Source organism: Aporhodopirellula aestuarii, from assembly GCF_023701485.1.
GTDB lineage: Bacteria > Planctomycetota > Planctomycetia > Pirellulales > Pirellulaceae > Rhodopirellula > Rhodopirellula aestuarii.
Map to the genome: position 1 here is coordinate 1 of NZ_JAMQBK010000035.1, position 57671 is coordinate 57671.

Annotated in this window: 37 protein-coding genes (1 of these 37 running past the window's edge); 12 read left to right on the top strand and 25 right to left on the bottom strand. The window is 57.6% G+C overall.

Features of this window, described 5'->3' with window-relative positions; translation table 11 throughout:
• Positions 1-108: 108 nt before the first annotated feature.
• From NB063_RS13325 to NB063_RS13335, 3 genes are all read right to left on the bottom strand, one after another.
• Positions 109-1839, bottom strand: a complete 1731-nt coding sequence (locus NB063_RS13325; protein WP_250929225.1) for a sodium:solute symporter family transporter — start codon at positions 1837-1839, stop codon at positions 109-111.
• 39 nt (positions 1840-1878) lie between these two features.
• Positions 1879-3288 (bottom strand): DUF1501 domain-containing protein, encoded by a 1410-nt coding sequence (locus tag NB063_RS13330; protein ID WP_250929269.1) that lies wholly within the window; start codon positions 3286-3288, stop codon positions 1879-1881.
• 202 nt (positions 3289-3490) lie between these two features.
• Positions 3491-6439, bottom strand: a complete 2949-nt coding sequence (locus tag NB063_RS13335) for a PSD1 and planctomycete cytochrome C domain-containing protein (protein ID WP_407652625.1) — start codon at positions 6437-6439, stop codon at positions 3491-3493.
• A 625-nt stretch (positions 6440-7064) separates the two neighbouring features.
• Between NB063_RS13335 and NB063_RS13340 the strand changes: the two genes are divergently transcribed.
• The 3 genes from NB063_RS13340 to NB063_RS13350 all read left to right on the top strand — a co-directional run bounded on the left by NB063_RS13340 (position 7065) and on the right by NB063_RS13350 (position 9709).
• Positions 7065-7742, top strand: a complete 678-nt coding sequence (locus NB063_RS13340) for an ABC transporter ATP-binding protein (protein WP_250929227.1) — start codon at positions 7065-7067, stop codon at positions 7740-7742.
• Positions 7743-7859: 117 nt separating this feature from the next.
• Positions 7860-8747 (top strand): DUF58 domain-containing protein, encoded by an 888-nt coding sequence (locus NB063_RS13345; protein WP_250929228.1) that lies wholly within the window; start codon positions 7860-7862, stop codon positions 8745-8747.
• A gap of 68 nt (positions 8748-8815) precedes the next feature.
• A complete protein-coding gene (locus tag NB063_RS13350) occupies positions 8816-9709 on the top strand; it encodes an alpha/beta hydrolase (protein ID WP_250929229.1) in 894 nt (297 codons plus the stop codon).
• A gap of 94 nt (positions 9710-9803) precedes the next feature.
• On the opposite strand, the gene NB063_RS13355 is transcribed toward NB063_RS13350, so the two are convergent.
• Positions 9804-10424 carry a hypothetical protein gene (locus tag NB063_RS13355; RefSeq protein ID WP_250929230.1) on the bottom strand — a complete coding sequence of 207 codons (621 nt, stop codon included), beginning with the start codon at positions 10422-10424 and terminating at the stop codon, positions 9804-9806.
• Between the two features lie 472 nt (positions 10425-10896).
• Between NB063_RS13355 and NB063_RS13360 the strand changes: the two genes are divergently transcribed.
• Positions 10897-13365 carry a S8 family peptidase gene (locus NB063_RS13360; protein WP_250929231.1) on the top strand — a complete coding sequence of 823 codons (2469 nt, stop codon included), beginning with the start codon at positions 10897-10899 and terminating at the stop codon, positions 13363-13365.
• A 74-nt stretch (positions 13366-13439) separates the two neighbouring features.
• On the opposite strand, the gene NB063_RS13365 is transcribed toward NB063_RS13360, so the two are convergent.
• Positions 13440-16094 (bottom strand): M16 family metallopeptidase, encoded by a 2655-nt coding sequence (locus NB063_RS13365; protein WP_322975165.1) that lies wholly within the window; start codon positions 16092-16094, stop codon positions 13440-13442.
• 453 nt (positions 16095-16547) lie between these two features.
• Here NB063_RS13365 and NB063_RS13370 point away from each other — a divergent pair, with 453 nt between their 5' ends.
• Together NB063_RS13370 and NB063_RS13375 are read left to right on the top strand one after the other, a co-directional pair.
• Positions 16548-16988, top strand: a complete 441-nt coding sequence (locus NB063_RS13370) for a Rieske (2Fe-2S) protein (protein WP_250929233.1) — start codon at positions 16548-16550, stop codon at positions 16986-16988.
• Between the two features lie 85 nt (positions 16989-17073).
• Entirely contained in the window at positions 17074-17622 is a 549-nt protein-coding gene (locus NB063_RS13375) for a MogA/MoaB family molybdenum cofactor biosynthesis protein (protein WP_250929234.1), read from the top strand.
• A 40-nt stretch (positions 17623-17662) separates the two neighbouring features.
• Here the strand turns inward: NB063_RS13375 and pyrE are convergent, their stop codons facing one another.
• The 12 genes from pyrE to NB063_RS13430 form a co-directional block, all read right to left on the bottom strand.
• Positions 17663-18238 (bottom strand): orotate phosphoribosyltransferase, encoded by a 576-nt coding sequence (pyrE, locus tag NB063_RS13380; protein ID WP_250929235.1) that lies wholly within the window; start codon positions 18236-18238, stop codon positions 17663-17665.
• 303 nt (positions 18239-18541) lie between these two features.
• A complete protein-coding gene (locus NB063_RS13385) occupies positions 18542-19633 on the bottom strand; it encodes a hypothetical protein (protein WP_250929236.1) in 1092 nt (363 codons plus the stop codon).
• Between the two features lie 38 nt (positions 19634-19671).
• A complete protein-coding gene (locus NB063_RS32465; RefSeq protein WP_322975159.1) occupies positions 19672-19767 on the bottom strand; it encodes a hypothetical protein in 96 nt (31 codons plus the stop codon).
• A 174-nt stretch (positions 19768-19941) separates the two neighbouring features.
• Positions 19942-21516 carry a phytoene desaturase gene (locus tag NB063_RS13390; RefSeq protein WP_250929237.1) on the bottom strand — a complete coding sequence of 525 codons (1575 nt, stop codon included), beginning with the start codon at positions 21514-21516 and terminating at the stop codon, positions 19942-19944.
• A gap of 128 nt (positions 21517-21644) precedes the next feature.
• Positions 21645-23186, bottom strand: a complete 1542-nt coding sequence (locus tag NB063_RS13395) for a glycoside hydrolase family 5 protein (RefSeq protein ID WP_250929238.1) — start codon at positions 23184-23186, stop codon at positions 21645-21647.
• Between the two features lie 137 nt (positions 23187-23323).
• Entirely contained in the window at positions 23324-26317 is a 2994-nt protein-coding gene (locus NB063_RS13400) for a soluble NSF attachment family protein (protein ID WP_250929239.1), read from the bottom strand.
• Complete coding sequence (locus NB063_RS13405; RefSeq protein WP_250929240.1) at positions 26314-29139, bottom strand: hypothetical protein; 2826 nt, start codon at positions 29137-29139, stop codon at positions 26314-26316. Before NB063_RS13405 ends, NB063_RS13400 begins: the two co-directional genes overlap by 4 nt.
• Positions 29136-29939 (bottom strand): hypothetical protein, encoded by an 804-nt coding sequence (locus NB063_RS13410; RefSeq protein ID WP_250929241.1) that lies wholly within the window; start codon positions 29937-29939, stop codon positions 29136-29138. The genes NB063_RS13405 and NB063_RS13410 overlap by 4 nt, the downstream gene beginning before the upstream one ends.
• On the bottom strand, positions 29936-31123 hold the full coding sequence (locus NB063_RS13415) for an AAA family ATPase (RefSeq protein ID WP_250929242.1): 1188 nt from the start codon (positions 31121-31123) through the stop codon (positions 29936-29938). Before NB063_RS13415 ends, NB063_RS13410 begins: the two co-directional genes overlap by 4 nt.
• Before the next feature lie 130 nt (positions 31124-31253).
• Positions 31254-33269 (bottom strand): S46 family peptidase, encoded by a 2016-nt coding sequence (locus tag NB063_RS13420; RefSeq protein WP_250929243.1) that lies wholly within the window; start codon positions 33267-33269, stop codon positions 31254-31256.
• Positions 33270-33542: 273 nt separating this feature from the next.
• Positions 33543-34505: a hypothetical protein gene (locus NB063_RS13425; protein ID WP_250929244.1), complete on the bottom strand. Its 963-nt coding sequence runs from the start codon at positions 34503-34505 to the stop codon at positions 33543-33545.
• Between the two features lie 50 nt (positions 34506-34555).
• Entirely contained in the window at positions 34556-36664 is a 2109-nt protein-coding gene (locus NB063_RS13430) for a sulfatase-like hydrolase/transferase (protein WP_250929245.1), read from the bottom strand.
• A gap of 314 nt (positions 36665-36978) precedes the next feature.
• Here NB063_RS13430 and NB063_RS13435 point away from each other — a divergent pair, with 314 nt between their 5' ends.
• A complete protein-coding gene (locus NB063_RS13435; RefSeq protein ID WP_250929246.1) occupies positions 36979-38307 on the top strand; it encodes a Gfo/Idh/MocA family protein in 1329 nt (442 codons plus the stop codon).
• Positions 38308-38490: 183 nt separating this feature from the next.
• Complete coding sequence (locus tag NB063_RS13440) at positions 38491-39636, top strand: leucine-rich repeat domain-containing protein (RefSeq protein WP_250929247.1); 1146 nt, start codon at positions 38491-38493, stop codon at positions 39634-39636.
• A gap of 38 nt (positions 39637-39674) precedes the next feature.
• Here NB063_RS13440 and NB063_RS13445 read toward each other — a convergent pair whose 3' ends face one another.
• From NB063_RS13445 to NB063_RS13455, 3 genes are all read right to left on the bottom strand, one after another.
• Positions 39675-40415: a hypothetical protein gene (locus tag NB063_RS13445; protein WP_250929248.1), complete on the bottom strand. Its 741-nt coding sequence runs from the start codon at positions 40413-40415 to the stop codon at positions 39675-39677.
• 128 nt (positions 40416-40543) lie between these two features.
• The gene (locus tag NB063_RS13450; protein ID WP_250929249.1) at positions 40544-41221 is read right to left on the bottom strand and encodes a hypothetical protein; all 678 of its coding nucleotides are present in this window, start codon (positions 41219-41221) and stop codon (positions 40544-40546) included.
• Positions 41222-41292: 71 nt separating this feature from the next.
• Positions 41293-43098, bottom strand: a complete 1806-nt coding sequence (locus tag NB063_RS13455; RefSeq protein WP_250929270.1) for a TolC family protein — start codon at positions 43096-43098, stop codon at positions 41293-41295.
• Between the two features lie 376 nt (positions 43099-43474).
• On the opposite strand from NB063_RS13455, the gene NB063_RS13460 reads away from it, so the two are divergent.
• The 4 genes from NB063_RS13460 (at position 43475) to NB063_RS13475 (ending at position 50616) form a co-directional block, all read left to right on the top strand.
• Complete coding sequence (locus NB063_RS13460; RefSeq protein WP_250929250.1) at positions 43475-44926, top strand: efflux RND transporter periplasmic adaptor subunit; 1452 nt, start codon at positions 43475-43477, stop codon at positions 44924-44926.
• A 152-nt stretch (positions 44927-45078) separates the two neighbouring features.
• Entirely contained in the window at positions 45079-46134 is a 1056-nt protein-coding gene (locus NB063_RS13465) for an HlyD family efflux transporter periplasmic adaptor subunit (protein WP_250929251.1), read from the top strand.
• Complete coding sequence (locus NB063_RS13470) at positions 46134-48326, top strand: zinc metalloprotease (protein ID WP_250929252.1); 2193 nt, start codon at positions 46134-46136, stop codon at positions 48324-48326. The genes NB063_RS13465 and NB063_RS13470 overlap by 1 nt, the downstream gene beginning before the upstream one ends.
• A gap of 226 nt (positions 48327-48552) precedes the next feature.
• On the top strand, positions 48553-50616 hold the full coding sequence (locus tag NB063_RS13475) for an alpha/beta hydrolase-fold protein (protein WP_250929253.1): 2064 nt from the start codon (positions 48553-48555) through the stop codon (positions 50614-50616).
• Between the two features lie 333 nt (positions 50617-50949).
• Here NB063_RS13475 and NB063_RS13480 read toward each other — a convergent pair whose 3' ends face one another.
• From NB063_RS13480 to NB063_RS13500, 5 genes are all read right to left on the bottom strand, one after another.
• Entirely contained in the window at positions 50950-51645 is a 696-nt protein-coding gene (locus NB063_RS13480; protein WP_250929254.1) for a hypothetical protein, read from the bottom strand.
• A 232-nt stretch (positions 51646-51877) separates the two neighbouring features.
• On the bottom strand, positions 51878-53140 hold the full coding sequence (locus NB063_RS13485; RefSeq protein WP_250929255.1) for a molybdopterin molybdotransferase MoeA: 1263 nt from the start codon (positions 53138-53140) through the stop codon (positions 51878-51880).
• Positions 53137-53763 carry a molybdenum cofactor guanylyltransferase gene (locus tag NB063_RS13490; RefSeq protein ID WP_250929256.1) on the bottom strand — a complete coding sequence of 209 codons (627 nt, stop codon included), beginning with the start codon at positions 53761-53763 and terminating at the stop codon, positions 53137-53139. The genes NB063_RS13485 and NB063_RS13490 overlap by 4 nt, the downstream gene beginning before the upstream one ends.
• A 146-nt stretch (positions 53764-53909) precedes the next feature.
• On the bottom strand, positions 53910-57350 hold the full coding sequence (locus NB063_RS13495) for an aminotransferase class I/II-fold pyridoxal phosphate-dependent enzyme (protein ID WP_250929271.1): 3441 nt from the start codon (positions 57348-57350) through the stop codon (positions 53910-53912).
• A gap of 196 nt (positions 57351-57546) precedes the next feature.
• A protein-coding gene (locus NB063_RS13500) for a hypothetical protein (protein ID WP_250929257.1) crosses the window boundary here: on the bottom strand, positions 57547-57671 show its end. It continues 655 nt past the right edge of the window; only the last 125 of its 780 coding nucleotides appear in the window; its start codon lies beyond the right edge, outside the window; the stop codon is at positions 57547-57549.

A 57671-nucleotide genomic window follows, 5' to 3' on the forward strand; every position in this document is an offset into this window, starting at 1 on the left:
GAGTTGGGAGTTGGGAGTTGGGAGTTGGGAGTTGGGAGTTGGGAGTTGGGAGTTGGGAGTTGGGAGTTGGGAGTTGGGAGTTGGGAGTTGGGAGTTGGGAGTTGGGAGTTAGCGGAAAATCCAGTAGAGGATTGCCATGACGACGATCAGTCCGGCCGAGAGAAGGCGGGGGTCGCCTAAGCGGGTTTTGCCGGGGATTTTGAGGGCGGCTAGGGGCGTTTCCCAAGCGAGATCGGAACCGGTGGGCATGCCGTCGGTGGTCGCGCGTTGGACATCAGGCATCATGAGACTCAGGAGAATTTGGCCGATCACGCACAGCATGCAGAGGGTGAACGCCATCATCATGAATCCGCCAGGCAGTTGATTGAGTATCCCGTCAGGCACAAACGTGTTGATCGTGAAGATGCCGATGCCGAGGATTGAGCCGCCAATGAGCGTGGTCGCCGCGGCTCGCGAGCTCGAGCCCCGCCAAAAGACGCCGAGTACCAGCACGGCGGTGATCGGCGGTGCAACGTGCGAGATGATGCTCGCCATCCCGTTGTAGATGCTCTCGAACATGTTCAGCGCGGGAACGAGAGCGACCGCGAGGACGAGTGCGACGCCAGCGGCGATCCGTCCGGATCGGACCAGCGATTTGTCACTGACGGATGGGTTAAAACGTTTGATTAAGTCGTAGCTGACCAGGGTCGAAATCGAATTCATCGCTCCTGACACCGTACTCATCAACGCCGCCATCAGGGCTGCGACGAGAATCCCTCGCAGTCCAGGTGGCAGCAGTTCCGTAATCATGCTTGCGTAGACGCCTTTGGATTGCACCTCTTCGTCGACGGTGATCATTGACAGATCAAGTCTGCCGTCGACGTATAACGCATAGGCGAGCAATCCGGGTAAGACGAACAGGAATACCGGCAGGATCTTGAGCACGCCTGCGAAGATGGGTCCTTGGCGGGCGTGTTGTTCGTCTTTGGCTCCGAGGACGCGTTGGACGATGGTTTGGTCGGCGCACCAGTACCAAATTCCCAGCACGGGGTAGCCGAGCAGGACGGCGTACCAGGGCATGCCGTCTTTGTCGCCGTGGGGACGTAGCATGGAGAGCTTTTGTTCTTCGCCCTCCTGTTGCAAGATCGAGAGCAGGTTTTCCCAACCGTTCCAACCACCCGGAGAATCGGCTGGGCCGCCGAGTTGCCAGAACGCGAACCAAGTGATCAGCGCCGCGCCGGCCAAGAGAACAATCGTCTGGATGCTTTCCGTCACCACAACCGCCAGCAGTCCACCGACAATCGTGTAGATCCCGGTCAAAACGCACAGCACGATCAGGCTGTAGATCATCGGGATTTCAAGGAGCTCTTCGAGGATGATGCCGCCGGTTAGGAGTGCGAATGCGATGTGGATGACGACGGCGGTCAAGACGGACACGAATGCAAGGCAATCGCGACAGGTGCGGTTGTAGCGTCGCTCAAGGAAGTCCGGCAGCGTCGAGATTCCCGATCGGATGTAGAACGGGGCAAAGAAGAGTCCCAGCATCACGAGCGTGAAGCCGGCCATCCATTCGAAATTGCCGTTGAGGAGTCCGGTGTCGAACCCGTTTTGGGCGAAGCTGACCAAGTGCAGGGTCGAGATGTTGGTGGCGAAGAGGGCCAACCCGATGCTGGCCCAGCCGAGGCTTTTTCCGGCGAGGAAGTACTCATCAGCGGCGCCCTGTCGAGCTTTGTGTCGCCAAGCAGCGAGCAATCCGATCGCGACGATTCCTATCAGGTAGATGACGGCGACGGTGATGTCGATCGGACCTAAATGAACGCGCGTACCTAGTTCAGATAGTTCACTCGTTGTGTGCTCCATGAGGGGCGTTTCATTTTGGTGGGGAAGTGGGGAGTTAGATTAAGCGATCACGTCATTGATGACGTGTCCTTTGACATCGGTTAGACGCATGTCGCGGCCACCGAAGCGGAAAGTGGATCGCGTGTGGTCGACGCCCATGAGGTGCAGCATCGTGGCGTGGAGATCGTGAATTTCGACGCGGTTTTCGATTGCTTTGTATCCCCATTCATCGGTGGCGCCGTAGATCGTGCCCGGTTTGACTCCGCCACCGGCCATCCAAACGGTGAACCCGAACTGATTGTGGTCGCGTCCGTCTTTGCCTTGAGCAAACGGAGTGCGTCCGAACTCGCCAGCCCAGACGACAAGCGTTTCATCAAGGAGACCGCGTTGGCGAAGATCTTTGAGCAACGCGGCGATCGGTTGGTCGACCGCAAGGGCATTGTTTTCGTGACCCGATTTGAGGTTGCCGTGTTGGTCCCAGCGATCGCCTCCGACTTTGGGGCAGGTCAGTTCGATGAAACGCACGCCGCGCTCGATCATCCGTCGCGCGATCAGGCACTGCGCCGCATACGTTTGCGTGGGTTGGTACTCCGATTCCATGCCATAGGCTTTGAGCACGTGGGCGGGTTCATCGTTGAGTGACATGACATCGGGGACAGCCATCTGCATGGCGTAGGCGAGTTCATAATTGCGGATCGCCGATTCGAGGCTGTCGTGTTGCCCAAATCGATCGACAGCAAACCCGTCAAGTTGGCTGATCAGGTCGAGCTTGTCTCGCTGTCGTTGCTGAGTCGGTTCGGTCGGTTCGATGTTAGCAACGCCGCTGCCCGATGGTTTGAAGATCGAGCCTTGGTAGCTGGCCGGTAGAAAACCGCTGCCGAAACAATCGACGCCGCCCGGCGGGATCAGTCCGCCGTTGATCACGACAAAGCCCGGCAGGTTCTGGCACTCGCTGCCGAGGCCATAGTTCACCCACGCTCCCATGCTGGGGCGTCCCTGCAGTCCGCTGCCTGTGTGCAGAAAGTAGTTTGCAAACGTGTGTTCGGGGAACTCCGAAACCATCGATCGGATGATCGCGAGTTCATCGACACAGGTGGCCACATGAGGAAACAGATCACTGACGGGAATGCCAGACTCACCGTACTGGTTGAACTTCCACGGACTGGCGAGCACGTTGCCGTTGTTGTTGAACTGGGTCGGCTCGACGTCGAATAGTTTGCCGGGATCTTTGCCGTCGAACTTGTCGAGCATTGGTTTGGGATCGAAGGTGTCGATCTGCGATGGTCCGCCGTCCATGTAAAGGAAGATCACGTTTTTGGCGCGGACGGCATGATGTGGGCCGTGTGCGGCGGAGCCTTGCGGGACAGTGACTTTGGGTCCGGGAGGCGACGCGGTGGCCGCGAAGGCGGGGTCGGTTTGCAGGCCTGCTAATGCAACCGCTCCAAATCCGCTCGCACATCGCTTGAGCATCTCACGACGTGATGTCGGTGCGGGCTGATATCGCTGGCACGGGAAGGGGTAGTTTAGTGACATGGGAGGGACTGCAGGTGGGAGGGCGTTTCGAGGCGGGAAGGAGGAGGTGAGGCGGGAAGGGGGGGGTGTCGAGGAGCGGGCGGACGAAGTGAGGGGGGCTCATCACGCCGGCGTGGCGGTCACGTCATCATAGCACGGCTCACGGCAGGAAGATGAATTCCTTGGTATTGACCAAGGCGTGGGCAACGTCGGCCCACAGGTCGACGTCGTCGGGAGACACGTCTCTGGCTTTCGATTCGGAGTTGATGAAGGCCAACGTGATCGTGGTTTCTTGATCGGTCGGTGTTCTCGCGAAAGCCATCTCATACATTCGTTTGAGTCGCGATTCGGCATCGGCGTACTGTTCGATCGTCCGAGTCGCCCACGTTTTTGTTTGCTCCACCACAAACGGGTCGTTCATCAGAATCAGAGCTTGGGCGGGAACGTTGGAAACGTTGCGTCGTCCCATGGTGCTAAATGGTGCCGGTGTGTCGAAGGTGAGCATGAACGGGGACAGGAAGTTTCTTCGCACCGCGGTGTAGATCGAGCGGCGGCCTTCCCCATCGAGCGGTCCGCTCTTACGCGGCCTTCCACGTCCGTCCATAAACGGTGTCAGGTGGATCGGGATCGGCTCGCCGAACATGGTGGGATCGAGACGTCCTGACAAAGTGAGCAGTGCGTCGCGGATCGCTTCGCCCTCGAGCCGTTTGGGCGGACGGTGATGCCAGAACATGTTTTTGGGATCGGTTTGGATCGCCTCTGCGTCCGGCTGGCTGCTGAGTTGATAGGTACGTGAAAGCACGATTTTGCGGATCGTCTTTTTGATGCTTCGTCCGTTGGCATCAAAGTCTTTTGCCAGGTAATCGAGCAGTTCGGGATGAGTCGGCAGTTGTCCGAGGACGCCAAAATCGTCGACAGTTGGCACGATCCCACGTCCCATCAGGTAGTGCCAGATTCGGTTGACGGCAACTCGCGAGGTCAACGGATTGTCTGGGGCGTTGATGTGTTCGGCGAGTTCGAGTCGACCGCTGCCCTCACGGATCTTCATCGGCTCATTACCGCTGAGAGCGGTGAGGAAGTGGCGTGGTTCCAGATCGCCGGGTTTCGATGAGTTGCCGCGGATCAAGACATGATCGTCTTCGCTGGTTCCGTCCATCATGGCCATTGCCAAATGCGAGCGTCGCATGATTTGACCTTGGAGTGCAGACCGTTCGCGTTTCCAAGACTCGACGAGGTCGGCGGCTTCTCGGTTGATCAATTCGTTTGCGGCGTTTTCATAATCGGCAATCGCTGCGGCGGCGTTGGCGGTGTGTTCGTCGATCGATTTGGTCGTGTCACGATCGGTCCCTTGGAGAACCAGCGACACGGCGAGTTGTTTGTCCTCGGCGGGCGTGAATTCGAGGTGGATGCGGTGGCCGATGTAACGGTCCAGACGCATGGTGACCCAATCGCTATTGCCTTTGATCGGCTTGATCGTTTCGCCGTGCAGCGGACCGGCGATAAGTCGGTGTGAATCGACGCAGGCGACGACATGGCCTTCCCCGCGGACGCGGATGGAGACGTCGCCGTTTTCGAGTAGGAAGGTTGGCGTACGGAGCGTGCGGCCGCTGCGGGGAATTTGATAGAGTCGATTGCGGTGGCCGATTCCCTGTTCGGTGATCGATTCGAGACCATTCCAGATCGGATCATTGATTGCCGCATTTTCGGTCGAGAATGCCAGTGACTTTCCTTCTTCGCCGAGGGTCCAATAGGCGTCGCCGATCGCGGTCGGTCGATTGCCGAAGATGAAACCGTCTTGCATGTATTGGTCGCCGGCGAGCGAACCGTAATCGACGAGTGATGGGACGCTCAGCGGTGCGATTGTTGGGCGAGTTAGCCCGTTGTTTTGCAGAACGCCTTCGAGTTCATGTCGATAGGACTCGTCGAGTGCATTGATTTGTTGTGCGACGCGTCGGTTGTGCTCCAGCGACTCAAACCGTACTTCGCGGAAATCGCTGCTTTGCAAGAACCCAGACAGCGAATAGTAGTCTGCCGTCGAAATGGCATCGAACTTGTGATCATGGCAACGGGCGCAGGCCACCGTCACGCCGAGGAATGTTTTGGACATGACATCGATCATGTTGTCAAAACGGTCCGCTTCGTCTTTGCGAATGTCGACGGGGGAGTGAACCCATTCGCCCAAGAACCAGAATCCGGTGCCGAGGATGGATTCGTTGTATCCCGTCTCGGGGTTTAATCGCGGATTCGCGAGTAGGTCGCCGGCGAGATGTTCCCGGACCAATTGGTCGTACGGGACGTCTTCGTTGAGGGCACGAATAATGTAATCGCGATACTGGAAAGCGTTTCGGGTATCGTCATCGAATTCGTGGCCTCGCGATTCGGCGTAACGCACGAGATCCAACCAATGGCGTCCCCATCGTTCACCGAACTGAGGTGAGTCGAGTAATTGATCGACGAGATTTTCGAGAGCGTTCGGGGATGTGTCGCTTAGGAAGTTTGCGGTTTGTTCGGGAGTGGGCGGCAGGCCGATGAGATCGAAGTACAACCGCCGCATCAGTTCGGCGCGTCCCGCGTCGCCGGTGGGTTTCAGGTTTTGGGCTTCGAGACGCGCGAGGATGAATCGATCGAGTTCATCATGTGGCCACTGCGTGTCGGCGACGTCCGGAATCTTGGGTGACTCAATGGGTTGCCAAACCCAATGTTCATTTCGTCGGGATTCGATGTCGAAGGTGGGGCGGGTGAAGTCGCCGCCAGCTTCTTCGGCAGGCCAGGGGGCACCCATTTCGACCCACCGCTCCAGTGCAGCGATTTGTTCGGGGGGGAGCATTCCGGCGGGCGGCATTTCGTACGATTCGTATCGGACCGCTTCGATGAACAGGCTACCGTCGACGTCGCCGGGAATGATCGCTTCGCCGGAATCGCCGCCATGCAGTAGCGCCTCTCGGCTGTCAACGAAGAGGCCGGCTTGAAGTTTCTCCGATTCGCCGCTGTGGCAGGAGTAGCAGGCCTCGACCAGGACCGGGCGAATCTCTTTCTCGAAGAATTCGAGTTGTTCCGCGGTCGGCTCGGCACCGACGGTGTCGGACGCCATCGTGGCATCGGCAGACATCGTCAACAGCACAGAAGCCAGTGCTAAGCATAGGAAGATAACAAAGCGGTTCATCGGCTCTCTTTCGGATCGGTCTGTTTGCACGTCCCTCATCACCATCATTGCGTGCCAAAACGCTTCCTGTGAGGATAATGTGCGACGGTCGATTAATCCATTGCGACACGCCGCGTAGGCATCATCGACACCTTCATTACGGATTAATGTACCCTCGGCACGCTGCCCATCTTTGGCCGGTGGGATCGGTAACCATGACGACGATCACTGCGAATCCGTTCGCATTCTGGGCATCCACCTGACCGGCCATTGGCTTCTACGATACACTAGTGGCTTGAATAACCTAAATTTGAAGGGTTGCTCGAACCGGAGGGCTCGCGCCCTGCCGCTTAAAGCCTAGCGGAACGGCGCGAGCCGTCCGGTGTCACCCCCAAATCGAATGCTAATCAAGCACGAGTGTTTTGGCTGACCTGAATAAAAGGGTTGCTCGAATCGGAGGGCTTGCGCCCTGCCGCTAATATGCCTAGCGGAACGGCGCGAGCGGTCCGGTCCCACCCCAAGTTTTTAACGCTGACAAAGCACTCGTGGGTGGGCCGCAAAACGAACAAACGCCAATGTCGGAGGGCTGTGAGTGCTAGTTGTCGAGAATGTCAAGAAATCTTATGCGACGGTGGGCGAGCCGCTGCAAGTCTTGCGTGATGTTTCGCTCAGTCTCGAACCCGGACAATCGGCAGCGATCGTCGGCCCCAGTGGCAGTGGTAAGACGACGTTGCTGCAGATCTTAGGAACGCTGGACCAGCCAGATGAGGGGAGCGTGACGATCAATGGTACCGATCCGTTCACCCTTGATGAAAAACGACGGGCAGCGTTCCGGAACAAAACGATTGGGTTTGTCTTTCAAGATCACCATCTGTTGCCACAGTTATCGGTGATCGAAAACGTGTTGATTCCCGCCTTGGCAACGGGGAAACCGACGGACAATGATACGCAGCGTGCCATCTCGCTGATCGACGCCGTGGGGTTGAGCGAGCGAAGTTCCCACTTACCGGGTGAGTTGTCCGGCGGAGAACGGGAGCGGGTGGCGATCGCGCGTGCGATGTTGATGCGTCCAACCTTGATTCTAGCTGACGAGCCGACCGGGAATTTGGATTCTCGCACGGCGAATGACATCACCGAATTGTTGCTTCGATTGCAAGCCGATGAAAAGGCGGTGCTGATCACGGTGACACATTCGTTAGCACTTGCCGAAGCGATGGGAAGCCAGTTCGAATTGAGCGAGGGTAGGCTCGTCCAACGGGCGACGGTCTAGACACGATCGCGGTGCCGCGTTTGATCGTCGGCCGCGTCAGGCCACGGTTGGCATTTGGGGAAAGAGCGTTTTCCGACTTCGATTTTGATCCACTCATTTCACGGAAGTGATTCGCGTATGACACAGTCGCTCGCTCCCGAGACGTTGCAGAAAATCAAGCGGCTCGATTTGCGCGCCCGCATGGTCGTGCGAGGTTTTTTGCAAGGATTGCATTCGAGCCCGCTGCAAGGGTTTTCGGTTCAGTTCAGCGAGCATCGGCGATACAACCGTGGGGACGACCCCAAACAACTCGATTGGCTGGTGTACGCCAAGACAGATAAGTACTACGTCAAACGTTACGAAGCTGAAACCAACCTGACCGGTTATCTGGTCATGGATTTGTCGAAATCGATGGGGTTTAGTGAACGCCAGTCGATGACCAAGTTCGAATATGCGACTTGCCTCGCCGCGTCGTTAACGTATTTGATGACGATGCAAAAAGATCCGGTCGGTTTGCTGACATTTCGAGACAAACTCCGCGCGGTGCTGCCCGCTCGAAGTCGACGGGGGCATTTGGGGGATGTCATGGCGGCGTTGTCGGGGATGACGCCTGACGGCACCACTGATATCGCGACGAGTCTGGTGCAAGTCGCCGCGATGTTGCGACAGAAAAGCTTGGTGATGTTGTTCTCCGATCTGCTGGGCGATCCCGTTGAGATACTCAACTCACTCGGACGGCTGCGTCATGGGGGGCACGACGTGATCGTGTTTCATGTGATGGACGAAGCCGAGGTGCATTTCCCCTATGATGGCCCGGTCGAGTTTGAAGATCCCGAGACAGGCGAAGTCGTGACGGTGGATGCGACCGGTTTTCGAGCCGAGTATCTGCGCGGCGTGGACGCGTTTCGCGAAACCTATAGCGAAGGTTGCAATCGGATGCGAATTGACTACGTTGCGCTAGACACGAGCATGCCGTTTGACAAAGCATTGACAGAATATTTGCAGCAACGACAGGCTCGGTTCTGAAATTCCCCACCCGTGCTCACACTCGGTAGAGTGTGAGCGAGCTTTCAATGAGAGTCTCCGGTAATCCGATGCGAACATTCCCCACGCGATTGAGTGTCTTCCCCGTAGCAGTGCTGTGCGCGATGGCAATTGGGATTCCGGTTTCGGCTGGCGAAGAAGCATCGGCTACGGCAGGAAGTGCGTCCGCGGCACCGGTGGAAAACAGTTTCATCTACAAGCAAGTGGAGCACCAAGGTGAGACTCGAGAGTTGCGTGTTGATTGGACGCGGCCGGCGGATTGGTCAGCCGGCGATCAACGCGGCGCGGTTGTATTCTTGCACGGCGGCGGCTGGGTCGGTGGTGCGCCGGGACAGTTCGCCGGTCACAGCGAAGAACTCGCGAAATTGGGTCTGGTCAGTTTTCGCGTTGAGTATCGTTTGTTGAGCAAGAAAAGCAGCCTGCCGCCGGATGATTGTGTGGAGGATGCTTCCGACGCATTTCGGTATGTCCGCAAAAACGCGGCTCGTTTTGGGATCGATGCCAACCGAATCGCGGCGGGCGGTGGATCGGCGGGCGGCCATTTGGCAGCTTATTTGGGCATGATGGACGATCAAGTCGTCGATGGCGTTTCGCGGAAACCCAACGCTTTGCTGTTGTTTAATCCGGTTTACGACAACGGCCCCAATGGTTGGGGAACGAAACGCGTGGGTGATCGTTATGCCGAATACTCACCGGCACACAACATCACTGAAGACGATCCACCGGCAATCGTTTTTTTGGGTGACCGTGACAAGTTAATTCCAGTCGCAACGGCAGAGCGATTTCAACGTCTCAGCCGTGAGGCGGGTTTGAAGAGCGAACTGCGAATCTACGAGGGGCAATCACACGGATTCTTCAACCAGAAGGCCGGTGGTGGCGAGTATTACAACAAGACGTTGCAAGAATCGATTGCATTCCTACGTGAAGCAGGATGGATGCAATGATCGCGTGAACCGCGAGCGGCTGGCAGCGTGCATGGCCCGTGGCTCGACAGCGTTAGGCTGACTGTCACGGCGGACGTGCTGTCTCGCGGAGCGATTAGGCGGCGCGGCGAATCGGTTCGCAGTCGGTGTGGCGAATCGCCCACCTGCCGCTCGTGTTGGTCAACACGCTGGTAGTGGCACGGGTGACTTTCCCCAAGAAAGTTGCCAACTCGGCTGCGTTGGTTGCGTCGACTGCTGAATCGATCAGGATCAGGTCCATCGCGCCAAAGCGGTGGGCGACGTTGACGAGTCCGCGGCCGACCGGTTCGGGGAAAATGACGGGGCGAATGGTGAGTCCAGCGAGTTGCCGGTGATAGTCACGCATCGCGAGAGTGCCGCCGCCGAGTTCAAACTCATCGATCACGATGGCCTTGATCACGCCAGGCTGGATTCCCGATTCATCCAACATCGAAAGGATGGCAGGCATCCGTGAACCATCTCCGACGCCGATCTCGAGAATGCTGGACGGACGTTTGTCACGGACTACTTTCAGGAGCCCGTCGTGTTCACCACGGGAAAGCATCGAGAGCACGCCGCGTTTGGGCGGTGCGATCTGCGGGGCCTGTGGAGCGGTGGCCGTCGTCGCTACTGGCGTTGCGGCAGGCCGTTTGGTCGAGACGCGAGGCGTCTTCGGTGCTGTCTTTGCCGCAGACGGCTGAGGAGCGACGGGCTGCACAGGTTGTGCCGGTTGCGACGGAGCGCCTACCGGTCGCGGCGCCGGTGCGCTCGCGACGGGACCAACCGCAGCGGATTCTGAATTCGCGGTTGTCTCCGATTTCTCAGATCGTCCGCAAAGTGAATTCCAAATCTTTCTCAAAGACATCGCTGTCGCACCCTGACTTGTCGCTCCCACCGGACTTACCACCGCCAAGGGCGCGGGTTGTCGCGCGTGCCGCCTGGCTACTCAATTGTTTCGGAACACCCTGACCATGGACTCAAGCCTCTTGATAGAGGGTCCGGTTGGGCAAGATCGGTAAGTCGAACCGTCGAATGTCCGCGTGTTTTGTGCGTCTTAGACCTCGATCGTGAACTAGGTTTCAGCGGAAGAACCGTTCCGAAATGGTTTGTCGGCGAATCGCTCGGTCCGGTTGTAACGATTCAATCGCAATGTGTCGGTAAGGACACTTGCGCACTCGACGGCGATAGGCATGAAACCCCAAACGACTGTTCCCCGTTCCGCTCCCACTGGAATCGATCTCTCCCCAACCGGGATTGAGAGTTGTGAACCTCGTTTCGCTCTTTCGGCCAGCATGATGGGAGCTTGGCTGGCACCTTTGGCAGATCCGTTAACCGATCACACGCCTGAACTTCAAACCGCACAGGACCAGCCGTTTTCAGCACCGTGTCCCGCCGACATGTATGCGATTGGAAATGATGCGTTCGGCGGTAATGCGTCGATCAACTCTGGCGTTTCTTCCGCGTCGACGGCAGCAGACTTTCCGCTCTCGATCGCGCCGGCGGTTTTGGATCCCTCGATCCATGGTTCGTCGCTCAACAATCTCGATGACCTGTTCGCGCAGGCTGCCTTGAATTCGGGGGCGGACGGTACGGGCAGCAGCCTGCTCGCTCAATCGGCACGGATCGGGGCCTCGAGCGGTTTTGACGGGCTCGGTCAAACGATCGCGGTGATCGATTCTGGGATCGCGTACGACCACTACGCGTTTGGTTCAGGATTTGGTTCAGGATCACGCGTCGTCGGCGGGTGGGACTTTGCCGAGAACGATGCAGACCCTTATGACGATGCACCGGCGGGTTACCACGGTTCGCACGTTGCGGGTCTAGCAAGCGGGATCGCAACGACGCTCGACGGAAGCACGTTTCGCGGCGTCGCACCGGGCGCTGACATCGTCGCGCTGCGTGTATTTGACGATGCGGGGAGGGGCAATCTCGGATGGATCGAACAGGCGCTGCGTTGGGTGCATGACAATCAAGACTCGTTCGATTCGCCGATCACGACGGTGAACTTGTCATTGGGTACGGAGCTAAATGATTCCAATCGAGACGGCGCGCTAGCGATGCTCGAAGATGAATTGCAGATGCTTTACGAAGACGACATTCTCGTCTTTGCCGCGGCGGGTAACTCGCAGGCGAATCTCACACCAGGGGCCGATGATTTGATGTATCCGGCGTCGAGCCAGTGGGTGACGGCGGTGGGGTCGGTCGATACGAGCGGCAACCTCAGCGGGTTTTCGCAGCGAGAGAATGGGATTTTCACGGCCGAAGGTCAGCAATTACAAAGCGCCGTTCCCGAACACGTGCGGGGATATGACGGATATGTGAACGACTATGCGGCACTGAGCGGTACCAGCATGGCGAGCCCGCAGGTTGCGGCGGCGTCGATGTTGGTCCGTCAAGCGATGGAGGCGGCGGGGCTCGAGCCGACTTCAGCGAGTATTCTCGATCGTCTTGAATCAACGTCAGTCACCCACACCGATCCGTCGACAGGGCTAACCTACCGAACGCTCGATCTCGAAGCCGCAGTTGACTTCGGCGATTCAAACAGCGGGCTGCCTGATGGAGAATCGGTGCCCGACAACACTCCGACGACGATCGATGGATACGTCGGCGGAGCGACTTCGAATAGCATCGAGTTGGATTTGCGAAATCTGATCAGTGGAGATGCTCAAGCCAACGGTGACGTTTGGTTGAGCGATGAAGCGGGGCGATACCTCGTCAATACGGGTGCGGGCTCGACGGCGACCAGTCCGATCGTGATCGATGCCGGAGAGGGCGGCGACTCGCTGCAGATTTTTGGATCGACTGGTTCAGAACAACTCACACTGCGTCCGTCGAGCGGTGCTGGGGCCGGGAATTCTTTGTTGACGTTCCCCGGCGGTGTGATCGAGTTGCGTGGGTTTGAGAGTGTGAGCTTTGTCGGCGGCGGTGGGCAAGATCGGGCGACGATGTATGATTCCGATGGCGACGACGTATTGCGATCCAGCGCGAGTTCGGCACAGTTTACCGGACGTGGGTTCGAGTATCAGTTGGAAGACGTCGACAAGTTTTACGTTTACGCGACCGCCGGCGGCAGTGACACGGCGCACCTGAGCGATTCGGTGTACGACGATCAATTGGTCATTCGGCCTCAGTTCAGTTCGATGCGGGGCGGCGATCAGTTTCAAGCGGCGTTCGGTTTCGAACGCGTGTTCGCCTACGCCGAGAACGGCGGCCACGATGCCGCGGACCTGGGAGACAGTGCGGGCAACGATTTCATGTCGATCGCGCAGACCCGGTCGCTGATCAGTGGCGTGGGTTACCGGGCGAGTGCGTCGGGGTTTGAAAATGTTGTGGCGACGGCATCGCAAGGAGGTGAGGACACCGTCCGGATCTATGTAGACAGTCCTGACGGATCGTGGCACACGAGTGAGTCGTTGACGCAGTGGACGGGAGCCGACGGAACGAGCCGCATCGCGCGTGGCTTTGAACGCAGCGAAGCGTTTGAGCAATTCGAAACCGTGCCAGTCGGTTCGCAGGCGGTCGCCGCGCAAGCGGTTGTGCCGCAAACGATGGCCTCATCGAGCGATTCCTTGGTGCCGCCGCGATCGCTCGACGATCTCAAACGCGAGGCCGACGATCATCTTCGCGGACTGCGTCAGCTATTCGAAGACTACATGTAGTTCCGCGCAGCGTGCCAGGGCCTGACTCCGACACGATTTGGTCGATCGTATCGGAGTGGATATTTCGGAAACGGTTACTCCGTTTCAGGGAGATTGGCGAAGTCGCCCGCGATCGCCGTGACGAGTTTGTCAGGGTCGATGAACTTTCGAATCGCCGCGTTGACATCTTCAACGGTCGCGTCTTGGATCTGTTGTTCATGTTTGGCAACGTCCGCCAGAGTGCGGTTCGTGAACATGTTCATGAGCAGCATCGACGCCAGTGTCGGGTCGCCGGTGCGAGAGATCCGAGCGGCTTGCAAGTATGATTGCTTGGCCGCATTCAGCTCATCCTGGGTGACACCGTCGTTGATGAGTCGGTCGATCTCTTCACGGATCACGTTCATCAATTTGTCTTTGTTGCCCGGGTTCGTGATCGCGTAGATCGTCATGTCGACACGGTGATCTTTCGGCCGTGGGCTGACTCCCGAACGGACACCGTAGGAGAGTCCTTCCTGTTGACGAACGCGGTCGGCGAGTCGGCTGCTGAGTGATCCGCCGCCGAGGATGAAGTTGCCCAGCGTCAGCGCGGCGTACTCAGGGTCCATGTCCGACAGCGAGTACTGTTGGCTGCTGTACATGAACGCGTTGGACTTGTCAGGCGTTTCGAGGATTTCGAGTTGGCCAGGGATTTCGGGGTGAGCGGGCCGATCGATCCGCACGTAGGGCTGATCGGTGGTCCAGCCTTCGAGTTCGGATTGGAACGCGGTCAGTACGGTGGCGGGTTCAAAGTTCCCGACGACTGAAAGTTCGCCCGCTTGATTGCCGAGGAAATCGGCGTGGAGTTCGCGGATCTGCTCGATCGTCGCTTCTTCGTACATCGCGATTTCTTCGTCGATCGTCATTTCGTAGCGGATGTCGTCTTTGGAGTAGGGTGCCAACGCACGACGGACGTTACGCGGTGCCACGACGCTCGGCTCCGTTCTGCTTTGTTGCATGCTAGTGACGATTTGACGGCGGATGAGTTCGAGTTCGGTTTCGTCAAGACGCGGTGTTTTAATGACTTCACTGACGAGTGCGATGACCTTCTCGAGATTCTCTTGCTTGGTCGTCACGTCGACTTGGAGCAAGCCCATCAAGGTGTAGATTGACACGTCGGCTTTCAAACGCGTGTACTCATCTTGCAATTCTTGGTAAGTCATCTCCGTCGTACCCCGGGCCATCAAGAGGCCGAGAAGTTCGACGGCGCCCATGCGTTCCTTGAGGGTATCGGGGGTGCCAAAACGGATCGTCAGTTTCAACGAAACGGAATCGCCACGGGTTCGTTTCGGGAGCAAAGCGTAGGTGATGCCACCGACCAAGTCGCCACGCAACACTCGTTTTTCGATCGCAAGAGGATCGGGATCAAAGCTTTCACCGGCGGCGACGGCTTCGCGACCTTTGTAGTCTTTCAACAGGATATTGAGATCGGGCGACTCGGGGATTCGCACCCGTTCGGACTCGTCGCTGGGGATGAACAGTCCGACGGTGCGGTTGTTACGAACGAGGTATTTCTTGGCGACCGCACGAACTTGATCAGCGGTCAATGCTTCGACGGCGTCGCGGTAGAGGAAGTACAAACGCCAATCACCTTGGGCGGCCCAATCGCTGAGTGTGACGGCGATCTTGTCCGTGTCGGTGGATGCCATCTCGCGTTGTTTCAGGATCTGCGCCTTCGCCCGCTCGACTTCAGCGTCGGTGATCGGGTTTTGGTCCCAGGAGTCTTCGAGGATGTCGATCAGTTTCGCGCGTACTTGTTCGATCGATTGTTCGACCGGCGCTTCCACAATCGTCATCAACAATCCGGGGTCGCGGAATCCGAATGCCATCGCGTACACGTTGCTGGCGATTTTGGTTTCGACCATTTCCTTATACAGCCGGCCGCTCGGTTCATCGCCGAGCACAACTGTTAAGGCTTTGACGGCGGCGTATTCGGGGTGACTGCCGGCGGGAATGTGGTAGGCGGCACCGACGGATTGGATTTCGCCGACGCGGCGGAGGACGACGGTTCGCTCACCATCTTTGGCTGGTTCGACGGTGTAGGTTTCGTCGATCGGTTTGTCAGGAACCGGGATCGGCCCGAATGCGTTTTGAATCGTGGCGAGTGCGTGGTCGGGATCGAACTTTCCAGCGACGATAACCATCACGTTGTCGGGGCGGTAGTACTTGCGATAGAACTCCCGCAACTTCACGACGGGCACGCGTTCGATGTCGCTTTGATTGCCGATCGTAGATTTGCCGTAGTTGTGCCAATCGAACGCGGCCGCTTCGATGCGTTGCATGAGAACGCGGGTCGGCGAGTTTTCGCCACGTTCGAATTCATTACGGACGACCGTCATTTCGCTGGCGAGGTCTTCGCCGCGGATATAGCTGTTGACCAACCGATCGGCTTCGAGGTTGATCGCGAACTCGAGATTGTCTTCGCTAGCGGGAAGCGTTTCGTAGTAATTCGTGCGGTCCATCCAGGTCGTGCCGTTGAACCGAGCACCGCGTTGTGTCAGGGCTTTGGGAACTTCCGGGTGGGTCGGTGTGCCTTTGAACAACATGTGTTCGAGGAGGTGAGCCATACCGGCCTCTCCGTAGCCTTCGTGCCGTGAACCCACGAAAATGGTCATGTTGACCGTGACGACCTCTTTGCTGTCGTCGGGGAAGAGTAAGATTTGAACTCCGTTGTCGAGTTCATACTGCGAAATCCCTTCGACGCTACGAAGCATCTTGGGTAGGGTATCGGTTTCGGCCACGTTGTCGTCCTTGGCAGTAGTTGATTCAGCGGTAGTTGACGTCTCAGACGTTTCGTTGGTGGAGGCATCAGCGGCGGAGAGACTCGCAGCGGCGACGATCCCGACGGCCAAAACGGTCGGCAGAAGCCCGCGGCAAGCGACGGAGCGGAGGCGAGAGAGCAGGTGCCTGGATCGAGAAGATGAAAAGTGCCGGTGCATCTGGTGGAAATCCGTTTGTGTTGCAGATAGATCGTTGTGCGGGCATTGTAACGTCATGGCCACCGGGGCGACCATAACCCCGAACCGATGTCTCGACTTACTCGAACGATTTAGACGACCGTCGCCCGATGAGGTGATGAAGCGGGAGTCGGGGCGGGTCCGCATGGCGTCCAGGTCGGGTAAGATGTGGCCGCTGAATTTTGACCACTGATCGCAATGCAACCAACCATGTCTGATACCGACCACGTTCCCCGCTATCCAAACGATGCGGTAGCCCACACGAACAAATCGTCCGACGAAGCGGCCAGGCGATGGCGGGTGGCGATCGAAATCGGCGACCAGGGATCGGGAACCGAGAAAACCTCGGTGAAAACGGTCAGTGCCGAAAAAATCGAATCGGGCGAAGATTTCGCGATCGAAACGTTGATCGACGACCGAGTCCTTGCGATTTTTCGGCACGCCGGGAAGTGGTACGCGATCGATGGGATGTGTTCGCATCAGGGTGGACCGCTGGCCGAAGGGGTGGTACGCGACGGATGCGTGACTTGCCCTTGGCACGGATGGCAGTACGACCTTGCGACAGGGATCCAGATGATCAATCGCCAGCCGCTTCAGGAATCGTTTCCGATCCGCCAAATCGAAAATCGCGTTGAGGTCTCGTTGCACTGACGTCCAGCGCGACCATTTCGATTTTCAAGATGACAATTCAATTCGCTACGTCTCCGTAGTCTCACGCTTAACCGGGTTCAAACGCATGACCAACTCATCCCATTCTCCTGCCGAACATCACTGCGAATCTCCCGATTGTGGCTGCGGCAACGTGGATGTCAGCGCGGCGCTACGCGTGGTGGTGATCACGCTGAGTGATACACGAACGATCGAGAATGATCCCAGTGGTGATCGGATCGTCGCGTTGCTCAAGGACGTGGGGCATGAACTGGCCGAGCGGATCGTCATCACCGATGATCCCGATCCGTTGCGAGAGTCGATCCAAGCGTTTGTCGCGGATGATTCCGTCGATGCCATCATCACCACGGGCGGGACGGGGATCGCCCCGCGAGATTTGGCTGTCGATGTGATCGAGGACTTACTCGAAGTCAGTTTGCCCGGGTTCGGCGAACATTTCCGAGCGGTCTCGATCCAGGAGATTGGACCCAAGGCGATGCTCAGTCGTGCGACTGCGGGCCGGATTGGCCGCGTCGTGGTGTTTGCGTTGCCAGGATCGACGGGCGCGGTCACGACCGCAATGAACCACTGCGTCTTGCCGATCATTCGTCACGCTTCGGCCTTGGTGAAGGCGTAGCGGAGTGGTTGGCAGCTCGCAGGCACCGTATTGATCGCGGCTATTCTGGCTCGATGCCGAAGTCACGGATCGTGGTGAGGGTATGCAGTTGCAGTCCCTTGGCGGCGAATGCTTCTTCGCCACCGGCCAAACGGTCGATGATGGCAAGGACGTAAAGCACGTTGAGGCCGAAGGCTTGAGCGGCTTCGGCGGCCTGGATCGCACTGCCGCCACTGGTGATGACGTCTTCCACAATCACGACGTTTTGGCCCGGTTCGACGGGGCCTTCGACTTGTTTACCCATGCCGTGCCCCTTGGGTTCTTTACGAACCATGAACCCGTGCAAGTCGATGTCTTGCATGCCGGCAATCGTGACGATGGACGCGGTAATCGGGTCGGCACCGATTGCCATCCCGCCGACTGCGTCCGGCATCTCGCCGCTCGCCCCACCATGGCGACTGATGAAATTCAGCATCGCGTTACCGATCAAACCCGCTCCCTTGGGATGCAAGGTGACGTGGCGGCAATCCAGATAGTAGCTTGCCGTTTTTCCGCTCGCGAGCGTGAACGTGCCACGTTGCAAGGCTTCACGCTGCATCAACTCGATCAGAGGTTTCAAACTGGCATCGGCGGTCATCGCTGGGGGTCTCGCGTGCGGGTGAGGGGAAAATCGGGAGCGGTCGTTTTCATATCACAAACCCGGGCGGTCGGGGACCCGTCGACCGTGCGAAGTTCACGTTTTCATGTTGCCAGACGACGGTCTGGTGGCGAGTTGAGTGTCTTGCGGTTTCTCGGAGTGGATCCGAATGCGAAGAGTCCAACGGCAGAAAGTTGAGCGGGTGTTGGCGTTTTTGGCCGCCGATCGACCGGTGGGATTGCTGAGTGTGCCCAAACGGGGGCGTCCGTGTGCTCGCTGGATTTCGAGCGAGCACGGAGACGCTTAGCGTTCGCTACCACGGTTGTGGAATTGCGCGGCCGTCACGGGGTCGGCATCGGAGACACGTCCGAGTTCCATTTGGGCGGGTTCGATCAGGACGTCATCGCTGTTCGTCGGGATGGGGACGCTGAGTCCGCGAAAGCCGTTGGAATCGACGCGGGTCGGGAACGTGGCTTGGACCACGGATCGATGTCGATCGCTCAATTGCACGTTCAGCGAATAATCGCCGACGGGCAGGCTGCCATCGACCATGCCTTCCAATCGCAATCGGCTGTGCGGCATGATTCGTACGAGGTAGCGGCTGTCGTCATCCAGTTCGCTGCGGGACGGCATGTTCAGTCGAATGGGTCGCGTGGTGGTCGAGTCGTCGGCAGACAATTGAGCTTGGACCTCACATTCGAGCGTGTTGTCGGTTGGGTTGGTGAGGAAAGCGTGAATGTAGGGCACACCATTCTTTGCGACCAACTCGCCGTGATCAAAATGCAATTGGTTCATATCCGCCATGACTTGAGCACCCGTTTCGATGTCGACACGCAATACATATTGGGTGACTAAGTGATTCGACGCACGCGTCTTGGCCTCAGCATGTGATGCATTTGGGGTGTCCGAAATCGGGTCGTTGTCGTGGACCAGGATTCCGAAGGAGACGTAATTGGTTTTGTGAAATGGAACGGTGACTTCACCTTCGATCTGGGTTTGCTCACCAGGTTGCAATTGAAATCGTTTCGGTGAGGTGAAGCGTACGCTCGGCGAAGGCGTGATCTTGTCGTCGTGTTGGATGACGCCGGTTTCGTCCTGTCGCAAACTCACGGCGCGGACTGTGACATTCCTGAATTGACCGTTTGATTTAATCTCAAAGGAAAACGGAATGACTTCGCCGCGTCGGCCGCGGAACCGGTGTACGACCGGTTCGATATGGAATGAAGGCTCAATGCTGCGGGACAGGGAGATTTGTTTGCCGGTTGGTTCGATATCGGTTTGCTCGGCGGCGTTGAGATTCACGCCGGGACTGGTGGCGAGGCAAGCGGTGCCGAGGATCGCGAACAACGGGGCGGCAAGACATCGGATTGCATCGGAATGTTTCAGCAACGGCATCAGTGGTGTCAATCTCGGAGGCAGTTCATGTTGGTGATTCACGACCGGTCGGAGTGCACGATACGTGGCGAGCGAAAGACCATCACTTCCGCATTTCGTATCTGTCGTCGGGTCGACCGGAAAAGATAGGCCACCCCGGGTAGCCGAATCAGGCCGGGAACTTGATTGACGTTATCAACGGTTTCTCAATCGGGGCTAGTCGCCGATCGCGATGGTTTTACCGTCTGTAACGCTCGGATGTGTCGAAACGCTGCTAAAGTCGGAACCGCTCTGATCGATCCCAACGTCCCAGGCGGCGACGTGGAACCTCAAATCGTGGGCGACGGGGTGAGGGCTTTGGCCGATGCGAGAGGCTCGGGAATGCCCTTGGCGGATTCGTCGATAAACTGCGTCGAAATGCCGAGATCTTCTAGAAGCAATCGTGAGCTGATCCGGCTCGATTCATAGATCACAGGCAATCCGCTGCCGGGGTGCGTTCCGCCGCCGACCAAATAGACTCCGTCGAGTTCATCGAAGCGGTTTTTAGGTCGGAGGTGCAGCATCTGACCAAGATTGTGGGCCAGGTTGAACGTCGCGCCTTTGTAGATGGCGTAGTCGTTCACCCAGTCATCGGGCGTGATTCGATGTTCGATACGGATTCGTTCACGAATGTCGCCAAGTCCGATGGCGGCGAGTTGGTCGAGCGTCTTTTCACGAAAGCCGTCCGCCTCGATTGACCAATCAATGTTCTCGCTTTGATGCGATACGGGGACCAAAACGTACAGCGTCGAGCATCCTGCGGGAGCCAAACTCGGATCCGTTACACAGGCGTTCTGCACGTAGACCGACGGGTCGGCGCTAAGCACGTGGTCTACTTCGATCTCGCGAAGATTCCGGTCGTAGGTTTCACTGATGTGGATGTTGTGGTGCGGTAGGTCTTCGTAGATCCCTTCGATACCGAGATACAGCATGAAGGTGCTGCACGAGAACTTTTTCTTTTCGATCTTTTCGTCCTTCCAGCGTCGCCGTATCTCGTTGGGAACCGTTTTGGTCATCCAGTCCGCGAAGTCCGCGTTGACGACGATCGCATCGGCGGAGTAGCGGTCTTGGGCGGTTCGCAGTGCGGTGACGCGTTGGTTTTGGATCTCGATTGAATCAACCGGTTCGTTCAACCGAATCGTGACGCCCATCTCTTCCGCGATTTCGGCCATCCGCTCACTCACCCGGCTGCAACCACCGAGCGGGTGAAACACGCCGTGCTCGTATTCGAGAAACGAGAGGATGCTGAAAAGACTCGGGCAGTTGAACGGGGACATCCCCAAATACTTTGCTTGGAAGGCGAACGCGATCACCAGCCGTGGGTCGCTGAAGTATCGCTGCAGCTCTTTTCCGAGACTACGAAAAGGGTGCAGTTTCGAGGCCGCCGCGAGCAACGATGGCCGCAATAAATCGAGTGGCGAGTTGAACGGCGATTCCAAAATCGGTCGGAATTTTTCCAGCTTGTCGCGGTTGTCGTCCATATAACGCCGGAGTTGTCCGACGTCTTTGGGTGAAAACTTGGCGATCTGTCGATCCATTTCGTCCATGTCGGGGGTGCAATCAAGAATTCCACCGGCGTCTCCGCCGAATGTCAAACGATATTGTGGATCGAGTCGTTCCATCGGCACCTCTTCCATCAGGTCACGACCGACCGAATGAAAAATTTCCGCCAGGACACGAGGGTAGAGAAAGAAAGTCGGGCCGCAATCGAATCGAAACCCTTCGGTTTCGATCGCCGACGTCCGTCCACCGACGCGATCGCGACGTTCGAGCACGGTGACTTCGCAACCGGCCTCAGCCAATTGCATCGCAGAGGCCAACCCGCCTGGTCCGGCTCCGACGATGACAACTTTCTTTTTTTGCATGGGTGGGGTCTCGATAACAGCGTCCTGCTGACCTTGGGGTAGCCGACGTTTATGGCTTCGAAGTTTTGTCCGTACTATACGGCCCCGGCGAGTTTGGTACATCGGCGAGGTGACTTGTCGCCATGGCGTTAGTATCGCTGAAGCAGGTCGAGCATTTTGCGATCCAGCATGTGGCCTTGATACCGCTCATATTTCACGTCGGATCGCTCGCTATCGAGAATTCCGAAGCTGCCACGGAAATTCCACAGCGCCCAACCGATGTCCGCCCGCTGCCAATTCGCGAGGTTGTCTTCCATCCACGCGAGAGTGATGTCATGAGGTGTTTTGTGGTAACAGCCGAACTCACCCACGATGACACCGATTCCTGACCGGGTTGCTTTTTGCCACGGGGCGACGGTTTCGTCCCATAGCCATTGACGTCCGCGCTGCGAGTCACTGGCGAATAACGTAGGTGAGGCTTCTATGCCGGGTTGAGGACCTTGGTAAGTCAAAGTGGACGGCGGAACGGCCCAGTTGTTAGAAAACTGCAATTTGGTTTCGCGTTGGAATCCCTTGGAGTTTCGATATCCGATCCCGATCTCGGTGAGTGATAGCCAGTCGCCTTGGATCACCGCGATTTCGATCGTTTGGGTTCCGGCGGGAATCGTCGTTTGATAATTGCGGTTGTACACCGCTCGGTGCAGTTTCCACTGCGGGAAATACTCGACCGAACGCCACTCGCCGTCCCCGGGCCCCGGGTCGAACGTTTTCTCAAACAACGGTTTGCCATCGGCCCGGACGACGAGCGTGTTGGTCGATGAGACCGTGCCGACGCGGAATCGCAGCGACGTGTCGGCATTCCATTGAGAGTGGATCCGCAGAGGTCGCCGTGCCTCAGGAGCGATCTCAGATTTTGTCGGCGCGTAAAGCGTTGCGTGGGCAATGATTTGCGGCCAGGTCGGCACAGGATATTGGTCAGAACCTTTCATCCAATTGGCGCGGTAATGCGTGATCTCGACCGGGGCGTATCCACGTGTCGCCTGGGCGACGCCGAGTTCTTTTAACGTCTCGACTGGTTGCTGTCCCCAATCCAGCCCATCACAAATGATCAATCGATCGGGATCATGCTCGCGAATCGCCTCTGCGATCTTCTTGACGACCTCGACGTATTGAGACGCATCGACATGAGTGGGTTCATTGAAAAGATTGAAACTCAGGTTGCGGTTGGAAAATTTTTTGTATCGTCTCGCGAACTCCGCCCAATGCTTCGCGCAAACGCGTTGAGTTTCAGGATCGGTCCAGAGGTTCGTGGATTCCGGTGGTGAAGCGACAGTGTAACCGGGCGCGCGGTGAAAGTTGAGGCAAACATGGATCGAATATTTCTCACCCCAAGCGACGGCTTGATCGATTTCCCGCAGCGTTTTTTCGTTGAATCGGTTCCAATCACGGTTTTGGATCCAGACGCGATAGTCCATCGGTAAACGAACGAAGTTGAACCCTAAATCTGAAATCATTTTGAAATCGGATTCCTGAAAGGGGCCATTGCTCCAGTCCAGGTGAAACTTTTCGAGTAAGTTAAAACCCCGCCACCTCGGCAAATGAGTGGGAGACGGATCCGGAAGCGATTGCGCCGTCACGGTTGTCGTCTGGAACGCGAGCAAAACGGCGACGAGGATACCCAACGACTTCATCAAAGGTGCTCGGTGGAGTGGCGGGACGGAGGAAGGATGCATGGCCGTTATTGGCTGGGCTCGGGCATAGCGAGGCAACGTTGGTGTCTTGCAAGCGGACATGGCTGGATCAATAGGATTACGTCGCGTTTTGCGGTTTAGAAGCACTCGATCCTGCCTGACGAAGACGCGACGCAGCAAACCCCCGTAGACAACGGGAGCAAAGCCCTGACCTGTTCGCTGAACAAGAATGTCTTTCCGGTTTGGGTGGAGGATTGGCGGTTGATTTGATAGCGAAACAAGGTCGTACCGGATACCGCGAATAACCTGCCCCCACGCATCCAGAGAACGTGCTCGATCGGCTGATCGGAAGCGATCTTTTGGCAATGCAATTCTCCCGTTTCCCACCAGTACACATTCAGCCCGCCCTCGTGTGCAACCGCAATCCGCCGACGTGTGCTACGTGGCGAGACGCTGATACCGTTGATTGGATAATCGACTGCGGCCGCGATTCCCGATGGCGAGTCGGCATCAACGATGAGCGTACTGCCAGCGGCGACAACGATTGCATTTTCTAAAAACGCGATATGCGACGTCGATCGCGCTGGCGGTGAAAACAACGGAGGGGAGACGCCGTGTTTTAATTGCAGCGATTGTGTTACTGGATCGATCTCGATGTCGTCGATGTTCCACCCGGTAGACGATTCGATCAGCGACGTCAGCGACGTGGTGCGGAGAGCGAGGCCGGCGGAGGTCCAACGCGTTAACACGGTTTGGGAGTTCTCGGTTTCGATAGTGGCGAAGCTGTTTCCGCCATCGGAAACCGCCGCGTCACTCGATTGCAAAGTTCCCGGCCATCGCCAGTGAATCGTCCAATCGTCAGCGTGTGTCGTCGACTTCAAACGCAGTGGAGGGATGGTGTTGGGCGGAGAATCGAAACGAAGGTAAATCTCGTTGCCCGACGCGATGACGCCCACTGGGGGAGGATTGTTCAAAAACGTTGGGATGAGTCCTTTGACCTGTACCGTGGGAGTTTCTTCGAGCGAAGACGTGTTGTCAGCAGGATTTGGGACTCGCATCACATAGAGTGCCAAGCCCATTTGACTAACGGCGAACAACTCATCGTTCACCATTTGGTAGGCGACGTACCTTCCCACGGGCATCGAAGTGACAGAAAGTCGTTGGATGCGGCCATCGTCTTGCCGTGTCGTCGCCGCCGGCGTTTTTGCTGGTGAATTGCGGAGTCGGGTGGATGCGAATCGATGGACGTCTGAAGCCAGCAACGGATTCTCTTTGTCGAGCGTTTTGAGAATCGCCAAAGTTTTGTCGATCGTTTGATCGTTGTTGTCGCGTTGAATAATCTGCGAGGCCGCGACCCGGCATTGGTCCTCTGCCAGACGTTGAAGGTTGCGGTCGGGATAGCGTCTCGCCAAATGATGAGTCAGTTCAACGAGGGTGCGGCGCTGACCATCAGTTGTCGTTTCAACGAAAGTGCGCAAGTGGTCGATCGCGGTTTGGTGTTCACCGGCATCCGCCCACCATGTGAAGGCCTGAGTCGCGCAGCGTTTCAAATCGTTGCCGTAAGGCCACTGATCGACGAGCAACTTGATTGCCCGTTGGCGGTCGTGAAGCAACGTGTCGATCAGTTTAGCCGCGTCGTGGATCGCATTGACATTGCAAAGCGACTTCACCGCCCGTTCGAGCGATTGGATCGCTTGTTCTTCATCACCGGCCCGTCGCCAAGCGTCACATTCTTTTTCGTACTCGTTCAGTTTTGCGAACGCATGAGCAGCCTGCTCGAAGAGTCCGGCCGACATCAAACACCGCGCCGCGTCAGCGGGGCGATGGAGCTTATCGCGATACAGAACTTCGGCTTCTTGGAAGTAGCCTCCCTGTTCGAGCACGTTGGCGGCGGCGGAGAAATTACCGAGCAGGTTCGCGTGGATGTACGCGGCGCGTCGATACCGACCGGCCGCAGATTCGCGGTTGGCCATCTCGTGATAAGCGGCGATTAAGCGTTGGCGGGTGGAGTGATCAATGTCCCAAACGTCTGCCGGACCGCTGCCGCCGCTGATGCCGGACAGCGAAAAGTTGGGCAGGCGTGACATCAGTTTCGCACCGGGAATCGCGAGTCCGCGAAACGCATCGGCGCCAGCGAGTGGGATGGCAAAACGCAATGCACGGTCCGGATCGAGCCGTGACATTTTGAGCAACTTGTTGAGCTGTTCCTCTCGTTCTTGGGCGACACTTCGCGAGAGGAGTCCGAATAGACCCGCGGAGATCGATCGCAACACCCCGGACCCGGCACCCGAATCCGCCGTTTGCCCGGAACCGGACGCCGGTAGACCAGACGGGGAATGATTAGGTGTCCCCGTTTGATCACCTCGGGTTGCGTCGTCTGACCCGGCCAATTTGTCGAGTTTGTTCAGGATCCACTTTTTAAATCGGCCGGTCTTGGGAGTGCCGCCTCTGTCAGACGGTTGGTCGAACAATTCGGAGGCATCCTGGCCGATATCGGCCGCGTCGCCCCCGAGTCCGCTGGGGCCGAGTAATTGATCGATCGTCATCGGTTCGAGCAATTGCAAACCGGCGAGTCGCTGCGGCAGCGGAGTAGTGGGTGGTGGCGGTGTCCAGTGGCTTGTCGTTCCCTGCGTCGATGGCGGGCGAAGACATTGAGCGAGTTGGAAACGATCGGATGGTTCGAGGACGATGAGGCCGAGTCGAGGCAGCCAAACGCACACGACAGCCTCGCCCGAGGGCAACGCTTCGGCGAGCCAGTCGGCGGGGCATTCGGGATCGAGACGGCTGTGAGATGCGATCCAACACTGCGCGGTTTGCGAATCCTTTTTAGGGGTTGTGCGTCGTCCGGTAGCGAGGAGGTTTTTGACTTTGACCGTGCCGGGAACACCGTTGATGGACCGCTCCGAAAGCGGCAGTGCGAGTATTCCGCGTCTGGAAGTGTTGGGGGCTGCGGTGTCAGCGAGCGACGGAAGAGAATAGAACGCCACTGCGTCCTGGTCATTGCCGCCGCAACGGATCATGAATTCGACTTGAGTTCCAATATCAGCATCGGGCAACCAGCAGCCCGTTTGCACACCGGAGTCGTGAGGCGAGTCGTCAAAACAAAGTGTTGGACGCAGCGTCAGCTTCATAGCAGTTTCCTCCACTGGCTGGTCCAATCGCTTAACCAATCCATCGCCACCGAGGGGACTGGAACGTCCTCAGTGATGCCGGCATAGGGAGGAGCAAAGAAGACCGGTCCGAAGAATCCGAAATCACTGAACCAGCCCGCGCAGTGTGTATCGACTAAGACGAGCGTCAATTCGCGATGATCATCGAAACGCTGCAAATGGACGAGCCCGCGCGAGTCGAGCCACGCTGTTCCTCCGTTGAGAATCGCTTTTCGCATACTCCAGCCGGAATCAGCGTCGTCGGAGTCACGCGGTGGTGACTCAAAAGGCGTGAATTCGATATCCGAAGCGAGCGGCTGCTGGACGAGGGTGAGATGCGGGATGCGGTCGAGCTGTCGTTTTAAGATCAGGGCGTGATTGGATCGTAATTGGAATACGAGGCCCTCGTTGGTCAATGCGACCCCGCGAAATTGATTGCGAACGGACTTCTGAGTGATCAAGATCGTGTGGGCTTTGTTCCTCGACCACAATCGAGATCTAAAATCATCGTCTTGAACTGGAGTCACTTTGCCATCGCGGGTGTCGACGCGAAGGACATTGCGTGTCCGCGTGTAGTTTCGATCCAAGCCTGTGACGTCTTGGATTTGTTCGTACTGAATCACCCACCATCGACCGGTCGGGTCGCACACAACGGGACGCGGTCGATGAATAGATTGCACTTTTACGCCGCTGCGTTTGGTCGCGCCGGTGAGGCGAACGCCCGATCCAGCGTCCAGGGGCTGGACTTGGCTGAGGTCTTGCGCAATGGCCATCGGTTCGTGGTTTTCACCGATCACGACGCAGCCGACGGGGGCGCTCGTGGCGGATTGAAATCGTCCGTACGAGTGCCACTTCTCCGGTGAGGTGCCGTCGTTGCGGAAGATCGCATCGTGGTGGCGGAGGACAAAACCGTTGCCAAGATGATGTCCCTGTTCGGTTCCTTGACCGGTGATGTGGCCGGTGGTCGGGTCGATGATTTGGTATTCGCCGTCGCCCAAGCGAAGGAGGGCTGAGTCCATGAATCCGTAGTCGGACGATTGAAAATCACCGTGCAATTCGATCCGTTCGTTAATCAACGATTCAGCATTCACGCCAATCAAACAGTGCGGGACCGTTGGTGTCCCCAACACGAGACTGAGTCGGTTGTGATTCCAGTGATGGGCTAGAACTGTCGAACAGGGCAGGTCGTTAACCACTTCGGTGCAACCGTGTCGACTCGTGGTGCACATTAGCAGTCGTTGATCGGTCGTGACCATCCACACCACGGGCCGTTGGTCGCGGTTGAGTACGGTACGTCCCCAGATCACTTTTGAATCAGCACTGAATGCGAGAGGGGGAATCCGGTGACTCAAGAACAGTGGCTGACCCGCTTTGTCTTGACGGATCATCACATTGGGTGGACCACTCAGTTCGAGTTTTAACCGTTGGAGCTTTTCGTCGCCGAGGAGTGTCCGTCGCGACAACTGTACCTCGCCGTCACGACTGATCGTCGCGATCAGGAACGGGCGGGCGACGTGGCGGATGGAATCGGTGAATGCGGCATCATGGTCGGTTGATTCGGAAACAATAATCAGCGGTTCGGCGAACGTCGCCTCCCAATCGTCGGTGTCTTCACGCAGCATCGCATCCCACGCGGCGATGCCTTCACCGGGATGGGCATCGGGTTCGAGGCGTCCGAGTTGCTCGAGCATTCCGTCTCGCGTCGTTAGGTCTTCAGGCGTGTAACGCTTGCCGGCAACGGTCCAGAACACGGCACGCGTGTCGCCTCGCCGCTCTTCGGACGCGCCCAAGGCGAGCGCGAACGTCGACATCCAGATTCGTGTCGAGCCCCAACAACGAATGCCGTTTTCGATCGCGATCGGTCGCTGTTTCGGGGCTGGGCCCGGTGGCGTTTCACGTCGCAGATAGAGTGCTTGACCGTTCGCGATCCGTGCCAGCAACAGCATCGGATCGGCGGCCAGTTCCGTCATCAGCAACCGCTCGGGGTTCCCGCGATTGGTGACGTCGGAGACACCGCCGATCGGCAACGATTCCGGTTCGCTCGGTCGCCGTGGCAAGGCGACGATCGCGGAGGCCGATCGACTCATGCGTGCCAAGTCACCGTAGAGCTCGTCGTCGGAGAGATTGTTTAGCAGGCGATTGATCGGATCGCGTGGAGGCGGCGGAGGAGTGATCTCTTTTGCGGGGGCAGGCAAGAACTTTAAACCCGTCGACTTCCACGTCTGCAGCGAGTGGGCATCCAGGTCCGAACGGCTCAATAACACCAACGTTTCCCAGGCCCGCTTGCATCGCGCGGCGTCTCTTTGGCGACGCGTTAGTTTTCTTGAACCAGGGGTATGGTCATCGGGGTGGTCGACGACGCGGTCGATTCGTGAGAGCGAAAGTGTCTCTAATACGAGATCGGATTCCGCTAGATTGGCTTCTTTAAGATAGCTGCGGCAATTTTCAAGTCCGCAGCCGAGCACGACGACGGGCCCTTCGATTTGAGTACGAAGTTGCAGGGGCAGTTTTCCAAGCGACTGCAAGAACTCAGCAACGGCGTCCACGCGTGTTGATCCTGCAAGGATGCTCAAGCGACGAGTCCAAACGTCCTTCGGCAGGTCGTGGCGGCGGAGTGCGGTGATGATGAAAAAGGCGACTGTTAACGACGGCAAACCTTCCATTGCCATTCGCACCGGTCCGAGAATCGTCGCAACTTCCGCGGCCATTGCGATCGTGGTGGAGTCATCGCTCCACACGAACGCATCTCCGTCATCGGCGGTCTGCCAAAGTTCGGGTGCCGGGGATTGCAGGTAATGGGTCACCGTGGGAATTCCTCGCTGCTATCGCAATGAACCGGAGAATTCCGAACGGCCATGCGAACGCTGCTGCGCGACATGGCGGTGATCGCGTCGTCGGGAACGATTGACCATCGCTCGTCCGATTCCCAGAGCAACCAATCATCCGCCGGTACCTCGAACGAGGTCAGCAGGATGTGGCTCGGTACGGACGGCGTCCAGGTCATTCCGGCGGGCACGATGACTCGACCGCGCGTCACGAAATAGGTCCCGTCGATCGGCGGCAATTTGTTTCCCATCACGAGACACTCGTCGCGACGGATGGACCATCGCAAGCTGTCAATGCGAGCTTTGGGGGCCAGTTCGATCCACTCGAGCAGCGTGGCGAGACGAGTTCGCATGGCGTCGCACTGCGTCATCGTTCCACCACGAATGAGGCGGACGGTCTGCTGCGTGGAAACAGTGTTACCCGGCGCAAGTTGTGGTATCGGAATCGTCACGTCGCAAACGTCTGCAACGGGCTGCCACTGAACCTTGGGAACGTGCGCGTCGAAGTCGGGCAAGCTCGGAACGGTTTCGCCCAGCCGCACGAGGTCGCCACTGGGATGTCGGCTAAAGAGAACGCCGGGCAATTGTCGTAACGCCGGTAGGATGTCGGAGCCCGGTCCGTTGGTGCGAACCCAGATGGTTGAGTCGACGCTTGCGATCCGCGTGGACGGGTTCAATGAGACCAGCCGCGAGGCCAATTCATTGATGGCTCGTTCGGGTAGCGAATCGAGGCGGACAAACCAATCTCGACAGCCATCGCCGGTCGGCGTGGGGCTCACGTGGTTGCCTCATAGGCGGGGCGGATGGTTTGGCGAAGCTCGGTGACTCGCGTTTGCAAGTGTTCCCTCGCCGTGTCCGCTTGGACCCAATTCAAACGCGCCGCGACGAGCGAAAGGGCGTCGGCAGATGCCGGGGCGTGAGGTTCGCTGGCGATTCGGTCGAGCAATCGTGACAACTGTTCCGGGTCTGGGCCAGACTTTGCATCGTGATCGGCCATCGGATGTTGCTGGAGTTCAACGCTGTCGGTTTGAGCGGCATCGTCTCTGCCTGGTTCGAATTCCGCCTGCACGCTCGCTAATTGTGCGGCCAGCAGTTCTTCTTGATCGGGCGTGTCCCAGATATATCGCATGATCCAAAGATCCGAGACGGTTGCGTGGACGCGTCCGCACGTCACGGCGCTTGCCGCGACCACCTTTTGCAGACGAACAGCGCGGCGGTCGCTGAGTTCCATTCCCGCCGTTCGCAACCGCGAGATCAGTTTTGCGTACGCGGGCAGCATCACCGATAGATCCACCTGCGTGACACTGGCCTGCAACCGACGAGCGTCTTCGATGCCGAGCGTCGGTGTGGGCGGATCGGATTGTTCACGCTTCCATCCTGCAGAAAGGACTTCGCTCAGTCGATCCGTGTCGACGTTGTCGCAACGCACGCGTAGGAGAAAACGATCGAACAATGCGGCCAGGGCATCGTCTTCGGGCAACCGGTTACTCGCGCCGACCGTCATCAGCATCGGCAAACGCACGCGTTCCTTCCCGCGGCGGAAGACTCGCTCGTTGAGCGCCAGCAGCAGACTGTTCAGAATCGCACTGTTGGCGTTGAGCAATTCGTCGAGGAAAACGAAATCGGCTTCGGGCAGCATTCCTTCCGTGTTCGTGACGAGGTCGCCGTCACGCAGTCGCCGCAAGTCAAACGGACCGAACAATTCGCTCGGTTCAGTAAACCGGGTTAACAGATAATCAAACGCCCGGCCGTGCAGTCGTCCGGCCAGTTCATTGATGAGAGCACTTTTGCCGGTCCCGGGTGGTCCCAGCAAAAACGCGTTCTCACCCGCAGCCAATGCCACACCAAGAACCTCGACGATCTCGTCTTTGCCGATCAAGCGATCTTTGATCGGCTCGAGGACATCCCGTCGAAGTTTGCCCGCGAGCTGCGAAATTTCGCCGGGGTCGATCGCGTGGTTCATAGGTTGTTCCCGTGTCGCTCGGTGGATCGGACGTCATTCAGTTTGCGTGACCTTCTCGTCGATCGGATTGCCCGCCGAGAAAGTGAGCGTTTTGCAGTCGAGTCAGTTCTCTTCTAGAGAGAGCGAACTGTTACTGTCCAAGTTCGCTCGCCAGCGATTCTGCGTCGTAGATCGATCGCAATGCTTCGCGGATTCCGACACCGGCAACGCTGACGGCACGGGCCTGTTGATCGGTGTACAGGTAATCGCTCGTCAGGCTTTGGATGTTCCCGTCGAAGATCAATCCGACGAGTTTACCCTCGCGGTTTACGACCGGCGAACCGCTGTTACCGCCGATGATATCCGCTGTCGAAACAAAATTGAGCTGCGTTGAGAGGTCGACCTTCGATTTTGCGTTCATCCAGCTTTCCGGGAGATCGAAATCATCTTGACCGGCGTGTGCGGCAGCGTGTTCGTACGCTCCGGCGAAGTCGGTCGTCGGTTGGATCTCAGTGGCGTTCTCGACATAGCCTTTCACGGTTCCGAACGCGAGACGCAGCGTGAAGGTGGCATCGGGATAGCCGCCGGTTCCTTCGATGGCGGTGATCACGCGAGCGATTTTTGCGTACGCCTGTTTCTCGCGTTCAGACAATTGGTCTTCGATCGCTCGATAGCGGCGGTATTCGGGTTCGATGATACGGGCCAGACGCATGGCAGGATCGTCACTGCCGAGGACCGCGTTGATTCCTCCGTCAATCAATTGGCGACGAACTTCCGGGTCGGCGAGTTTGGATTGATCCACGATTTCCGCGGCAACTTCGCGAGGCGAACGTCCCGCCAAGACTTCTTGGACGAGTTCATCGTCCATGCCCCGCCGCTCGAGCAAGAGGGCGATTTCATCGGCGAGCTTGACCCGTTGCAAATCGTTGTACAGAGGTGCCGGGCTGGTCAATCGCGTTAACAGCGAATCACGCGACGCGTCGGTGTATTCGGCCAGTCGATCGCCGTTGGGTTTTTGGTCTTCTTTGGCGAGCAGCAGGATCGAGATTGCGAGTTGGAACAAATCACTGCGGAGTGACACCGACCGTGTGAGCTGTTCAGCTTTCTCTTGCTGAATGTCCGCAATTTCTTTCCACGCCGAAACGAGCGGTTTGAGTTGCGGATCGTTGGACGCGGCAGTCATCAAGCGATGCTGTCGTCCACGTCGGGTTGCGATCGTTTGTGGATCTTGCAGACCGGCGAGCATGCCCGTGTACGCTTTGCGGGCGTTTTGAATTCCGAACAGTTCGTCACGACCGCGGCGGGCCGCTTCGTTGCCTTCGAGTTGATATTGTTGAAACAGGATCTCTTTGCGACGCAAGTAATCCAGCACGAACGGAAGTCGTTTGTCTCGCAGATATTCGAGAGCCTCGACGGTAAAGATTCGCTGGGTTCGCCCGGGATGTCCGCTGACGAAAACCAGATCGCCGTCGCTGACGGGAATTTCGCTCCAACGCAGGAAGTGTTTGATCACGGCGGGTTTGCCGTCTTCATAGACACGCATCAAGGTGGCGTCGAGGTTGTAGCGTGGGTATTCAAAGTTATCGGCATCTCCGCCAAAGAACGCCGCCGCCGTTTCGGGAGCCCAAACCAAACGCACGTCTGTGTATTTCTTGTAGCGATAGAGGTGATAGCGGGCGCCACCGAATAAGGTCACCACGTCGCTGCGTAACCCCGTGGCGTCAAGTGACTCACTTTCGATCGACGCGATAACTCCTTGGCGTTGTTTTGCCGATACGTCGGGGTTGTTCTTTTCGGTGACCGCGGCGTTGATTCGGTCGGTGACATCGATGATTTCGATCAGGACGTTGAGTTCCAGATCGGGTGCCTTTAGCTCGTCTTCGGTCGAGCGTGCGAGAAAACCGTCTCTGATCAGATTGCGATCTTCGCTGCTGAGTTTTTGCAGCGTGTCACTGGCGACGTGATGATTGGTGAGCACGAGACCGCTCGAAGAAACGAACGAGCCCGATCCTCCCGAGTTGAACCGAACTGACGACAGACGTAGTTCGTCGGCCCATTTGTCGGATGGTTGGAAGCCGTAGCGTTCTTGCAAGAGTTGCCGGGGCAAGTCATTGAACAGATACATGCCTTCATCGCCGAGAACGAACGTCGAAGTCGATGGAGTCATGGAAACTGCAATTACCGAAAGAGCCAAGGTCAAGTGTCGGAGTGAACCGCCAAACATGTGAGATACTTTCACAGGGACGAGGGGATGGGAGCAGCAGCAACGAAAGCGGCCAGGATGGAGAGCTGGGGGTGACGCAGATCGACCCGCTGTGCCTGTGGGCCGTCTAGGGTGAATCGTAGAAGACGGCCGGGGCTCTGGCAACGCAGCGGCCGGAGCCAGACGGGCAAAGTTCACGTTCCGGATGGCAAGATTCTCGATCCCGGCGGGCGGATTTCAGCTCATCGGGCGGAGTTTTTCGAGCGGGACGTACCACCGTGTGTATCGTCCGCCGTCACTGAATCGTTCGCCTTTGGGGTCATTGACGAGCACGGTGGCGCGGCGGGTGATGCGATTGACCCGACCGACGATTTTCGTGCCGCTGCTGTCAAACCACACCATATCACCGACGCGAATGTTGAATTTCGCCGCCGCCCGTTCTCGCTGGGTGATGAGGTCGTGTTGGTAGTCGGTGTGGGCAAAAAATGATTTGGCGATCCCTTGGAAACGCGGCTGGGAACAATTGCCGGTGTTCCAAATCAACATTTCGATCAGATGCGTCATCTCATGTTCGGCAACCCGCTGCATCGCTTCGAGTCGATCACGACACTTCCGGCCGGTGACCGTGACGGGGCGATCGACGTCTTCGAAGGTTTGAAAGAGCAGCGTTGAAGAGAGAATCAGTTCGAACTTGCGAGGCGCCTCTTTGCGGCCGGTGGGATAATGCGTGACGAGTTTGCCCGCGGCACTCGTCATTCGCGACGAAAACTTGAATTCGAGGCCTTCAGCTTTTGCGACCGGGAGCACTCGCGATTCAAAGAACGCTTCATCCATTAGGTGGATCAAACGAACGAGATCGTCGCGGCCGACTTTGCGGAAATTGGGCTGGTCGATCGCGCGGCTGAGTTTGAGCATTTCCGCATGAATGCGTTGTTGCTCGAATTTGATCTTGTCGACGGCTGGTTGGTTTTGGCGGATCCAGATCGCCAATCCGGTTAATGCCGCAGGATCTCGCGGCCGAATTTTGGGCGGAGCCGACGGGTGAGTTTTGCTGGCAGCATTGGGTACCGATTTCGTCGGTGTCTGCGGGACAAGCTTGGAACCGTTTGGGCTGGTCGCTTGTTGACGATATCGATTCGTCGTTTCGGAAACCTGCGTGGTCGCAGACGGTTTGCGTGAACGACGAGGAAAAGCTGCCATGTATCAAATCCGTTCTTGGTGAAGGTCACGCCCGTGGCGTGCCCGACGTGTTATCGCGAGGACTCGTCCGTTGCCTTTGGAATTAACCAACCACCGTCGGCGAGATCGGTCGAGGAATCGCCTTTGCGGTAACAGCTCAAACGCCACTTCGACGATGTTTGTCCTGCCAGTAGGGTTATCGTAAACCGGTGGGTGCCCGCTGCCAAGCGAATTTGCGTCGAACGGGTTTTCGATGCGTCGTGATCGAAATCGTTGTCAATCAAGATCGCGTCGTGAATCCGTGCGAGCGATGGTGTCGCTGATTGCAATTCGAAACGGTATTCGCCCTCGGCCGGGATGTTGAGATGGCCGATGTATTGATAGACGCCTTCGTCGAGACCCTCCGGATCATTCGAAATGTCCTTCATAATCATGTTGATCGTTTCGGACGCTGGCAGTGACAACATTTGTGGGACGTAAGGGAACGTTCCTTTGAATCCCGACAGCATGATCCCCGGCGTCATCGGTTGCTCGGGCAAGGCGGGAACGGGCAGTTTGTCGTAGGGGCGTTTTGCCGACTCGTTAGCTCGCCGCATGCGAAGCACACGTTCTTGCATTCCCTGTTGCAATTTCTCGAACTTTGCCGAGGTACCGGCTAGGTTTTTGGTTTCGCTCGGATCGTTTTCTAAGTCATAGATTTCAAATGGCTTGTTCGGGTCGGTGATGTTAACCCGGACGCCTTTGTATCCGCGATGCATGATGACCTGCATCTGGCCACGTTTCTTGTTTTGTTTGCGCTGCTCGAAATCCGCATAACGCTGAGTCGATCCGCCGACGGAGTATTCCACATAGACGCTGCTTTCGCGGCGATCACCTTTGCCCGTCATTGAGTTCAACAACGAGACGCCGTCGCATATTGCCGGAGGTTGCGTTCCCGCGACATCGGCCATCGTGGCCATCCAATCATGGAATTGACTCGGTGTGGTGTCGATCGTGCCCGCTGGAATATGCGACGGCCACCATGCGACGGTGGGCACGCGAATGCCGCCTTCCCAAGTGTCACGTTTGGTGCCGTCGAAAGGACCGTATGATTGGAATGACGTCGGCGCGTACTGAGCTGATTGCAAGTACGCTTCGTGATGTGGTCCGTTATCGCTCGATAGAACGACCAAAGTGTTTTTGTCGATCTCCAGGTCGCGGAGTGTTTGCAGGAGGTCGCCGACGCAGTCATCAATGCGGGTGACCATCGTGGCAAAACGCTCTTCGACATCGGACCAACCTTTGTCGGTGTACTTAGGATTGCGATAGGAATCGATGGTGCCTTTGGCGGTGTTGATCATCTCACCGTCTTTTCCGGTCCACTGGATGCCACCGTTGACGCCTCGTCCCGATGGATACTCCATCGTCGGAACCTGTAACGCTGCGTGGGGCGTGTCGTAGGCGAGGTAGAGGAAGAAGGGGGATGCGACATCTTGCTTGGATTGATCGACGATCCACTTCTTTGCATAAGCGGTGAACAGGTCCGTCGTATAGCAACGATCGAGTTGCTGAGAAACTTCTCGGTCGTTGTGCCAAACTTCTTTGGGTGTTTGGTGCGTCGGCGAATTGCCCAGTGGCCAACTTTCGGCTGGGTAGTGAAGGTGTCCGTCGACGTGTCGGACATAGCCAAAGAACTCATCAAATCCACGCTCGGTTGGATAGGCTGGCCAACGTGCCGCCGGTGTGGATGAGCTCGTTGACTCATTTTTTGTTCCACCTTGCAGTCCGTACTTGCCGATGATCGCGGTGGTGTATCCGGCGGATTTCAATACCGACGCGATGGTGTGGTTGTTAGGTAACGCTTTGTCGAATTGATTGTCACGCACATCGCTGTGTCCTTGATGGACACCGAGCAGCAACGACGCGCGGCTTGGTGCACAAACGGGTGCCGGGCAGTAGTGATTGCGGAGTTGGGCTCCTTCGCGAGCCATCGCGTCGATCGCGGGTGTCACGAGTTTCTTCGGGTGACTCGATTCGTTTTGATAGAGAATACCGAGGTCTCCCCAGCCAAGGTCGTCACACAAAATGAAGATGATGTTTGGGGCATCTTCGGGGGATGTGGTCGCAGCGAAACTGGTGGACGAATAACCAACCGCTATGGCGAAAAAGCAAACGCCTAAGATTTTTTCAAAGCGTGACATGGTGGGTCTGGCAGGGGGGAGTGAAGGAAAGTGGGTGTGGCGGGGTGCTCGACGAGAAATTTCTGTAGAAATTTTTGGAGGGGTGGAAGTTTTCCGAAGGGGTTTTGTGCCGGAATCGTCACCGCAGACCACGCTTGCGCAGAAAACTTGAGCGGGCAGTATAGCCCAACCGTATGGTACTGGGTTGATGGCTTTCGCGACAAACGTTTTGATGTCAAAACGTGAGTGTTCATTCATCTAGAGTGAGGATGAATTATACTCATGCTCCCTCCAAGCCGACCCCGTTTTTTCTCCCTCCTTTGGTGTCGAACCCTATGCCTACCGAACGAACGCAGAATGTTGTTCCTGTTTCCCAACCTACCCGCCGCAGTGTTCTGCAAGGGATAGCGGGTGCTACTCTCGCCTCGGGTGTGTGGAGCAGCGTATCAGCACAACCGTCTTTATCGCCCAACGAGAAGCTAAAAGTTCTCTGTGTCGGCACAGCCAACCGCGCTTCGGCAAACCTGGATGGTGTCGAGTCACAAGACATTGTCGGGTTGTGCGATATCGATCAAACGTATCTCGATCGTGCTGCAGAAAAATTCAAAGACGCCAAAACCTATCGCGACTATCGCGAGATGATCGATAAAGAAGCCGAGGCCGCCGACGCGATCGTGATCTCGACTGCCGATCACCATCACGCGCCAGCGACGATTCGAGCCATGCGTGCGGGGCTGCACTGTTATTGCGAGAAGCCGCTGACGCATACGATCGAAGAAGCACGTATCATTGCGAACGTCGCCAAAGAAACCGGCGTCGTGACGCAGATGGGCACCCAAATTCACGCCGAAGATAACTATCGACGTGTTGTTGAGATTGTCCAAGCCGGTGTGATCGGCGACGTGAAAGAAGTGCATGTTTGGGTTGGAAAAGGTTGGGGCGGCGGTGAGTTGCCTGAGAAAGCTGATCCACCACCACCGCACTTGGACTGGGAACTCTGGCTAGGCCCGGCACAGCGACGACCTTACGCTGCCGGACGTTATCACCCGGCGCAGTGGCGACGTTGGTGGGAGTTCGGTCAAGGAACGCTCGGCGACATGGGATGCCACTACATGGATTTGCCGTTCTGGGCTTTGCAACTGCGGCATCCAATTTCGGTGGAAGCCGAAGGTCCCGAAGTGCATCCGGAAACCTGCCCGCTCGGTTTGATCGTGCGTTACAAATTTCCCGCTCGCGGTGAACTCGCACCTGTCGATTTGACGTGGTACGACGGTTCGATGACGCCCAAGACGGTTGCCGGAGAACGGGTTCCCGGAAGTGGTGTGATGTTCGTCGGAAGCGAAGGCAGCCTGTTCGCGAGTTACACGAAGTACAAGTTGTTTCCGAAAGAGAAGTTTGCGGACTTCGTGCCCCCGGAACAAACGATTCCGAATTCGATCGGCCATCACGCCGAATGGATCCAAGCCTGCAAGGATGGGTCGCCGACAACGTGCAACTTCGATTATTCGGGGGCACTGACCGAATCGGTCTTGCTCGGTAACGTGGCCTATCGTGTTGGCAAACAAATCGACTGGGACGGTGAAAACCTGAAAGCGACGAACTCTCCCGAGGCCGATGCTTACTTGCGAAAAGAGTATCGTCCCGGATGGGAAGTGACCGCTTAGTAAACCGGTTGATTCGTCACGCACGAGGGAAGCCTCGTGCGTTTTGTCATTCGCGACCCCGTTGTCTCCGCCATAAGACGTCTCTGCGTCACCTCGCGTCCGCGTGTAGCAGCGTCGTTGTCCGATGATGCTATGCTGAGGCGGTCGGCTCATCCTTCTTTCCACTCAAACTTGAGAATCCCCGTGCGACGTTTCACCTTCGCTCCCTTGTGCGTTATCGCTGTTCTGTCCTTTGCCATTTCTGGATGTGGTTCGCGCAAGACGGAATCGGGAGGTGACTCGGAAACGGGCGATACAAAGGAACTTCAGGCGACCGTGGATGCCTCAACGGCGAAACCCGCTGACCCGGCCGAAGTCGTCGCCGTGGTCGAGGCGTTGACTGAGAAGATGCGGCGAGACGGAAACGGAATGATCATCGAGGTCGACTTCCGCGGAACAGAGGTAACCGACGCGGACCTTGAGTCACTGCCTGAGCTGCCGCGATTGCGATCGGTTCTGTTGGCGGGAACGCAAATTTCAGATGAAGGTTTGAAGCCGATCGGCAAGATCAAGTCGCTCGAGAATCTCGATTTGCGGGACTGCGCCATTGGAGACAAAGGGCTCGAGAGCTTGACCGAGTTGCCCAAGCTCAAAGCACTTCGTTTGTCGGGAAAGAGTGGTGATTGCGAGGTCAGCGATGACGGGATGGTGTCGGTCGCCAAGTTGCCAACCCTGAAAGTGCTCGCGTTGGATTTCCTCTGGGTCGGCGAAGATGGTTTAGAATCGCTCACCGGCTTAAAAAACCTGCAAGAACTCTATCTGGCTGGGACGACAATCGGTGATGAAGCGATCGGGATATTGGCGGCGTTCCCGAACTTGAAAAAGCTCCGCGTAGCCGGGACAGGAATTGGTGCCGAAGGAATTCAATCGCTGCCCAAACTCACCAAGCTCGAAGATTTGGACTTGAGCGAGTGTTCGCAAATTTTGGATGACGCGATGGCGCCAATCGCGGAAATGAAGTCGCTCAAGAAGCTCAATATGTGGCGATTGAATCTTTCCGATGACGGGATCAAACCGTTACAGGGTTTGACGCAATTGGAGTCGCTCAACCTCGACAACACGCGTTTATCAGACAAGGGCATGCCTTATCTGAGCGGTCTAACGTCGCTTGAGTTTTTGCATCTCGGCTCGACGTTGATCACCGACGAAGGGCTCGTTCATCTCGAAGGATTGAAATCGCTTCAAGATCTCAAAGTGACCCGGACCGCCGTCACGCAAGTCGGTGTTGATGAACTCAAAAAGCAACTGCCTAAGACGAAGATCCAATTGAAGTACATCGCAGGGACTTGAACCGCAGGTCGATCACGGATCGCGATCCGCCTTCGGGTTTAATAACCGCCTTCGGTTTTGGCGGCTTTGATTTCTTGGCGGAGGATCGTTGACATGTTGACGCGTGGGAAACGCTGGTCTTCGATCTTGGCCCGTTCCGCGAGCAATCCGGCCCGTTCGATTACTTGATCGACGTCTTTGCGGGTGAGTTTGGTTTTGATCGAACGGGCACCGGTGGTGTCATCGACGACGGCGACGGGTTCGAGCACGTCGATGATATCGAACACCGTGGCCCGGTTTACTTCGATGGCTTTGCGAATTCGTGAGAGATCAGTGAGTGCTCGTTCCAGTTCGTCGCCTTCGTAGTTCTTTTCGACGAAGGATTCGACGGCGTCGAGCTCGCCCCAGTGTGGGATCGGTAGACGCACGACGCGTTGCATGATCGCGGCGGCAGCGGCGGGCGGATAATCCGGCGCGCTCATCTCTTTGATCAACGCTTCGAATTGCTTGACCACCTCGGCTTTGTCTTCCGGTTCGAGCAAACTCTGTTCGATCATCGGCACGAACCCTTCGAGCGTGCGGACGGCGATCTCAGCTCGTTTTTGGAAGAGGATCCACGTCGTGACGCCGCACAATACCGCGGCGACGATTCCCATCAGCAATGTTCCCGCGACGACGGCCGGCAGACAGCCTGGCGAATCATCCGATTCTTCTGCGGGCACGTCGAGCGTCGTTTCGCTGTTGTCCGGCAAGGACGAATCGTCAGGGGTGGGTGTCGAATCGGTGGGATCGGCAGGCATGGATATTCGGTAGACGGTTTGCGATACGTGTTTGACTGTGAGGGCGATGCCGCGGCGGGGGCCATAGCGTCCCGGGCCAGTCTACCGTCTTTCCGTCGATTGTGGCACGACCGGACTGGCGCGCCCGATTAGATGTCGAGTTCGTCGAGTTGATCGACCAAGCGATCGAGTGCATCCGAAACCGACGCATCCAACGAAGTGGGTTCGGGGGTCGGTTGTACTGCGGGCGGCGGAGTGACGGCTGGGGTGGCGACGGGTGGACGGGAGACGGGCGTTGCGGGCTGTGCCTGCTGCGGTGGATCCGGTTTGGATGCGAGCGACGGAGCACCCCCGATCTGAAACGTGGGCACCTGCAAAGTTTTCAAGAGCGCTCGCAGCGATTCGAGGACCGACATGGCGTCTCGATTTTGCCGCATGTCAAAAAAATACATTCGGCCTGGGGGGCGAGCGTCACTCGATTGATCTTGCGAGGCTGTCGTTTCGACGTTGTCACGATCGCTCTCATCGGAATCGACCGCGTCGGGATCGCCCGCGTGCGGTCGACGCGTCATCGGACGTCCGGCCTGTTCGAGGTCTTTCTGGACCCGTTGTGGATCGTCCCACGCGAGACAGGCGATGTGGCCGCCGATTGACTCGAGAGCGAGCATTTCGGTCGATTCTTCACCGGGGATCGGCAAACGCTCAAGCAAGGTGACGTCGAGACCGGGTCGTCCGAGCAGGTGGCCGAGCAGATCGTCGCAATGGGCATGCGACGATGAACCAGCGCCGGTGGGGCGGAGAACGAGAACGTTGAGCCGAACGGCCATGCGACTTTCTTTGCAAATTGGGATCAAACGGGCCCGAAAGTCTTGGCGAAGTCGGCGAAGGTTTCAAGCGGTCAGCCGCCGGCGATCATGATTTGCGTGTGTTCGAGCAGCGTGCCGGTTTCGAATTGCACGTTCTTGATCGCGACCATGTACTCGGTGACGGCGAGATAATATCGGGTTTGCGATTCGCTGAGCCGCCGCTGCGAGTCGAGCAATTGCTCGAGGCTGATCGGCAATCCGGCCTCCCGATTGGCTTCGAGTGCGTCGAGAGCGTCTTTCGCGGCTAAATATCGATTCAGGCTTGTCTCGGCCAGCGCGAAGGCCCGGTCCGTTTCCGCAATCACGCTGAGCAGGTCGTGAATGATTTGGCGTTGTTGTTCGTTCAACACCGCGCGATCGCGTGCGATCTGCAATTTGGCATTTTGGACCGCGGCGTGCGCTTGCCGGAAACCGACCGGCATCCGGAATTCGAGGGCAGCCTCGTATTCTTGAAAGTCCATGTCGCCGAGTTCTTGGAACGCGGAATCCGATCCCGTCAAATGTTTGCCCAATCCGCGAACGCGATACGTCGAAACGAGATCGAGTGTCGGCAGCAGAAAATTCTTTGCCGCGAGTAGTTCCATTTCCCGCCGTTTGATCAGCAACCGTTGTTGCTGGAGTTCGGCCCGCATGCGAACCGCTTCGGCCGTCAACGAATCGGTGTCGAAGATAATCGGGGCGGTGATCGGTTCGTCGATCGGTCGCAGCAGGATGCCTTCGCTGACCGGCATTCCGATCAGCAATCGGAGACGACGTTCGGTCGCGAGAACGCCTCCGATGCCTGCAAATGTTCCGCCCGAGGAAGCGTTGTTGACTTGCGTGCGTCCGACTAATTTCCCGGCAACAGCGTCCTGGTATTCCGATTTGAATCGGTAGTACTGCTCACGAGCGAGTGCTTCGGCAGAACCGCCGCGGCGATTGGATGTCTTTTGGGCGTCATAGCTGCGCCAAGTCAGACGACTGCGTTCGAGTGCGTCGGCACGGGCGTCAACGTCGCGGTATGCGTAGGCGAGATCCCAGTACGCGTTGATCACGTTGCTGACGTAGTTGCGTGCGTCGCGTCGGAATTCGGCGACCGAGATATCGTTGTTGGTTTTGGCGATCAAGACGCCGTTGTAGACACCGGGCAGCGCCGCTGGGCCGCCGATGCGGTTGAAAGTTAAGCCGCCGCCACGCAGCAACGGTTGCCGCAGTTCAGCGTGCCATTGTGTTTGCCAGGCACTCGGCGTTTCATTTCCGGTCGCGTTGTTGGCGTCATAGTCGGTGATGCTGCGCAAGGCGAGTTCGGCACCGGTGGCGGTTCGCTTGGTCGTTTGGAAAACGTAATCGTGCGTGTCTTGTTTGAATGAATTGGCACCGCCGCCGAAGAAGCGGTTATTGAATTGTCGATCGTTGTTTTGGAATTTGCCGAGCGCGTAGAGCTGCGCGTCGAAGGCTGACAACGCCGATTCGATGCCGGCCTGCGGATCGGTTTGAACGAGCGGCAACGTTTGCTCAGTCGCCAATTGGTCAGGGGCTCGCAGCACCGTGGCGCCCAAGTCACGGAGGACTTCTGAGTTGCTCAGCGCGATGCGAATCGCGTCGTTGAGCGTAAGGTCGTGGTACTCCGCGTTTTCTAGCGAATCGGCGTCGCGGATCGTGATCGGTGGCAGAGGCGCTGTCGCGATCGCGGCGGATCGATCCATCTCGCTCGGAGGTGCGCCGGCGTCAACATTGGCCATGATGGCGTCGATGCACGTGGTGTCATTTCCGATCGTTTCCGGAATCGCGCGACTGGCCCGGCAACCCAGTACACCGGAGAACAACGACAGAATGCCGCCGGTGATCAACGACCACATCACGATGGAGAATACGCCCCAATGAGGCGTTGATCCACCGGTCCGTCTCGGCCGGTCTCGTCCGCTACGTTCGAACCCGCCACCGGCAATCGCCATCTCGGGCGGATCAGACGAAAGTCCGATGCCCAAGGAATCCGAAAGTGCGGGGATTCTCCCCGGCTTCGGGTCGTCAGCGGTGTTTGTTTTTGAGTTCAACTTTCCACATAGCAGAGCGTGCGCCAGGACGGCGGAGTAATCCGCATTCTCGTCTTTATTCGACGAATCGATACGACGTGATCCAGTCAAATCGTTACGAAACGTTGCAGCGGCCTGTTTCACGACATGAAACTCACCGATCGGGCGACGCTTTCGACACCATCGCGGGTAAAATGCAGCGATGAATGGTCCTCCCAACTCTAGTGATCGTCAGCTGCAAATCGGGCTCTTCGAGCTCGAGCGACTGCGGCGAACCGATTCGCTCGCCGATCCGGTCGTGCGGGCGCGAGGGTTGTGCGGCGAAATCGCCCGGGTCGCGGATTGCGACCGCGTGAGTTTTCTTGCGATCACGAGCGGCGAGCCAAGCCTCGTGGCGACGTCGACCACGGTGTCGATCGATGGTCGCTCACGCGAAGTTGCGTTTCTGCAACGAATCGCCCAACGTGTCCGAGAACAACGTGAATCGGTTTCGTCCGAGTCGCCCGATGACGCTTCACTGACGGACGGACCAGACTGTTTGGAATTCCTGGCGGTTCCGGTTTTTTCAAGTGATGAAACGACCGTCGACGCCGTGGTCGTGATGCAGCGTTTCGCTCCCCAATCGACCGGACTTGCGGACACGATCAAGCCGATTGAGTCGCAAATTGACGCTGCGGCGAAAGCTGTGATCGCGTCGTGGTTGTCTTCATCGCATCCCGCCGCAAGCGGAGTGGGAAGCTGGTGGCGTCGGCGCAGTGGACTGCAACGGTTGGCCGTGTTCGCGATGATCCTGGTCGCATGGATCGTGTTGCTGAGCATCCCGGTCGCGTTTCGTTTGAATGTCGAAGGCCGTCTTGAACCGGCGTCGTCGCGAGGAGTTTACGCTCCCGCCGCAGGAACGTTGCTCCGATTGCATGTTGCCGATGGCGAACTCGTGACCGCGGGAACGCTGCTCGCTGAGATGAGCAGCAATGAAATCCAAATGCAGTACGATCGCATCGTCGGCGAATTGGCTTCCGCGGAAACCGAACTAGCGACCCTGCGATTGAATCAATCGGATGCCGGTTCGGCGAGAAACGTGGACGGGCGAGAAAATACCGGGATGCAGGTGATGCGAAATCATTCGGCGCGTCAGATGGTTCTGCGTGCCCGAATTGATTCGCTGAAAAAGCAAGCCGAATTGATTCGAAACGTGAGGGAATCGTTGTCGATTCGTTCGAAGATGGATGGCCGTGTGATGATGCGAGACGATCAGTCGGAACTCGTAGGTCAGCACGTCATGCAAAGTCAGTGGTTGATGCAAGTCGTCGACACGGATAGTGGGTATCGTGCGATCGTTGATCTGCGCGAGAAAGACTTCGGGTATCTGAGCGATATGATGAGTTCGACAGAGAACCCCATCGTGGCAACACTTCGATTGCGGTCATCGCCCGATGTCGAGTTTACGGGCCGGACGCTCGCGGTCGCCGACACCGTGCAGATTGATGAACGCGGTATGGCGGTCGTGGAGGTGACGATGGGCGTTGCCGATTCACTTCCGGATGATCTGCATCTCGGGGCGACGGTTACCGGGATTCTGCGCGTCGGGCACCGGTCGCTCGGTTTTGTTTTTTTCCGGCCGGTGATTGAACTTCTGAGGAGTTACGGATGGTGAGTGTCAAGAACGAGCCGAGAACGACGACCCGATTTGTGAGTGCGAATTGCCCGAGCCTCATACCTCGAGGATTCCTGGCGAAATCCACGGTGTCTATTCAGTTTTGCTCAGTGCGACGTGGATTCACTAACGCTGCACGCGGGGCGATCATCATGGCCATGATATGTGCCGCGATTGCGTCGAATGCCCAGTTTGCAGAGGCCGCCGAGCCGACGGTTGTTGCGGATCTCGTTGTCGTGTTGATCGACGAAGCGTCGGTGTCGGCGACAACGGAAGGGAAAGTGAGCGAAGTGCGGGTGCAGGAGGGAGGGACCCTCGTGGCCGGCGATTTGATGCTCATACTCGATGATCAGAAAGCACAGATCGAGCGGTCGTTAGCCGATCGCTCGTTGCGAATCGCAGAAAATCGAGTTGCCGCGACCGATGCTGTCGACGCCGCCGAGGCGGAGGTGGCTGAACGCGACCAGTTGATCCGTGAGCACGCGGTGCGCCGCGAGTTGAATCGACGACGAGCGGCCAATGACTTGAAGATTCAAGCGGCTCAGAAGGCCGAAGCGGTTTCGCGGAACGAATGGATGCGAGCGAAGAATGCGAGGCAGAACTTTTCCGACGCGGTTTCGGAATCCGAAATCGACGCTCTGCATCTAGCGCTCCAACGCGCGGAATTGGAAACGCTCGAAGCGAAATTTCAACGCGAGATGGCTGAGATCGATGTGCGGCTCGACAACGCGTTTGGCGAAACCCTGCGGCTGAAGCGGGAAACGGCGGAAGTCGCTTTGGAGGCTGCCAAATCGGCGGGACAAGTTCGTAAACTCGAAGCCGAGATGCAACGGTTGCAATTGGAGCTCGCTCAGAACGATCTCGAGGCGCATCATCTGCGATCTCCGATTGATGGAGCCGTGGTCGCGGTCCATGTTCGCACCGGTGATTGGGTGCGGCCGGGACAAGTCGTCGCTCGGGTCATTAATCGCGATCGATTACGAGTCGAAGGGTTCGCGAAGGCCGCACATGCTCAGAGGCTACGCGACTCAAACGAAGTATGGATACTTATTTTGCAGCCGAATGGGGACACGGGACGTTTCTCAGGTGGACGCAAGTTCGTCAGTCCTGAAATCGATGCTGTGACCGGCGAAGTTCGATTCTGGATCGAATTTCAGAACGACGGCAGTGTGTATCCGGGGTCGAACGCGCGCGTCGAGATCCGCTGATGAGTGTACCCCGTTTGGAACTGCGTTCGGATTTGATCTCCAGACAGATCTCGTTGGGTGATCGCTGCGTTTGGGTTTTAAAAGATCCGCTCTCCCAAGCGTTTCACTTTTTCGACGAGGCTGAGTTTGGGATCCTACGGTCGCTGGCTGGTGGATGTGGCTTTGCCGAATTGGAACAGAAATATCGCGGTCATGTGGAATCGCGGACGTTGGCGCGGTTTCTATCTTCGGCGAGTCGTGCCGGATTGTTGGTCAGCAACGATGTCGCGACGCCGTCACGATGGTGGCGCGCCTCGCCACAGCGTCCACGTCGGCGATGGTGGAGCCAGCCGCTCGCGATTCGATTGCCAGGATTCACGCCGGATCGATTGTTCGCTCGCCTGCCGAAAATGACGGGCTTGTTTCTCGATCGTGGGAAAGCGGCGTGGTGGGATAGAATCAGGGCCAGGCATGTTTTGATCGCTATTTTGCTGTTGCTACTATTGGCGTGCTCAGTCGTGGGTTTGCGGTTGGATGAGTTGCTCGCGGATTCGGCGAGTGCGAGCCAGCAGCTGTACACGGCCGTGGTTTCATCTGGCGGGATCAGCGGCGACGGTTCGATTAGCAGTATCCTGCTGATTTTTGCGTTGGCGGTCGTGACGACCAAGGTGATCCATGAGATCGGGCACGCCTGGGTGTGTAGTGCGTTGGGAGGTCGATGTCGCGAAGTCGGTGTGTTGTTATTGTTGGGAATTCCCTGTTTGTATTGCGACGTGAGTGACACGTGGTTAATGCCGCGACGTCGAGATCGGATTTTGGTTTCTGCCACCGGCATGATCGCGGAATGGATTGTGGCGTCGATCGCGGTGCTGGTTTGGGCGACGACGCAGCCCGGTGTGTTACATGATTTGTCGGCGCTGATTGTCATGGTCGCTTCAATTAGCACGGTTCTGATCAATGCCAATCCGTTGCTGCGGTATGACGGGTACTACATGCTTTCGGATTGGGCTGGTGTGCCGAATCTTTCCACCGAAGCGGGCGCGGCGGTGCGTTCTTTTTTCTCAGGCTTGTTTCAGGGCGAAGCAACGACACGAGCGAACCCGTGGTTGGTGTTGTATGGCATCGCCAGCACCGGGTATCGAATGGTCGTTTATGCGGCCATTTTGTGGGCCGTCTACACGCTTGTCGAATCTCGCGTCGGCGTGGGCGCGGCGCTACCTATCACGGCCTGGCTCGGTTTTGTGCTAATGAACCAATTTATCCGAGGCGAACGGCGGGTGCGTGATGATGATCCGGATGATCGAGGTCATGGTCGATTGGTGTCCGGTTTGATCGCCGCTGCGATGATGTTGCTCCTATTTGTTCCACTGCCGCGCAGCCTGCGGGTGGGCGCGTTGGTGCGGCCGGAAGGCGAAATGCCGCTCTACGTTTCGACCCCGGGCACGCTGGTTTCGGCGGAGGCGACCGGTAACGTCTTGAAGTTGGATGATTGGCGACTGCGTTTGCAAGAGTTGATGGCACGGGGACGTGTCGGCGAACTGCGGGCGGAACTCGCGGCGGCGAAGATCGATCGCCTGGAACAGCCTGAGAGAGCGTTGTTGCATCCGATCCTGCAGGATCAGTTGAGCAGTGCCGAGGAACAACACGCCACCATCGCCAATCGCTTGCAGGAGGTGGAACCACGCGTGCAACCAGGAATGACGCTTTTCGACCCGCCGATCCGTCGCGCCACCAAACGGCAACGCGAGGAAGGTCGCTGGAGTTGGACAGGCGTTCCGTTACGTCGCGAACATGTTGGTGCGACGATGGAAAGCGGTACTCTGGTCGGTCGGAGTGGGCACCCGACAGCGAGAACGGTTTCGTTGTTTGTGCCTCAAGAATCCGTCGATGCGTTGCGGCCGGGCCAATCGGTTTCGCTGGGGTATCGCGGGCTGCCGATCGGCTCGATCACAGGGCGGGTTGAAGCCATCTCGACGGATCCGGTGGACTCGTTGCCGGACGAGATAGTCGCGTCGGGATGGGCATCGGCTCAATCTCGCGCGGACGGCACGCATCCTCGGCGAGAAGTTTTGTACGAAGTGACCGTCTCGATCGATGAGAAGAATTCCAACGCGATGGTCCTGCCCGCCAGGCTGGTCGCCGCGGCAAGAGTGGATCTACCGCCGATGTCTTTGTTTTCCCGGTGGCGACGTTGGATGGCGGACAATTTTTGATCGAGTTTGGTGAATCATTTCTATTTCAATCAATAGAATGGTGGGCAGCTGGCTCGATCGGTTCCAGATCCATGGACTTGCGTTCACACTAATCGTCTGCGTCAGCAACTGTGCTTGAATAGCTTACGTGGGATGGTTCGCACACGAGAGTTCGCACACGACGGTTCGCGACCGGTTACAGTATTCGGCGTCGCTTTCTTGACTTCGTTCCCCAACGAGATTTCTCATGCGCCCCCATGCCTACCTTCGACGTGCCACCTTTGGAGTGGGCGCGGCGATTGTCGTCTGTTGTTTCAATGTGCTTCCGGTGAACGCTTTCGAAGGGGCGTCGGTTGTTTCCTATTACGGGTATGACGACTGCATCCGTTTACAGAACGACGAGGTCTCGGTGGTGTTATGTCCCGCGGCGGGCGGTCGGGTGCTCGAGTATGCGCTTGATGGTACGAACGTTCTTTACCTCCCGTCCGGTGGCGAAGGATGGCGAGCGGGGACTGACAGAAAACGTCCTGATTTGAATGCGGGGCGTTTTGACATCGGTCCCGAAAAGGTGGTCAAACGCGGTCAAGTGTTATGGGCCGGCGAGTGGACGGGGGAGATCACGGGCGATCGTGCGGCTCGGCTGACGAGCCAGTTTGATCCGGAATCAGGCGTGCGTTTGATTCGCGAGTTTCATCTGCATGAGTCCGATTCCCAATTGCGCTGCACGCAAACGATCGTGAATGAATCGAAGAAATCGGTCAGCCTTTGTCATTGGGGACGTACGTTCGCGGTCGGTGGCGGCGTCGCGGTGGTGCCCCGATCAGTTCACGGTCGATTTCCTGTCGGCTATGTCATGTATGAAGGGGCGAACTCGATTCAGCTGCAGCCCGACGATCCTCAGATTCAGGTCAGCAAAGACGCGGTCATCGTGACGGGCCCGCCCCAGCATGCAAAGCTCGGGTTTGATTCTCATGCCGGATGGTTTGCGTATCTGGCGCCGACCAATCAAATCTTTGTGAAACGTTTCGAAACGTATCCTGACCGCCCGTACAACGAAGCTGCTGGGTTGACAGTGTCAGTGTGGTACCCCGAACAGGACCGCGTCGAATTGGAACCGATCGGTCCGGCGGAGAATTTGAAACCGGGGCAACAGGCCGACTTCACCGAGCAATGGTGGATTCTGCCCTATGATTTCCCAGAGGATCCCAACGACGTTGAGTTCAATGAAATCCGTCGAATCGTTTCGCGGAAGACCACGCCTGCCGGGCAAGAACCGGGAACGCTTATCTCGCCTGAGGTTCACCCAAACCGAACAGTGACCTTTCGTTTTTCGGGCGGTGATTCAGAGAAGATCAGCGTGTTGCTGAATCGCAAAGCGTTGCCACTGACGCGAGATGTCGATGGGATTTGGAAGGTGACAACGGGGCCGCTCGCGCCGGGCATCTATGAGTACGTGTTTGAGGTCGACGGGGTGCGTGTGACGGATCCGCGAAATCGATGGACGAAGAAGTGGTTCGTGTGCGCGAGTTTGTTCGAGATCCCAGGCGAGGAGCCTCTGTTGACGCAGCGGGCAGGTGTGCCGCACGGCACAGTCCATCGCCATCTTTATCAGTCCACAACGACCGGTGGGCAGCGTGCCGCAGTGGTTTACACGCCGCCGGGGTACGAACCGGACGCGGCCGAGCCTTATCCTCTGTTGGTGCTCTGCCACGGTTTCGGTGACGACGAAACGGCGTGGACCGAAGTAGGGCGGGCCCATCATATCCTGGATAATTTGATTGCCGCTGGAAAAATCTCTCCGCTCGTCGTCGTGATGCCCAACGGCCACCCGATTCCTCCTAACGAGCGAACTTGGTCGGAAGACTACAACAACAAGAACAGTGAGCAGTTGGTTGATGACGTTTTGGACGACCTCCTGCCTCTGGTGACGACGCAATATCATGTTTCCACTCATCCGGAACGAAGAGCGATCACGGGATTGTCGATGGGAGGCGGCCACTCGATCGCGATGGCGATGACTCGTCCAAACGAATTTGCTTGGGTGGGTGCCTTCAGTGCCGCGGCGCCGGAGGGTGAGTTCGCGACACAGCACCCTGAGTGGACGCAGGACACCGCCGATGTCAATCAACAACGACGACTATTTTGGATCGCATGCGGCTCCGACGATTTTCTACTCAAGCGAAATCATCACTTCGTCGAACAGCTCAAAACGCATGACATTGATCACGTATACGTAGAAACGAAAGGCAACCACTCATGGAACGTTTGGCGTGAATACTTGCCAACGTTCCTGCAATTATTGTTTCGCTAATAACGCGTCGAAACATCGTTGTTTCTTAAAGGGAACGGAATGTCTCTCACGCAGCGTCTGCATACAACTCGTTTTCGAATCGCGGATCACCGTAAGATAGGCAACGTTATCACCGAATCGTTTGATGGTCTCGAACGGTGTGCAACGACAGACAACGCGGGACTGCAAGACCGTGGCGTTGCATTGCAACCACGAGGGTGGGGAATACCGCGAAGTCGACCTTGCCGCTCGTTCCCCATTGACCTTTCTCTTTAAACGAAAACACGCGAACTCGTTTCCTTGTCCGCGTGTTCTCGGGTTCGTCAGCGACGTGAGTTAGCATCGTAAGATGCTCTAGAACCTGATAGTGAAGCCCGGCAAGCTTATACCTGTCGAAGAGCGAGGGCGTTGGTAAGTCACCGGTTGTCGAGATGTGGAGCGGCGTTGATAGGTGTGGACGTCGTGATGCGAGGTCGATCCGTACAATGCGAGTTCCATCCGTTGCAACAGTGGCAAGGCTTCCCCCGTGATCACACCACGCATGTGATTGATGGCGATGTAATCTTGGTGTCGCACACCGTCATAGCCTTGGTGTTGCAGTTCGCGGTACAGCGTCAAGAGCAGCGATCGGACGCTGTTCATATCCTCGGCGACGTGGTGAATCAGGCTGCTCGACGCGTATCGTGAGTTCGCCGCGTCGTGCAGGATGTGATGCATGTGCTCTTGGAGCCGTTCGAGCTTGGTGACGGTTACTTCGATCCCGTGCGAGTGCTCGTAGTCTTGGCTCAATTGGTGAGCGTCGTCGTGGAGGTGACGGGCGACCTCAGCAAGCTGATCCGCCAATCGGTCCAATTCCCTCACGCTGGCCTGGTGAACATGGCTGTCGTGATGACTGCCCGAATGATGCGAGCTGTGGAAATCGTCGTGGTGGGTCTGCGTCTGAACCGGACGTGGGTAGAAACCGAACCGGTTGAACACTTGAGCGTTCGCCGAGGAGCAGGTGAACGTGGCAACAATAGCGGCGGCGACCAGGGCGAAACATCGTGTCATCGGAAATCTCCAAAAAGGTAAGTGGCTTAGTGGAGTCTCTTAAACGCATGAGGTGTGCCAATTAGGCAAGGTAAGCCGCTTTATCGCTGTTTCACTAGCGTTTCACAGGGTTTGGGCAGTTTTGGCGACCTGATCCCAAATTGAAAGTGTCGTCACATTGAGTTGGTGAGCGTGCTCACGGTGATTCCGATGTGTCATCAAAAGGATGCCACTGTGGCTGCCATCGGGGACATCACCAGGAGAAAAACGGCCAGGGACCGGGGTGGTTTGCGTTGGGCGGCATCTCGATGAATCCGTCGCTTGCTCCGAGGGAGACGAGGTCACCGGAGCCCTTGCCGACGACCAGTTCGGCGCGTCCTGGGCCGGACATCCGGACGGCTCGCATCCAGTGAAGGTGCAGGATTTTAGGGCCGATTTCGTCCAACATCACCGACTGAGGTGTCGCCTGCCAGTGCATGACGCCCGCGAGTTTGTCGATCAGGGGTAACGCGAATCGGACGGCGCCCATGGTGGCGCTGACGGGATTTCCTGGCAGGCCGACAATGGGTTTGGCGGTCGAGGTGTCGGCGTCTTGATAGATCGCACCCAGGATGGGCTTGCCCGGTCGCAGCGGCAATTTGTGGAAGATTGTTTTGGCGCCGATCGCGGCCGTGATCGCCGGCACGTAGTCGTGATCGCCCATGGAAACTCCGCCGGTCAGGATGACGATGTCGTGTGCGGCAATTGCATCGAGCACTGCCTTTTGCAAGTGCTCCGGATCATCAGGGACGTGGAGCATCGTTGGTGATGCGACGTAAGGGCGTGTCGCCATCAGCGACTGCAGGGTGGGCGCGTTGCTGTTGCGAATCTTCCACGGTGGCAGCGATTCGTTTGACGTGTGGTTCACGTCGTCGAGTTCGTCACCCGTTGTGATGATGGCGACGCGAACCAAGCGGTGCACCGTTGCCGTGGTGAGACCGAAGCTCGCGATCACACCGGCTTGCGGGCCCCGCACGACCACACCGGATGATAACGCCTGCTCGCCCGCGCCGATGTTTTCGGCGCGCCCACGGATATTGTCTGCCGGACGGGTGAGTTTGGCTTCGGCGCGCCAGCGGATCGTGCCCAGCGGAGGCGATTTCGCGGCGGGGGTTTCGATCGTGTATTCCCGTTGGATCACGCGGTCACAACCCGCCGGAACCATTCCGCCGGTGAAGATGCGGATCACACCAAAATCGGCGAAGTCGGGGGCGGGTGATCCAGGAATGCTTTCCCCCGTAACCGGGATTTCGTCGTTGCAGTGCAGTTCGCTGGACTCTACCGGCCGGCGCATTGCGATCGCGTAGCCGTCCATCGCCGAAACGTCGGCGGCCGGATTATCACGGTCTGCGATGATCGGGCCTGCAAGTACGCGGCCGAGCAAGTTGCCGCAATCGTGTTCGACATCGACTGGAGTTAGCGGTTCGGCGAGTGCGGCGATCGCGTCGCCGGGGCAATCGAAAGCGTAGTGGTTCATGGGTGAAGATCGGCAGGCGAATTGACGTTGTGGAGCACGTCAGCGGGCAGTCCGACGGTGACGTGATCTATGGTTTGGATGAACCGATACAGGCTGCGACGGTGAGAGCGAGCCAACGAGGTGAGCTCCGCTAACATCCCCAACGGATAGACCGCGATGAGCGGTTGTAGCGTTTTGTCCAAGGATCCAACGGATGAGTCATCCGTTGCAATTGCCGAGGTGACCGCGCACACGATCCGATCAGGGGTCGATTCAAATTGCCGTAGCAGGACTCCCAAATGTTCCGCTTTGAGACGCGGCACGTCAACCGGCGTGAATAAGGCTCCGGTGCAGCGGAGTGTACCAACGAGTTCGAGTGATCTCGATACGCCTTCGGCCGGACCACAGTCAGGCCGTGAGTCGACAACGGTGTGCAGGTCAGGAGAGTCCGGCAACGCAACCTCTGATGCATCCGCGGCGAGAGAAACCGCGATTTGATCGCAAACCGCAGAGAGTTGGCCGATGGCGTGTTGAAGAAATGTGCCGCCATCGGGATGCGGCAGCTCGGCTTTGCAACGACCCATCCGAGACGATCTACCACCGGCGAGAACAACGCCCAGGATTTGTTGCGGTCGATCATTCATGTGCGACGGCACGATTCATGCGAAGTCATGGTAATTTCGGTGATGGTGGTGGCGGCGATGACCGGCAATTCACGCGTCGTTTGACGCGTGACGCATCACGAATGGGTTGACCCAATGAATTCAGCGGTGCGGAGCACTCGCGGTATCTAGCCGGTTTCGGCGAGCGAGGTGGCTGGGATTCCTTGCAGTTCATTGTAGTGGAACTGCGTGCGATCGACAGTAAAGCGAATCTGCTCTTCGGAATGCTCGCTGGTGATGAAGAACCGCAAGCGAGCGGCGGATTCGTCGACTGCGGGATAGAGAATCGGTTGCACGTTGATCGCGTCTTTCTTCAACCGATTGCTCAACCTCAGCGCGACCAGCGAGTTCCCAGTGATGACGGGCACGACGGGAGTTCCGCCGCTGTCTCCGGTATCAAGACCGGATTTACGGCAAAGTGAAAGGAACAACTGGCTGTTCTGACGCAGTCGTTCGACGCGTTCCGGTTCGCGTTCGAGCACATCGAGGGACGCGATCGCCGCGGCGACTTGGCTGGGAGGCATCCCCACGCTGAAGACAAAACCGGGGGCGGTGTAACGCAGTAACTCGACCAGGGCCTGTGGGCCAGCGATGTATCCGCCGCACGACGAAGCCGATTTACTCAGCGTGCCCATCCAGATATCGACATCTTTCGGATTGAGACCGAAGTGCTCTGCGATGCCGTGTCCGGTTTTGCCCATCGTTCCAAAACTGTGGGCTTCATCGACCATCAACATGCAGCGATGACGTTTTTTGACTTCGATGAACTTCGGCACGTCGGCGAAATCGCCGTCCATGCTGTAGACGCCTTCGATGACAATGAGGGTCCGTCGGTATTGGTGCCGAAGCGCCGTCAACATTCGGTCGAGCGATTCGTAATCGTTGTGTGGGAACGGTCGCCGTTTGGCACCGGACAGCAACGCCCCTTGCACGATGCTGTTGTGGGACAACGCGTCGTGCAAGATCAGATCTTCGGGGCCGACGAGGTGTCCGATCGTGGTTTCGTTGGTTGCGTGACCTCCGACCATCGTGATCGCAGCGTCGACACCGACCCATTCGGCGATGCGGCGTTCGAGTTGGCCGTGGATCGGTTTTTCACCGCTGACGAGTCGACTGGCCGAGACGCTCGTTCCGTACTGCGCGATCGCGTCGGAGGCCGCCGCAGAAACTTCGGGGTGACCGCTCAGGCCGAGATAGTTGTAGCTGGCGAAACTGATGTACGTTTCACCGTCGATCATCGTCGTATCGCTGACGATGTTGTCGTGAACGGTGAAGTACGGGTTGGGGCAGCCCGTCAATTGCATCTGCCGCATGGTGGCTTTGAGCCGGCGGTATTCGGTGAACTGGGTCACGTCGTCTTCGGGAGCCACCGAGACGCTGCGGATCGGACGGGTTGCGTTGCCGTCGATGGAATGCGCGGTGATCGCCGCTTCCAGATCCGAGCCGTTGATTTGATCATCGGTGGCGCCGAGTTGTTGATTGGGATCGGCGAGGAACGCTTCGGCGCGGGCCCGGGCACCGGCCGGCAGGTACCGTTCGACCGCTGCGGCGGTTTGTCCGATCGTTTCGATTTCGTCGAGCACCTGTTCGGGAAAGCGTCCGCCGAAGGTACGTTCGAGGCTGCGGGCGATTTCGAGTCGTTCGAGACTATCGAGACCGAGATCCAAGACGATGTTGGTGTCCGTCGACATTTGGCCGGCCCGCTCGCCAGCGATGCGGCGGACGTGCGTTTCGATCGCATCGATGATGACGGGATCGGCGGGCACATTGAGTCCGCTGCTACCTGCGGCGGCTTTCATCATCGTTTCGCCAGCCATGGCAGATGGCTGCAGTGATGATTCTTCGCCACGGATCCACTGTGCAACGACTTTCAATTCGTTGTCACGAACGGCGTGCAAACAGGCGTGACGTTGGATCTTGCCGCTGCTCGTTTTCGGCACGCTGCTGTTACGGACGAGGTAGACCGCGTCGGGTGGAAGATCATGTTCGGCGGTGACCGCGCGACGGATCGATTGCAAGTGATCGTCCCAATCGAGATCGCGACGACGAATGGTTTCAGCGACGATCACGAGTTGCTCGCGGTCGCTATCGGTCATCGCAAACGCGGCAACGGATCCAGCTTGCACGACGTCGCTAGCCCGTTCGACGGTTTCCTCGATGTCTTGCGGGTAACGATTGACGCCCCGCACGATGATCATGTCCTTCAACCGCCCGGACACGAACAGTTGTCCTTCGTGCAGAAAACCCAAATCGCCTGTTCGCAAAAACGGGCCTTGGTTGTCGCTCGTCATCGCGGCGAACGTTTTCTTCGATTCTTCGCGTCGTTGCCAATAGCCACGACCAACCGAAGGGCTCTTCACCCATATCTCGCCGATCGAGCCCGGGGCGAGCAAATCGCAGGTGTCAGGGTCAACGATTTCGATCTGTTCTCCCGGCAAGACGCGTCCGCATCCGACCAGTTCGCGACCGGAATCGGGATCGGTGGGAGCACTTACTTTTTTGTTGTCGAGCGAGGGACCGTCGAATCGCGACAACACCGGACGCGCTTGATCCTTCCCGTTGTCCTTCGGACCGCCTGTCACGATCAGGGTTGTTTCCGCCATCCCATAGCACGGCAGGTGCGAGGTGCTTTGGAATCCGATCTTGCTGAACCGTTGTGTGAACGCATCGAGCGTTGAAGCGCGGATCGGTTCGGCGCCATTGAACGCAATTTCCCAGGACGAAAGATCAAGGCCAGCGACTTCTTCATCGGTGATCTTGTCGACGCACAACTGGTACGCGAAGTTCGGTCCACCGCTCACGGTAACGTTGTGCTTCGAAACGACGTGTAGCCATCGCGCCGGTCGTTGCAGGAATGCCATCGGGCTCATCAAGACGTTCGGGCAACCCATGAACATCGGCATCACGACGCCACCGATCAGCCCCATGTCGTGATACGTCGGCAGCCACGATGCGCCGACGATTGACCGCGACGGTTGGAACGCGTGCAGAATCAGTTCGCTGTTGGCGACCAGATTCTCGTGCGTGAGCATGACGCCTTTTGGCGAACCAGTCGAACCGGAGGTGTACTGCAACACGCCGAGCGCGTCGCTGCGCAGTCGTGGGCAACGCCAATAGGACCCGTCGCGGTGATCGGGCGAATCGGTGCCGAGCAATTGAACGCCGACGAGGTCCTCGTGGAGGTGTGGACCGGAGAGTTGTTCAATGACCGAACTGGTCGACAACGCCCACCGTGCGTCGGCGTCGAGCACGATGGAACGGATCCGCGAGGCTTTGCGGTTACGTCGGGGTGGGAAGGCAGGAACCGCGATGGCGCCGGTGGCAAAGACCGCAAACAGTGAAACAACAAATTCCAACCCCGGCGGGTAAAGCAACAACACGCGGTCGCCGGGACGGATACCGCACCGGCCTTGCAGGTAACCGGCGAGTCCGCGGACCTCGTCCCATAACTCCGCGTAGCTGAGCGATTCCTCGGCGTCCTCGCCGTCAGTGAACGAGAACGCGGTGTTCGAGGATCGGGCCTGTTCCCAGTGCCGCAGGATCGATACGAAATGGTCCCGCGGGGGCATATCGCCAGAGAAGTATTTTTGCAGATCCACCAGTTTCAACCTATCGCGGTTACGAGCTTTCGACGTGTAAGTCTATTTTCCCTGACATGCAACATCGGCAGATGAGGAAAGGAACACCGCCTTAGCCCCGAATTATCCAGATGCTACAGTTTGACAGGAGGTTACAAGTCGGAAAACCCGTTAAACCGGACGATTTTCATCTCCAGATCCGCGGAACGGACAGTCCAGCGACCCCGCTGGTGTCGCCGGATCCGAGCGGTTGGATGTAGGTACCCGAGCTTCCGGGGCTCAATTCGGTGGCTCGGAGGCCCGATTGCAGCG

Excerpts from the sequence above, each read along its gene's own strand:
- NB063_RS13325 (WP_250929225.1), bottom strand. The coding sequence starts at position 1,839 with ATGGAGCACACAACGAGTGAACTATCTGAACTAGGTACGCGCGTTCAT.
- NB063_RS13330 (WP_250929269.1), bottom strand. The coding sequence starts at position 3,288 with ATGCTCAAGCGATGTGCGAGCGGATTTGGAGCGGTTGCATTAGCAGGC.
- NB063_RS13335 (WP_407652625.1), bottom strand. The coding sequence starts at position 6,439 with ATGTCTGCCGATGCCACGATGGCGTCCGACACCGTCGGTGCCGAGCCG.
- NB063_RS13345 (WP_250929228.1), top strand. The coding sequence starts at position 7,860 with ATGACACAGTCGCTCGCTCCCGAGACGTTGCAGAAAATCAAGCGGCTC.
- NB063_RS13350 (WP_250929229.1), top strand. The coding sequence starts at position 8,816 with ATGCGAACATTCCCCACGCGATTGAGTGTCTTCCCCGTAGCAGTGCTG.
- NB063_RS13360 (WP_250929231.1), top strand. The coding sequence starts at position 10,897 with ATGAAACCCCAAACGACTGTTCCCCGTTCCGCTCCCACTGGAATCGAT.
- NB063_RS13365 (WP_322975165.1), bottom strand. The coding sequence starts at position 16,094 with ATGCTTCGTAGCGTCGAAGGGATTTCGCAGTATGAACTCGACAACGGA.
- NB063_RS13370 (WP_250929233.1), top strand. The coding sequence starts at position 16,548 with ATGTCTGATACCGACCACGTTCCCCGCTATCCAAACGATGCGGTAGCC.
- NB063_RS13375 (WP_250929234.1), top strand. The coding sequence starts at position 17,074 with ATGACCAACTCATCCCATTCTCCTGCCGAACATCACTGCGAATCTCCC.
- pyrE (WP_250929235.1), bottom strand. The coding sequence starts at position 18,238 with ATGACCGCCGATGCCAGTTTGAAACCTCTGATCGAGTTGATGCAGCGT.
- NB063_RS13385 (WP_250929236.1), bottom strand. The coding sequence starts at position 19,633 with ATGCCGTTGCTGAAACATTCCGATGCAATCCGATGTCTTGCCGCCCCG.
- NB063_RS13390 (WP_250929237.1), bottom strand. The coding sequence starts at position 21,516 with ATGCAAAAAAAGAAAGTTGTCATCGTCGGAGCCGGACCAGGCGGGTTG.
- NB063_RS13395 (WP_250929238.1), bottom strand. The coding sequence starts at position 23,186 with ATGAAGTCGTTGGGTATCCTCGTCGCCGTTTTGCTCGCGTTCCAGACG.
- NB063_RS13400 (WP_250929239.1), bottom strand. The coding sequence starts at position 26,317 with ATGAAGCTGACGCTGCGTCCAACACTTTGTTTTGACGACTCGCCTCAC.
- NB063_RS13415 (WP_250929242.1), bottom strand. The coding sequence starts at position 31,123 with ATGAACCACGCGATCGACCCCGGCGAAATTTCGCAGCTCGCGGGCAAA.
- NB063_RS13420 (WP_250929243.1), bottom strand. The coding sequence starts at position 33,269 with ATGACTCCATCGACTTCGACGTTCGTTCTCGGCGATGAAGGCATGTAT.
- NB063_RS13425 (WP_250929244.1), bottom strand. The coding sequence starts at position 34,505 with ATGGCAGCTTTTCCTCGTCGTTCACGCAAACCGTCTGCGACCACGCAG.
- NB063_RS13430 (WP_250929245.1), bottom strand. The coding sequence starts at position 36,664 with ATGTCACGCTTTGAAAAAATCTTAGGCGTTTGCTTTTTCGCCATAGCG.
- NB063_RS13435 (WP_250929246.1), top strand. The coding sequence starts at position 36,979 with ATGCCTACCGAACGAACGCAGAATGTTGTTCCTGTTTCCCAACCTACC.
- NB063_RS13445 (WP_250929248.1), bottom strand. The coding sequence starts at position 40,415 with ATGCCTGCCGATCCCACCGATTCGACACCCACCCCTGACGATTCGTCC.
- NB063_RS13450 (WP_250929249.1), bottom strand. The coding sequence starts at position 41,221 with ATGGCCGTTCGGCTCAACGTTCTCGTTCTCCGCCCCACCGGCGCTGGT.
- NB063_RS13455 (WP_250929270.1), bottom strand. The coding sequence starts at position 43,098 with ATGTGGTCGTTGATCACCGGCGGCATTCTGTCGTTGTTCTCCGGTGTA.
- NB063_RS13460 (WP_250929250.1), top strand. The coding sequence starts at position 43,475 with ATGAATGGTCCTCCCAACTCTAGTGATCGTCAGCTGCAAATCGGGCTC.
- NB063_RS13465 (WP_250929251.1), top strand. The coding sequence starts at position 45,079 with ATGGCCATGATATGTGCCGCGATTGCGTCGAATGCCCAGTTTGCAGAG.
- NB063_RS13470 (WP_250929252.1), top strand. The coding sequence starts at position 46,134 with ATGAGTGTACCCCGTTTGGAACTGCGTTCGGATTTGATCTCCAGACAG.
- NB063_RS13475 (WP_250929253.1), top strand. The coding sequence starts at position 48,553 with ATGCGCCCCCATGCCTACCTTCGACGTGCCACCTTTGGAGTGGGCGCG.
- NB063_RS13480 (WP_250929254.1), bottom strand. The coding sequence starts at position 51,645 with ATGACACGATGTTTCGCCCTGGTCGCCGCCGCTATTGTTGCCACGTTC.
- NB063_RS13485 (WP_250929255.1), bottom strand. The coding sequence starts at position 53,140 with ATGAACCACTACGCTTTCGATTGCCCCGGCGACGCGATCGCCGCACTC.
- NB063_RS13490 (WP_250929256.1), bottom strand. The coding sequence starts at position 53,763 with ATGAATGATCGACCGCAACAAATCCTGGGCGTTGTTCTCGCCGGTGGT.
- NB063_RS13495 (WP_250929271.1), bottom strand. The coding sequence starts at position 57,350 with ATGCCCCCGCGGGACCATTTCGTATCGATCCTGCGGCACTGGGAACAG.